The organism is Bacteroides faecium (assembly GCF_012113595.1).
In the GTDB taxonomy this organism is placed as follows: Bacteria; Bacteroidota; Bacteroidia; order Bacteroidales; family Bacteroidaceae; genus Bacteroides; species Bacteroides faecium.
In genome coordinates this window covers 1,960,827-2,018,497 of the sequence record NZ_CP050831.1, presented here as the reverse complement: position 1 = coordinate 2,018,497, position 57,671 = coordinate 1,960,827, and the positions used below count along the sequence as shown (strand labels likewise).

The 57,671-nt window shown below is 42.6% G+C and carries 38 protein-coding genes and 1 tRNA gene (2 of these 39 cut by a window edge); 20 read left to right on the top strand and 19 right to left on the bottom strand.

Annotated elements, in window-relative coordinates:
* The 10 genes from BacF7301_RS07080 to BacF7301_RS07035 form a co-directional block, all read left to right on the top strand.
* On the top strand, positions 1-641 hold the 3' portion of the coding sequence (locus BacF7301_RS07080; protein ID WP_167961515.1) for an acyltransferase family protein. The gene continues 481 nt to the left of window position 1, outside the view; 641 of the gene's 1,122 nt are visible here — the last part of the coding sequence; its start codon lies beyond the left edge, outside the window; it ends in the stop codon at positions 639-641.
* Between the two features lie 6 nt (positions 642-647).
* Complete coding sequence (locus tag BacF7301_RS07075; RefSeq protein WP_167961513.1) at positions 648-1,982, top strand: sugar MFS transporter; 1,335 nt, start codon at positions 648-650, stop codon at positions 1,980-1,982.
* Positions 1,958-3,142 (top strand): N-acetylglucosamine-6-phosphate deacetylase, encoded by a 1,185-nt coding sequence (gene nagA, locus BacF7301_RS07070; RefSeq protein WP_167961511.1) that lies wholly within the window; start codon positions 1,958-1,960, stop codon positions 3,140-3,142. Before BacF7301_RS07075 ends, nagA begins: the two co-directional genes overlap by 25 nt.
* On the top strand, positions 3,126-3,935 hold the full coding sequence (locus BacF7301_RS07065) for a glucosamine-6-phosphate deaminase (protein ID WP_245208401.1): 810 nt from the start codon (positions 3,126-3,128) through the stop codon (positions 3,933-3,935). The genes nagA and BacF7301_RS07065 overlap by 17 nt, the downstream gene beginning before the upstream one ends.
* 10 nt (positions 3,936-3,945) lie before the next feature.
* Complete coding sequence (locus BacF7301_RS07060; RefSeq protein WP_167961509.1) at positions 3,946-5,499, top strand: family 20 glycosylhydrolase; 1,554 nt, start codon at positions 3,946-3,948, stop codon at positions 5,497-5,499.
* Between the two features lie 141 nt (positions 5,500-5,640).
* A complete protein-coding gene (locus BacF7301_RS07055) occupies positions 5,641-8,286 on the top strand; it encodes a DNA gyrase/topoisomerase IV subunit A (RefSeq protein WP_167961507.1) in 2,646 nt (881 codons plus the stop codon).
* Positions 8,286-9,149, top strand: coding sequence for a DUF3316 domain-containing protein (locus tag BacF7301_RS07050; protein ID WP_167961505.1), 864 nt, complete (start codon positions 8,286-8,288; stop codon positions 9,147-9,149). The genes BacF7301_RS07055 and BacF7301_RS07050 overlap by 1 nt, the downstream gene beginning before the upstream one ends.
* A gap of 49 nt (positions 9,150-9,198) precedes the next feature.
* Positions 9,199-10,233: a S41 family peptidase gene (locus BacF7301_RS07045; protein WP_167961503.1), complete on the top strand. Its 1,035-nt coding sequence runs from the start codon at positions 9,199-9,201 to the stop codon at positions 10,231-10,233.
* Between the two features lie 74 nt (positions 10,234-10,307).
* Positions 10,308-10,389 (top strand) — tRNA-Leu (locus BacF7301_RS07040).
* A 59-nt stretch (positions 10,390-10,448) separates the two neighbouring features.
* Positions 10,449-11,339, top strand: a complete 891-nt coding sequence (locus BacF7301_RS07035; protein ID WP_167961501.1) for a carbohydrate kinase family protein — start codon at positions 10,449-10,451, stop codon at positions 11,337-11,339.
* A gap of 579 nt (positions 11,340-11,918) precedes the next feature.
* Here BacF7301_RS07035 and BacF7301_RS07030 read toward each other — a convergent pair.
* The 3 genes from BacF7301_RS07030 to BacF7301_RS07020 all read right to left on the bottom strand — a co-directional run bounded on the left by BacF7301_RS07030 (position 11,919) and on the right by BacF7301_RS07020 (position 14,936).
* On the bottom strand, positions 11,919-12,281 hold the full coding sequence (locus BacF7301_RS07030) for a hypothetical protein (protein ID WP_167961499.1): 363 nt from the start codon (positions 12,279-12,281) through the stop codon (positions 11,919-11,921).
* A 4-nt stretch (positions 12,282-12,285) separates the two neighbouring features.
* Positions 12,286-13,089: a hypothetical protein gene (locus BacF7301_RS07025; RefSeq protein ID WP_167961497.1), complete on the bottom strand. Its 804-nt coding sequence runs from the start codon at positions 13,087-13,089 to the stop codon at positions 12,286-12,288.
* 308 nt (positions 13,090-13,397) lie between these two features.
* Positions 13,398-14,936: a tetratricopeptide repeat protein gene (locus BacF7301_RS07020; protein WP_167961495.1), complete on the bottom strand. Its 1,539-nt coding sequence runs from the start codon at positions 14,934-14,936 to the stop codon at positions 13,398-13,400.
* A 361-nt stretch (positions 14,937-15,297) separates the two neighbouring features.
* Between BacF7301_RS07020 and BacF7301_RS07015 the strand changes: the two genes are divergently transcribed.
* The 7 genes from BacF7301_RS07015 to BacF7301_RS06985 all read left to right on the top strand — a co-directional run bounded on the left by BacF7301_RS07015 (position 15,298) and on the right by BacF7301_RS06985 (position 26,555).
* Entirely contained in the window at positions 15,298-18,363 is a 3,066-nt protein-coding gene (locus BacF7301_RS07015) for a SusC/RagA family TonB-linked outer membrane protein (protein ID WP_209319509.1), read from the top strand.
* Positions 18,364-18,376: 13 nt separating this feature from the next.
* Positions 18,377-19,909 carry a RagB/SusD family nutrient uptake outer membrane protein gene (locus tag BacF7301_RS07010; protein ID WP_167961491.1) on the top strand — a complete coding sequence of 511 codons (1,533 nt, stop codon included), beginning with the start codon at positions 18,377-18,379 and terminating at the stop codon, positions 19,907-19,909.
* Positions 19,910-20,050: 141 nt separating this feature from the next.
* Positions 20,051-22,366, top strand: a complete 2,316-nt coding sequence (bglX, locus tag BacF7301_RS07005) for a beta-glucosidase BglX (RefSeq protein ID WP_167961489.1) — start codon at positions 20,051-20,053, stop codon at positions 22,364-22,366.
* 111 nt (positions 22,367-22,477) lie between these two features.
* Positions 22,478-23,881, top strand: a complete 1,404-nt coding sequence (locus tag BacF7301_RS07000) for a glucoamylase family protein (RefSeq protein WP_369805643.1) — start codon at positions 22,478-22,480, stop codon at positions 23,879-23,881.
* Between the two features lie 83 nt (positions 23,882-23,964).
* Entirely contained in the window at positions 23,965-24,405 is a 441-nt protein-coding gene (locus BacF7301_RS06995; protein ID WP_167961486.1) for a DUF6932 family protein, read from the top strand.
* A gap of 3 nt (positions 24,406-24,408) precedes the next feature.
* A complete protein-coding gene (locus tag BacF7301_RS06990; protein ID WP_167961484.1) occupies positions 24,409-24,903 on the top strand; it encodes a helix-turn-helix transcriptional regulator in 495 nt (164 codons plus the stop codon).
* Positions 24,904-24,908: 5 nt separating this feature from the next.
* On the top strand, positions 24,909-26,555 hold the full coding sequence (locus BacF7301_RS06985; protein ID WP_167961482.1) for a KGGVGR-motif variant AAA ATPase: 1,647 nt from the start codon (positions 24,909-24,911) through the stop codon (positions 26,553-26,555).
* Positions 26,556-26,567: 12 nt separating this feature from the next.
* On the opposite strand, the gene BacF7301_RS06980 is transcribed toward BacF7301_RS06985, so the two are convergent.
* Positions 26,568-29,132, bottom strand: a complete 2,565-nt coding sequence (locus BacF7301_RS06980; protein ID WP_167961481.1) for a TonB-dependent receptor — start codon at positions 29,130-29,132, stop codon at positions 26,568-26,570.
* A gap of 295 nt (positions 29,133-29,427) precedes the next feature.
* Positions 29,428-29,886, bottom strand: coding sequence for a hypothetical protein (locus BacF7301_RS06975; protein ID WP_167961479.1), 459 nt, complete (start codon positions 29,884-29,886; stop codon positions 29,428-29,430).
* Between the two features lie 1,102 nt (positions 29,887-30,988).
* On the opposite strand from BacF7301_RS06975, the gene BacF7301_RS06970 reads away from it, so the two are divergent.
* From BacF7301_RS06970 to BacF7301_RS06960, 3 genes are read left to right on the top strand one after another with little or no spacing between them, the layout of a single operon-like run.
* On the top strand, positions 30,989-32,065 hold the full coding sequence (locus BacF7301_RS06970) for a helix-turn-helix domain-containing protein (RefSeq protein WP_167961477.1): 1,077 nt from the start codon (positions 30,989-30,991) through the stop codon (positions 32,063-32,065).
* Positions 32,065-32,568 (top strand): PIN domain-containing protein, encoded by a 504-nt coding sequence (locus BacF7301_RS06965; RefSeq protein ID WP_167961475.1) that lies wholly within the window; start codon positions 32,065-32,067, stop codon positions 32,566-32,568. The genes BacF7301_RS06970 and BacF7301_RS06965 overlap by 1 nt, the downstream gene beginning before the upstream one ends.
* Before the next feature lie 25 nt (positions 32,569-32,593).
* Positions 32,594-34,705 carry a BT4734/BF3469 family protein gene (locus tag BacF7301_RS06960; protein WP_167961473.1) on the top strand — a complete coding sequence of 704 codons (2,112 nt, stop codon included), beginning with the start codon at positions 32,594-32,596 and terminating at the stop codon, positions 34,703-34,705.
* 163 nt (positions 34,706-34,868) lie between these two features.
* Here the strand turns inward: BacF7301_RS06960 and BacF7301_RS06955 are convergent, their stop codons facing one another.
* The 14 genes from BacF7301_RS06955 to BacF7301_RS06890 form a co-directional block, all read right to left on the bottom strand.
* Positions 34,869-36,431: an ATP-binding protein gene (locus tag BacF7301_RS06955; RefSeq protein ID WP_167961471.1), complete on the bottom strand. Its 1,563-nt coding sequence runs from the start codon at positions 36,429-36,431 to the stop codon at positions 34,869-34,871.
* 202 nt (positions 36,432-36,633) lie between these two features.
* The gene (locus BacF7301_RS06950; RefSeq protein ID WP_167961469.1) at positions 36,634-37,671 is read right to left on the bottom strand and encodes an endonuclease/exonuclease/phosphatase family protein; all 1,038 of its coding nucleotides are present in this window, start codon (positions 37,669-37,671) and stop codon (positions 36,634-36,636) included.
* 21 nt (positions 37,672-37,692) lie between these two features.
* Complete coding sequence (locus BacF7301_RS06945; RefSeq protein WP_167961467.1) at positions 37,693-39,075, bottom strand: DUF5689 domain-containing protein; 1,383 nt, start codon at positions 39,073-39,075, stop codon at positions 37,693-37,695.
* Between the two features lie 37 nt (positions 39,076-39,112).
* Positions 39,113-41,836, bottom strand: a complete 2,724-nt coding sequence (locus tag BacF7301_RS06940; protein ID WP_167961465.1) for a carboxypeptidase-like regulatory domain-containing protein — start codon at positions 41,834-41,836, stop codon at positions 39,113-39,115.
* Positions 41,837-41,950: 114 nt separating this feature from the next.
* Positions 41,951-43,435, bottom strand: a complete 1,485-nt coding sequence (locus BacF7301_RS06935; RefSeq protein ID WP_167961463.1) for a fimbrillin family protein — start codon at positions 43,433-43,435, stop codon at positions 41,951-41,953.
* Between the two features lie 43 nt (positions 43,436-43,478).
* Positions 43,479-45,086: a fimbrillin family protein gene (locus BacF7301_RS06930; protein WP_167961461.1), complete on the bottom strand. Its 1,608-nt coding sequence runs from the start codon at positions 45,084-45,086 to the stop codon at positions 43,479-43,481.
* A gap of 480 nt (positions 45,087-45,566) precedes the next feature.
* Positions 45,567-48,596 (bottom strand): hypothetical protein, encoded by a 3,030-nt coding sequence (locus tag BacF7301_RS06925; protein ID WP_245208399.1) that lies wholly within the window; start codon positions 48,594-48,596, stop codon positions 45,567-45,569.
* Between the two features lie 22 nt (positions 48,597-48,618).
* Entirely contained in the window at positions 48,619-50,919 is a 2,301-nt protein-coding gene (locus tag BacF7301_RS06920) for an OmpA family protein (protein ID WP_245208397.1), read from the bottom strand.
* Positions 50,920-50,969: 50 nt separating this feature from the next.
* Positions 50,970-51,536 carry a DUF3575 domain-containing protein gene (locus tag BacF7301_RS06915; protein ID WP_167961455.1) on the bottom strand — a complete coding sequence of 189 codons (567 nt, stop codon included), beginning with the start codon at positions 51,534-51,536 and terminating at the stop codon, positions 50,970-50,972.
* A 4-nt stretch (positions 51,537-51,540) separates the two neighbouring features.
* Positions 51,541-52,605, bottom strand: a complete 1,065-nt coding sequence (locus BacF7301_RS06910) for a fimbrillin family protein (protein WP_167961453.1) — start codon at positions 52,603-52,605, stop codon at positions 51,541-51,543.
* A gap of 19 nt (positions 52,606-52,624) precedes the next feature.
* Positions 52,625-53,728 (bottom strand): fimbrillin family protein, encoded by a 1,104-nt coding sequence (locus BacF7301_RS06905; protein WP_167961451.1) that lies wholly within the window; start codon positions 53,726-53,728, stop codon positions 52,625-52,627.
* A 24-nt stretch (positions 53,729-53,752) separates the two neighbouring features.
* Positions 53,753-55,045 (bottom strand): fimbrillin family protein, encoded by a 1,293-nt coding sequence (locus tag BacF7301_RS06900; protein WP_167961449.1) that lies wholly within the window; start codon positions 55,043-55,045, stop codon positions 53,753-53,755.
* A 46-nt stretch (positions 55,046-55,091) separates the two neighbouring features.
* Positions 55,092-56,474: a fimbrillin family protein gene (locus BacF7301_RS06895; protein ID WP_167961447.1), complete on the bottom strand. Its 1,383-nt coding sequence runs from the start codon at positions 56,472-56,474 to the stop codon at positions 55,092-55,094.
* Positions 56,461-57,671, bottom strand: the 3' portion of a protein-coding gene (locus tag BacF7301_RS06890; RefSeq protein WP_167961445.1) for a hypothetical protein. 163 nt of this gene lie beyond the right edge of the window; 1,211 of the gene's 1,374 nt are visible here — the last part of the coding sequence; its start codon lies off the right edge, out of view; the stop codon is at positions 56,461-56,463. Before BacF7301_RS06890 ends, BacF7301_RS06895 begins: the two co-directional genes overlap by 14 nt.

Genomic DNA, 57,671 nt, shown 5'->3' with positions numbered 1-57,671 from the left:
ATATACATTCTGCCGACAACTTGATTGCAATGATTGACGTCAAGTTATTAGGAGCCAGTCACTTGATTAAGGAAGCTGCCGATGGCGGCAGCTTCGCTTTCGAACCGGAAGGATTGCTTAGTACCATACCTTGTTGGGCACATGTATTGCTGGGCGCATATGTCGGCAATATAATTACCGATACAGGCGATAATAGAGAACGTGTCCGCAAGATTGCATTGTTCGGGACAATTCTGCTCTTTGCGGGCTTCCTGCTGCAATACCTCGACCCTATCAACAAGAAGTTGTGGACAAGTTCATACACGCTGGTGACTTGCGGAGCGGCCTCGCTTCTTCTCGCCCTGCTGATAGATGTCATAGATGTCCGTCAACGAAAAGGATGGAGCCGTTTCTTTGAAGCCTTTGGCGTAAATCCCCTGTTCATGTACTGTGTCGGCTGGATTGCCAGTGTACTGTTCAGCCTGTCGTTCATTCCTTGGGACGACCGGGTTATCAGCATACGCGGTTTACTCTATAATCAGACTCTGCAACCTTTGCTGGGCGATTATCTGGGTTCATTCATTTACGCCTTGATTTTCATCATTATCATTTGGGGATGCGGATATGTCCTCTATCGTAAACGCATTTATATAAAACTGTAAAAAGAGATGTCTATGGATAACGTTCAATCAAGACAACCGTCCAACCTGATCCCGATGATTATGCTGGGGATGCTGTTTTTCATCTTCGGATTGGTGTCATGGGTCAATTCCATCCTGATACCTTACTTCAAGGTATCCTGCGAATTGACGCATACACAATCCTATCTGGTAGCCCTGGCATTCTACATTGCCTATCTGGTCATGTCTATTCCTGCCGCCCGGCTGATTGGCCGGGTAGGCTCGAGACGGGGCATTATGATCGGATTATGGCTGATGTCGGCAGGAACGCTCATGTTTGTTCCCGCCGCCTATACAAGAGCCTATTCTATATTCTTGACCGGGCTGTTCACAATAGGAACCGGGCTGTCCATACTGCAAACGGTAGCCAATCCTTATGTAACCATACTCGGCCCGATAGAATCCGCGGCAAGGCGTATCAGTATTATGGGACTTTGTAACAAGATTGCCGGTATTCTCGCACCTTTATTATTCGCGGCTGTCATCTTGAAATCGACAGATAATGAATTATTCGAAGTACTCAAAAACAACAGCGTTACGGGCGTAGAGAAAGATATTCTGCTGGATGGTTTAATCCGAAGAGTCATTGTTCCTTATTCCGTACTTTCATTATTCCTGTTTTTATTTGGCTGCGCCATCTATTTCATCCGGTTGCCGGAACTGGGAAATAACCAGCAGGAAGATATCACCCATGCCAGCAAAGACCGCCAATCTATCGGTTCATACCCTTATCTTATCATGGGCGTATTTGCCATCTTCTTTCATGTAGCGGCACAAGTGATTTCCATTGATACTATAATCAGCTATGCGGAGAGTATGGGGTTCAATCTTCAGGAAGCCAAGATTTTCCCCAGTATTACATTATCGTGCGCTCTTGTAGGTTATTTTCTAGGTATCCTGTTGATTCCGCGCTTTGCCAGCCAGCAACTCATGCTTCGGATTTCTACCGTAGGCGGATTGATTCTGTCAGTTTGCGTACTATTCATCCCCGGCACGATACAGATGTCCGGACATACGACTTCACTTTCCATCTGGTGCCTGAGCCTGATGGGAGTATGCAATGCATTGATTTATGCAGGAATATGGCCGCTTGCCATACACGACTTGGGACGCTGGACAAACTTAGGTTCTTCATTTATGGTGATGGCTTTATGCGGAAATGCTTTTATGCCCGTCATCTATGGATTGATAGCAGATCACCACGGACTGCGTAGCGGATATATTGTATTGATACCTTGCTTTCTTTACTTGATTTTTTACGCTTTCTATGGATATAAAATTAATCACTGGTCAGAACTATGGAAATTAAAAAAGGACAAATAACCAGAATATTCAACGGAGAAATCATCACTCCGGACAAAAATCTCGGAATAGGTACCGTACTTATCTCCGAAGGAAAAATCATAGGTGTGGAACCCGGAAATTATAAAGTGGCCGACAGTGTGGATTATGATGCCAAAGGCGGTTTTATCGCTCCCGGTTTTATAGACCTGCATACCCACGGCGCAGGGGGCTCCGATTTCATGGATTGCACGGAAGAAGACTGTCTTGCCATTGCCCGTGAGCATCTCAAGCACGGAACAACCTTGCTCTATCCCACCACTCTGGCTTCGGATAACCAGGAACTGCTTCGTTTCCTTGATGTATATGACCGCGTGAAAGGACAACATGCCGGTGCCGCATTTGGTGGTTTGCATTTGGAAGGCCCCTACTTTGCCTATGCATTCCGGGGAGCGCAAGACCCTCGTTATTTGCGCAATCCGGCCCCCGAAGAGTATATGGAGATATTGGACAAAAGTCAGGATATTGTTCGTTGGAGCATTGCTCCCGAATTGCCCGGTGCTTTAGAATTTGGCGATCTTTTGCGAGGAAAGGGAATTCTTCCATCCATTGCCCATACCGATGCCATATATGAGGACGTGGTAGAAGCTGTTCGTCATGGTTTTACGCATATCACCCATTTCTATTCCTGTATGAATGGAATCACCCGGCGAAATGCGTACCGCTATGCAGGATGCATCGAAGCCGGTTATTTACTGGACGAAGTGACCATTGAACTGATTGCAGACGGAATACATGTTCCGGCTCCTCTCATGAAACTGGCTGTTAAAAACAAAGGAGCGGAGAAGATAGCCTTAGTAACCGATTCTATGCGTGGCGCAGGTATGCCCGAAGGAAAAAGCATACTGGGAAGCCGCGAGAAAGGGCAGGAAATTATTATTGAAGGCGGAGTCGCCAAAATGCCTGACAGGCAGTCTTTTGCGGGAAGTGTGGCAACAGCCGACCGCCTTGTACGGAATATGTATCAATTGGGAGAACGCTCTATCGAGGAAGCTGTATGCATGATGTCCCTGACTCCCGCCACCATTATGGGAATCCAGGAACAAAAAGGTAAAATAGCCAAGGGATATGATGCTGACATTGTGGTGTTCAATGCAGACATTCAAATTCAACAAGTATTTATTAATGGACAACAATATTAGAGTAACTATGGAGATTATTGAAACAACAGAAATAAAAGAATTAAAAAAAGACAACTTACGCATCCGTATATGCGACAGCCGTTGCACTCTGGGCATGGATGCCGCCCAAACTGCAACGCAAGTCATAAACCAATTATTAGCCCAGAAGAAAGAAATCAATATTCTGTTTGCAGCAGCTCCCTCGCAAAACGAGTTTCTTGCTGTCCTGCAAAAACAAGACCTTCCATGGCATCGCATCCATGCTTTACACATGGATGAATATGTCGGGCTAAAACCTGACGCCCCACAACGTTTCGGAAATTTTCTCAAAGAGCATATCTTCGATTCTGTTCCTTTTCAATCGGTAAACTACTTGTTCAGGGAAGGAGCAACACCCGAAGAAATCTGTAATACTTATGAGCGAATCCTTCAGGAACACCCTCTCGACATTATCTTTATGGGAATCGGGGAAAATGGGCATATCGCCTTCAATGATCCGCATGTAGCCCGTTTTGATGATCCTCAACTGGTTAAAATCGTATCATTAGATGAAGTTTGCCGTATGCAACAAGTACATGACGGTTGTTTCTCCCATATTGATGAAGTTCCCCGGCAGGCTGTCACTGTCACTATTCCCGTCATGCTAAAAGCTACCTGTATTTTCTGTATGGTTCCGGGAAAACCGAAAGCAAAGGCTGTGAAGAATACATTGTATGGCCCTGTCAGTACAGACTGTCCGGCATCCATACTCCGAACGCATCCGCATGCGACACTTTATTGCGATTTAGACAGCGCATCACTTTTACCCATTTAAAATAGCAACCATGAATAACAATCTACATTCTTTTATATACAAAAGCCTGTTTCTATTAGGTATATTCTTGTGTTCATGTGCTCCTGCAAAAAGCGCACAGTCCTCTTCCGACTTTAAAGTCAGAGCTTTCTACCTGGATTGCCGTACGCAAGTAATGACGGTTTCGGCTATTAAAGATTTCGCTTCCGATTTGTTCACGAAAGGAATTAACACCTTACTGATAGAATATGAGGCAACTTTTCCTTTTCAGAAACATGCTACTCTATGCAATCACTTGGCTTTCAGCCGCAATGAAGTCAAAGATATTATCAAACATTGCACTTCGTTGGGAATAGATGTAATACCATTACAGAACTGCTTCGGGCATAGTGAATATATTCTGCGTCATGATCGGTATGCCCATTTGCGGGAAGATAGAAAAGAAGTGTCACAGGTATGTCCGCTGAAAAAAGAAGAAGCAAAAAAAGTATTCCGGGAAATATTTCGGGAAGTGGCAGAGCTACATCCTTCTCCTTACTTTCATATAGGAGCTGATGAAACTTATTTATTGGGAAGTTGCGCACAATGTTCCAAAGTAGAAAAGTCACGACTTTTTGTTGATTATATAAAGGCGATGTATGAAGTGGTCAAAGAGATGGGAAAACAACCTATCATTTGGGCAGATATTATTTTGATGCATCCTGAAGCCGTACAGGAATTACCCAAAGACCTTATTTTCGTAGACTGGAACTATGGTTGGGAACCGGATCGTTTCGGTAAACTCGAAAATCTATTGAAACTGGGGGTAAAGATGTGGGGAGCAACGGCTTTGCGCTCTGCACCGGACAATGTGTATTTAACCCAATGGATGAAACACTTTGATAATTTGACTACATTCCTGCCCTTTGCCCGTTCACATGGTTATGAAGGAATCATAGAAACATCCTGGTCTACTAGCGGCACGTATGGTTTTCATTACGATAATGGCTGGGAAATTATCAGTATGCAGCCTGTCCGCCAGGTTTACCCGATGTCCGGTTTCCAGATATTGATAGACGCTTATTGCCAGGCAGCCAACTCCCAAGAAGCATTAAATTCCCGGGACTTTATCTTATCATACGCACAGCAGCGGTATGGGCTTTCCAATAAAGAAGCACAAATCTTCCTTGATTATTTCTCCCTTCCCCAAGAATTGGTTCGCAATGGAAAGGATAGCAAAGGAACGGCTATCGGGCAAGTTATCTCAAGCAACAAAGAATTCAAAAACAAATTCGATAAGCTCTCGCCACGGCAACATTCCAACGAATTTGAACATTATCGGTTAATGCTGGATCTGCGTATTAATTATCTTAGCTATAAAGAGATTGAGTTTATTTATAATTCAAACAGTTATGATATGACTCAAGCGTCAGAGCTTGCTCAAAGACTGAATAAAATAATATCCGAAGCAGATAAGCTGGACAAACGTTTTGTACATATCAACAAAGGGTATTTAAAATCCGGACAAGCGGAAGAGATAAATGCGCTGAGAACAGAAAAGATGAAAGAACTATACCATGCTTTGTTAAGGCAGACTAAAATGTAAGTTACACTTCGCTGGTTCAGTGATAAAAAACGTGAGTTCTTTTCGTCCTCATATGAATTTATTTCGTATTTTTGCGTGGACATCCCCTTTTTTGATGTTTAGGAAGAAAATTTGTTGTAAAAGCAAAGCGAAGATTGATATATGAGTGACGAAATTAACGAGATACCGGAAGGACATTCAGACTACAAACCGGCGGACGCGCGGGACGAAAACGTAAAACATCAACTGACAGGCATGTACCAGAACTGGTTTCTGGACTACGCTTCGTATGTGATTCTCGAGCGTGCCGTCCCCCATATTAATGACGGTTTAAAGCCTGTTCAGCGACGTATCCTGCATTCCATGAAGCGTCTGGACGACGGACGATATAACAAAGTTGCCAACATTGTGGGACACACCATGCAGTTCCATCCGCATGGTGACGCTTCCATCGGAGATGCCCTGGTGCAGCTCGGACAGAAAGATTTGTTAATCGACTGCCAGGGTAACTGGGGTAATATCCTTACCGGAGACGGTGCTGCCGCTCCCCGTTATATCGAAGCGCGCCTTTCCAAGTTTGCTTTGGATGTTGTTTTCAATCCCAAAACGACCGAATGGAAACAGTCTTACGACGGGCGAAACAAGGAACCGGTCACTCTTCCCGTGAAATTCCCGCTATTACTGGCACAGGGCGTGGAAGGTATCGCCGTAGGACTTTCTTCCAAGATTCTGCCGCACAACTTCAACGAACTTTGCGACGCTTCTATCAGCTACCTGCGCGGCGAAGAGTTCCAACTCTATCCCGACTTCCAGACGGGCGGTTCCATCGACGTAGCCAAATACAATGACGGCGAACGCGGCGGAGCAGTGAAAGTACGCGCTAAAATCAACAAGCTCGACAACAAGACACTTGCCATCACGGAGATTCCTTACGGCAAGACCACTTCATCCGTCATCGACTCCATCCTGAAAGCTGTCGACAAAGGAAAAATCAAAATTCGTAAGGTAGACGACAACACGGCTGCCAACGTAGAAATATTAGTGCACCTGGCACCCGGCACGTCATCGGACAAAACGATAGACGCCCTCTATGCTTTCACCGATTGCGAAGTGAGCATCTCGCCCAACTGCTGTGTTATCGACGACAGCAAGCCCCACTTCCTCACCGTCAGCAAAGTATTGAAAAAGTCGGCAGACAACACGCTCGACCTATTGAAACAGGAGCTGGAAATCAAGAAAGGCGAAATACTGGAGGCCTTGCACTTCTCCTCTCTCGAAAAGATATTTATCGAAGAGCGTATCTATAAGGACAAAGAGTTCGAACAATCCAAAGATATGAATGCCGCCTGCGCACATATCGACGAACGTCTAACACCCTACTATCCGACATTTATCCGCGAAGTGACCAAAGAGGATATTCTCAAACTGATGGAAATCAAAATGGGACGTATCCTGAAATTCAACTCGGACAAAGCGGACGAACTCATCGCCCGGATGAAAGAGGACATCGCCGAAATTGACGACCATCTGGCGCATATCGTAGATTATACCGTCAACTGGTATCTGATGTTGAAGAACAAATACGGAAAGAACTTCCCGCGCCGCACGGAACTGCGCAACTTCGACACCATCGAAGCCGCCAAAGTAGTGGAAGCGAACGAAAAACTCTATATCAACCGTGAAGAAGGATTTATCGGAACAGCCTTGAAGAAGGACGAATTTGTGGCTTCTTGTTCGGATATTGATGATGTCATCATCTTCTTCCGCGACGGCAAGTACCTCGTTACGCCTGTTGCCGACAAGAAGTTTGTCGGCAAGAACGTTCTTTACGTCAACGTTTTCAAGAAAAACGACAAACGGACGATTTACAACGTAGCATACCGCGACGGGAAAGAGGGAACAACCTATGTCAAACGCTTTGCGGTGACTTCCGTAGTCCGTGACCGTGAGTATGACATCACACAGGGTACGCCCGATTCACGTATCACCTATTTCAGTGCCAATCCGAACGGGGAAGCCGAAATCATCAAGGTTACGTTGAAACCTAATCCACGCGTACGCCGCATCATCTTCGAACAAGACTTCAGCGAAGTGGGCATTAAAGGCAGGCAGGCACGCGGCATCATCCTCACCCGTCTGCCGATACACAAAATCGCCCTGAAACAGAAAGGCGGTTCGACCCTCGGCGGGCGTAAAGTATGGTTCGACCGTGACATTCTCCGCCTCAACTATGACGGCCGGGGTGAATATCTGGGCGAATTCCAGAGTGAAGACACCATACTGGTCGTTCTGAACAACGGTGACTTCTACACCAGCAACTTCGACCTGAGCAACCACTACGAAGATAATGTAAGCATCGTCGAGAAGTTCGACTCCAACAAGATATGGACTGCCGCGCTTTATGATGCCGACCAGCAGAATTATCCGTACTTGAAACGTTTCTGTTTTGAGGGTTCCAACCGCAAGCAGAACTATCTGGGCGAGAACAAGAATACCCGCCTCATCTTGTTGACTGACGAATTCTATCCCCGTCTGGAAGTTGTATTCGGCGGACACGACAGTTTCCGCGAACCGTTGGAAATTGATGCGGACGAATTTATCGCAGTCAAAGGATTCAAGGCCAAAGGCAAACGTATCACTACCTACACGGTAGAGACGATTAACGAACTCGAGCCAACCCGTTTCCCCGAACCCGAACAGCAACCGCAGGAAGAACCGGAAGAAGAACCGGAGAACCTGGACCCGGACAGTGACAAGAGCGAGGGGGATATTATTGATGAAATCACCGGGCAGATGAAATTATTCTGATGAAGAAAAAACTAATATACTGGGGGCTGACAGGATGCATCCTGTTCGCCCTCTGCACAAAATTACAAGCGCAGACCGACAGTCTGCAAATCCATCGCTATGTAACACGTGCCACCATGTACGGTGTCGGATTTACCAATGTGTTCGACACCTATCTTTCGCCTCAGGAATACAAAGGAATCGACTTCCGTGTTTCCCGCGAAACGATTCGGATGACCAAACTGTTCGACGGGAATATTTCCGTGCAGAATTTCTTCCAGGCAGACATCGGTTATACACACAACCGTGCCGACAACAATAATACATTCTCCGGTCTGGTCAACTGGAATTACGGTCTTCACTACCAGTTCCGGCTGACGGAGAACTTCAAGTTGCTGGCAGGTGGATTGATAGACGCTAACGGTGGCTTTGTTTACAATCTCCGGAACACCAACAATCCCGCTTCCGCAAGAGCTTACGTCAACCTGGACGCTTCGGGAATGGCAATCTGGCATTTGAAAATCAAACGTTATCCGATGGTGTTGCGTTATCAGGTCAATTTGCCTGTAATGGGAGTACTTTTCTCGCCGCACTACGGACAATCCTATTATGAGATATTCTCCTTGGGCAACTCTAGCGGAGTGATAAAATTCACTTCCCTGCACAACCAGCCTTCACTCCGCCAGATGCTTTCCGTCGACCTTCCGATAGGATATACCAAAATGCGTTTCAGTTATCTGGCCGATTTACAGCAGTACAAAGTAAATAATATCAAGACACATACCTACTCTCATGTATTCATGGTAGGATTTGTGAAAGACCTATACCGTATCCGAAATAAAAAAGGAGCAAGCGTCTTACCATCATCGGTAAGAGCCTACTAAGAGAGCAAAAATTTAATGTTGAAACTTCAAAGCGTGAGAGATAACAAGAATGAAAAATAAGATTATACAACTACTTTTGCTAATCTGCTGCCTGCCGGCGCTGACCGGTTGCATCAGGGAGGATGAGTACGCCAATGATCCCGTAGGCAACTTCGAGCAACTATGGAAGATTATTGACGAACAGTACTGTTTTCTGGAAGCAAAAGGAATTGACTGGGATGCCGTTCACGAAGAATACAGAAAACTGATTATACCGACCATGTCCAACGATGACCTGTTCGACATTCTAAGCCAGATGCTGTATATCCTGAAAGACGGGCATGTCAATCTTTCTTCTGCAAAACGCACTTCTTTTTACGATGATTGGTATCAGGGATACGACTGGAACTACCGGGAAGATATTCTTTATCAGACTTATCTGGGCAGTGCCAGCAGTGGTTATTACACAGCTTCCGGCTTGAAATATAAGATATTTGATAATAATATAGGATATATCCGTTATGAAAGTTTCAGCGCCGGAGTTGGAAACGGTAACTTGGACGAGGTTCTCCTCTATCTGGCACCTTGCAATGGATTAATCATTGATGTACGCGACAACGGCGGCGGAAATCTGACGAACTCTACCCGCATTGCCGCCCGGTTTACTGACAAGTTAACTCTAACCGGCTACATTAAGCACAAAACCGGTCCGGGACATAACGACTTCTCCAACTTTGAACCGATTTATTTGGAACCATCCAACAGTATCCGTTGGCAGAAAAAAGTTGTAATACTAACCAACCGTCGTTGTTACAGTGCTACAAACGATTTTGTCAATACAATGCGCAGCCTGAATAAGGATAATGAAGAAAAAAGAATCATCCAAGTCGGTGACTGGACCGGAGGCGGTTCGGGGCTTCCTTTCTCATCGGAATTGCCGAATGGTTGGAGCATCCGCTTTTCTGCGAGTCCGCACTTCGACAAAAATAAGCAATCATTAGAAGAAGGTATCGCACCGGATATTGCCATCAATATGTCTGAAGCAGACCAACTTAAAAAGAAAGATACCTTGATTGAAAAGGCATTCGAGATATTAAGTGAATAACTTTATTACCGAATAATTTGTCAAATCAGAAAATCTTCCTATCTTTGCACCGCTAAACAAAAAAAGCTACACATGCGGATGTGGCGTAATTGGTAGCCGCGCCAGACTTAGGATCTGGTGCCGTGAGGCGTGTAGGTTCGAGTCCTATCATCCGCACAGAAATAAAACTAGAAGCCTTCAAGATACTGTCTTGAAGGCTTTTTAATTGATTGGATATGAATAAACATCAACTCTGCTGTATCGGTCACATCACACTGGACAAAGTGGTTACTCCACAAAGCACAGTCTATATGCCTGGCGGAACCGCCTTCTATTGTTCGCATGCCATCCGCCATTTTAATGATATTGACTATGCATTAGTGACAGCAGTCGGTGCTACTGAAATGAACGTAGTAGAACAACTACGCGAAGCAGGCATTAATGTTACCGCATTGCCCAGCAAGTATTCGGTATATTTTGAAAATATCTATGGAGCCAATCCCGACGACCGTACCCAACGTGTATTGGCAAAAGCAGACCCTTTCACCGCCCCCCAACTCAAAGAGATAGACGCAGAGATTTACCATCTCGGCTCCCTGCTGGCAGACGATTTCTCATTGGAAGTAATCAAGGAACTTTCCCGGAAAGGGTTGATAGCGGTAGACTCGCAAGGTTACCTTCGCGAAGTACGCGACACACACGTGTATCCGATAGACTGGACAGACAAACGGGAAGCGTTGCAATATATTCATTTCCTCAAAGTCAATGAGCACGAGATGGAAGTGTTGACCGGGCTCGCCGACCCGCACGAAGCCGCCCGCCGGTTACACGAATGGGGAGTAAAAGAAGTGCTGGTCACCCTCGGAAGCATGGGTTCCCTTATTTTCGACGGAACCGGCTTCTATCGCATTCCCGCTTACAAACCCGAAAAAGTGGTAGACGCGACAGGATGCGGAGACACTTATACTATCGGCTACTTGTACCAACGGGTATCAGGTGCAAGCATTGAAGACGCGGGACGCTTTGCCGCAGCCATGTCTACATTGAAAATTGAGAAATCCGGTCCTTTCAGCGGAACAAAAGAAGACGTCATTCACTGCATGGAGACTGCGAAAGAAATGTTTTAAACAGCAACACCAGTTCCGATATAGCGATAAAAGCTTAGTATTCCGACGATGAATAGAGCAACTCACAACTTTTATCGCTAATCAGGAAGCTATTAATCCAGAAATAACGAACCGCACAAAACTCACTTTATCTGTTTCTTCAATCGTCGAAAAAACAAAAAGCAAACAATACAACCTACTATTACAGCCCCTAAAAGCGACCATAACCAGCCATATTCATTTCCTCTCAGAAAGCTTATTACTACCCAAAATATCACTATGAAATAAACGTAGGAGCCAATAATACTCATTTTCAAGGAGACAGAATTATTATCTTTGACTTTAAAAAAGAAAAGCATTATAGCATAAAGTAACTGCAACAGCAAAACGATACCTAATCCCATCTTGCTGTTATTATTCATATAAAACAAAGAGGTAAACATTATATTCAGAAGTACAAAGACTCCCAATATACAGAAATGAATTTGTTTTCCCATTCTTATCTAGTAAACATTAAAAAGTAAATACTAATCAACATAAGGAGTAGCTGCTACTATTTCTGCTGATTCTGTAGAGTGTGTATCAATATATAGAATAGAACTATCTGTCTATTTTTTGTTTCATTATCAAAAAGTACGCACTTTGTAAGACAACACCCACAAAAATCACTTTTATAGCATTAACTTCAATGGAGTGCTCACGTAAGACCTCTACAATTTTTAATGCACAAAATAGAGAAATAATAAACGTAAAAGAATACTGCAAAGCTTTTTTCCTAACTTCTAAGAATCGTTTATCTGTTCTCTTACAGCACCAAGGGAACAAACAAGCCAAACTAAAACCAACAGCAATAGATATTAAATCATCATATGCGGATTGCCACATAAACAACTCATACATTCCCCAAATAGCCAGTAGAATGAGAATGATTATATCGGTCAAATTATCTTTTACATATTCCATAACATTACAACACTTCATCATTACCATTATAATTAGCAGTAGAAGCCTCTTCTATACCATTATCGACTTCTGCTGAGGTACTATCCGATGTCTCTACAGTGGCTGTAGCAGGATCTAAACATTTGTCCAAAGAATAAGAGAAAGCTGCCCCCCAAATTACACTCATCGCACCACAACATGTTAAACCCAACAAACCACCAAGGCAATCAGCGGCTATAACTTTTCTATTATCAGAGTTCCTTGTTGTCATAGGCTGCCAATAGTTTGAAGAAGATTTAAAAATATTACTATACACAACTAAGTACTCCCCACCTACATAATTCTTATATTTTTCTGCTAATAAACTTAATTCATAAGAAGATAAAATGCAGTTCTCGTCAGTAATCTCATAAAGGACATGTTTAACCTCGTCGCATATCCCATCATTATTTTTAATCCTATCAAGAACTAAGTCTAACGAATTCTCAAAAAACGAACTATCAATTTTCAAAGACATTACATCCTCAAAATCACTAATAGAGGTTTCACACAGCACTATCTCTTGCCCACTAATATCATACTCACCACTTGTGAATAATTCCTCTTTAAATGCATCATAATAACTTGATATATCATTAGCAGCCACAGTAGTACCTCTTGTTTGGGATGCAAAATAAGCTGCCAATAATTCATTATGAATCTCTCCTATATTTTCTATAGTAACAGACTTTTTCAGACCTTTGTTTGTGGTATCCAGACCTTCTGATTCATGACAATTAACCAAAAGAAATGCACCTAAAATAACAAAAATAAAGACTTTGGTTTTCATGGTATTCTCTTTTTTAGTAAATCAAACAATTTATGAAAAGACTTTTCCAATCCTAAAAACTTTTCATATATATTCAAACTAAGATTTGTATCACCTCTCATGGATACTCAATCTTATTGAATTCTTCAGAATAACTTCCCAATGAAGTGTTATCATAGTTCCGGAACGAGTATATTTAAAGCTATTAATTGAAACAAATGAAGCCACTTTTCTTCTAATATCCAAGCAAATGAGGTTACAATTTTAGTTACAAAACAAGATACAAGGATAATTACATGATTGGAAGATAGAAATGCAATGCTTATTTATCAGCATTCCTTATTAATAAGAAGTTTAAAAAGCTTATCACCTAATTTTTCTTTAATCCTACTCTTCCGAGTTTTAAAAGCTCCCTCAGAAATACCAGTACAGAGTAGTATCACATATTTCGGGCAGTTCATCATCAGGAATATGCAATAAAGAATATCTTGTTTTGTCAAGTTGGTACACTGTGATTTCAAGTCAGCCATCAAATCGCAGAAGTTCTCATAAAGAGATTCACAGATATTTTGACGTTCAGCAGCATTTAAATGAATCTTATGACGTAGCTCATCATTTTCAATCACATGAATTTTTCTGTAAACATCACTTTCTTTGTATAATTTAAGGCACAAATCTAGCTTCATTTTAAAATACGTCTCAAAGTCCTCATTTTCGGGTTTTATAGAGTCCAAAGCAGCATTAGTATCCTCATCAAAAGATGTATTTTGTAAAATACCAGCTTTCAATCCATTGAGTTGTTTCTGCAATTTGATTATTTTATTTTTACTTAGCCTATCCTTCAATAGAAACACAAGAATAATCAAGACGCATAGACCACCCAGAGACAGTAGTTTAATTCTATTATTCAAAAATAATTGTTGTTGCATCAATTTTGCCTCATATCTACCCACCATTTTTTCTATTTCTAACGCATTAGTCGTTTCTTGTATAGAATCAGATAAAATAAGAAAAGAATCGACGGCAGCCATTGCTGCCGAGAAGTTTCCCTGTTTCCTTTCTAAATCATAAAGCTCATAGCAACTACCTGCATGACTATATATATAAGGAGATGTCTTAGCGATATTAAAATAGTAACGGGCAGAATCCACCTGGTTCATATGCTTCAAGATTCGTCCTTTCAGAAAATACCCAGCCCAAAGCCTATCCTTTGAAGGAGCAATAGCAATAGATAATGAAACGCACAAATATGCTTTCTGAAAGTCTTTCTTCTTTTCATAGATATGCGCCAAATCGCTTAGTACTACATAACGCCAGCGCTTATCATCATATTTTTCGGCAATAGATAAAGCCTTTTGATAATACAAGAGAGAACTGTCCAATTGATTCTGAAGATGATGTATGACTGCCATTCCACGATAACCATAACAAAGTTCCATTTCATTATGCTGCTCACGATATACTTTACAAGCTTTCCGATACATATCTAGTGCATCTGCATACATATCCTGATCTTCATAACAGGCAGCCAGTTTTACATAGATTGCTCCCAAATATAAACCGCCGCACTTATCCGGCATCACCTTTACAGCTTTCAGAAAAGCATTCACCGCAGCTCTCATTTTACGCATATCCTTATTAGCGCATCCCCAATAATAATACGCTTGCATTTCTCTCTCCTTATTTCGTCCTCCCGCATAATAATTCACAGCTTCACGAATTAATGAATCACTCGTCTTCCGTATTTGTAATTCATCCTGTACACGTGAATATAAGATTGCATAATCTGCTCTTTCTTTTCTCGAGAGTTTTCCGGGATAATTTATAGACTTAAGCATTGGCAGAGCACTATCCGGAGATATTTGCATAAGCGAATCGGCACATTTCAAAAGACATGATTCAGGGTTACTATCCTTCCGACAAGAAGATGTAAATAATGAAATAGCAACAAGACAAATCCAAATCATTATAAAACAAAACCTCATAGCATATGATTTATAGATAGGATTCGCAATTTAACAAATAAGATACAATTCCCCAAACATTATCTATAAAATTATCTTACTACAAGTATCATATCATAAACATCGTACCACAAAAAACAAGCCCCCAATGTTAAAATCGGGCATTCTTTCTTTTTCCAAAATCTTTTTTGCATTTCGTTTGTTCATTTTGTTACTTTCGCCGGCAGACGGCAGAAAAAAAAGACTTCAACCTAAATAGTAACAAATGGAAAAATTTAATGCAATGAGGACTAGACTTTTACAACATCTTCAGACAAAAGCCACCAGGCTAAAGGGCGTCATTGCGCTCACTTGCCTGCTACTGGTTTCTGCATCTGTCTTTGCACAGACCAAGACAGTGACAGGAACAGTGACGGATGCTGCCAATGAGCCATTAATCGGTGCATCGGTACTCGTACAAGGAACTTCCACCGGAACCATCACGGATATGGACGGTAAATATTCGATCTCTGTCACCCCGGAGGACGTACTTGTATTTTCATACGTAGGTATGACTTCACAAAGCATCAAAGTGGGAGCACAGAACGTTATCAACGTCACCTTGAAAGAAGACTCGCAAGTACTAGCCGAAACAGTCGTTATCGGATACGGTAGTGCAAAGAAAAGAGACTTGACAGGTTCTATCACCAACGTCAAAGGAGAAGAGATAGCCAACAAGCCGGCGATGAACCCGCTTTCTTCCCTGCAAGGCAAGGTGGCAGGTGTACAAATTGTAAACTCCGGACGTGCCGGCGCCGACCCGGAAATCCGTATCCGCGGTACAAACTCTATCAACGGATACAAACCCCTCTACATCGTTGACGGACTCTTCAACGATAACATCAACTTCCTCAACCCCGAGGATATCGAGTCTATGGAGATTCTGAAAGACCCGTCATCCCTCGCCATCTTCGGTGTCCGTGGTGCGAACGGTGTCATCATCATCACCACCAAGAAAGCGAAAGAAGGACAGACATTGGTGAACATAAACACCTCCTTCGGATTCAAGAAAGTAGTGGATAAAGTGAAAATGGTGAATGCCTCGCAATTTAAGGAGTTGTATAGCGAGCAGCTTGCCAATCAGGGAGATGACCCGTTCGATTATACCGGCTGGGATGCAAACACCGACTGGCAGGACGAGATTTTCCAGACAGCCTTTATCACCAACAATAATATAAGTATCACAGGAGCTTCACCCAAACATAGTTTCTATCTGGGTGTAGGCTACTCTTACGAGCAAGGTAACATCGAGCATGAGAAATTCAGCAAGGTGACTATCAATGCCAGCAATGACTATAAAATCACAGACTTCCTGAAAGTCGGTTTCCAATTCAACGGGGCACGTATGCTCCCAGCCGATTCCAAGCAGGTATTGAACGCGCTTCGCGCCACTCCTATCGCTCCGGTATATAACAATGAATATGGGTTGTATACCTCTTTGCCCGAATTTCAGAAAGCACAGATTAACAACCCGATGGTGGACGTCGGACTGAAAGCCAATACTACCAAAGCCGAGAATTACCGTGCATCGGGAAACATCTTCGGTGAAGTGGATTTCCTGAAACATTTCACTTTCAGGGCGACATTCTCCATGGATTATGCATCCAATAACGGACGTACCTACACTCCTATCATCAAAGTGTACGACTCTACGGTGAAAGGAGATGTTTCTACTTTGGGCACAGGAAAGACGGAAGTCAGCCAGTTCAAGGAGACCGAAACGAAAGTGCAGAGCGACTACGTACTGACATACACCAACAGCTTTGATAACGGGAATCATAACCTGACAGCTACTGCGGGTTTTACTACCTATTATAATTCATTGAGCCGACTGGACGGAGCACGCAAACAGGGAGTAGGTCTGGTCATTCCCGACGATCCGGACAAGTGGTTTGTCAGCATCGGAGATGCTGCTACCGCTACCAACGGAAGCACGCAATGGGAACGCAGCACCCTGTCTATGCTGGCACGTGTCATCTATAATTATAAAGGCAAATATCTGTTCAACGGTTCATTCCGCCGGGACGGCTCTTCAGCCTTCTCCTATACAGGCAACGAATGGCAGAACTTCTTCTCACTCGGTGGCGGCTGGCTGATGAGTGAAGAGGAATTCATGAAAGATATCAAGTGGCTGGATATGTTGAAAATCAAGGCATCATACGGTACATTGGGTAATCAGAACCTGGATAAAGCCTATCCTGCCGAACCGTTATTGACCAATGCCTATTCGGCAGTATTCGGCCGGCCTTCTATCATTTATCCGGGATACCAGCTTGCCTATCTGCCCAACCCGAACCTTCGCTGGGAAAAGGTGGAAGCCTGGGAAGCGGGCTTTGAAACGAACCTGCTTCGCAACCGCCTGCACTTCGAGGGTGTGTATTATATGAAGAATACCAAAGACTTGCTCGCTGAAGTTCCCGGTATTTCAGGAACAATCCCCGGCATCGGCAACTTGGGACAGATTCAGAATAAAGGTGTGGAAATGGCAGTGACCTGGCGTGACCGAATCGGCGAATGGGGGTATTCCGTCAGTGCCAACCTTACTACCATCAAGAATGAAGTAAAGAGCCTTGTCCAGGACGGATATTCTATCATTGCCGGAGACAAGCAGCAGAGCTATACGATGGCGGGCTATCCTATCGGATACTTCTACGGATACAAGGTGGCAGGTGTGTACCAATCACAGGCTGACATCAACTCATCTCCCGAGAATACCCTCGCCACAGTTACCCCCGGTGACCTGAAATTCGCCGACGTGAATGGCGACGGAAAGATTACCCCGGAAGACCGTACGATGATAGGCAACCCGACACCGAAGGTGACTTACGGTTTCTCTCTCGGAGTTGACTACAAGAACTGGTCGCTGGGCATTGACATGATGGGACAAGGCGGAAACAAAATTTACCGTACCTGGGATAATTACAACTTTGCCCAGTTCAACTATCTGGCACAACGCATGGACCGTTGGCACGGGGAAGGCACTTCAAACAGCCAGCCATTGCTGAACACCAAACATTCCATCAATACAATGAACTCGGAATATTACATTGAGGACGGTAAATTCTTCCGTATCCGTAATGTACAACTAGCTTACTCTTTCGACAAGAGCTTACTCGCCAAGATACGCCTGCAAGCCCTGAAAGTTTATGTCAACATACAGAACCTGAAGACATGGAAGCATAACACCGGATATACACCGGAACTGGGTGGCACGGCTACCGCATTCGGCGTAGACAACGGGAGCTACCCCGTACCGGCAGTCTACACCTTCGGAATCAACTTAACTTTCTAAAACTAATAATTGTATGAAACTAGATAAATATATATTTTCAGCCTTTATTGCCGCTACCGCATTGTTTCTGGGTAGCTGTAGTGACTTCCTGGATCGCAGTCCGCAAGGACAGTTCACCGAGGATGATAATCCGAACGCACTAGTCAACGGTAAGATTTATAATGTCTACACACTGATGCGTAACTACGATGTTACTGCCGGACCTCCTGCATTTGCCATCCACAGTCTTCGTTCCGAGGACGCGGAAAAAGGAAGTATATCCAGTGACGGTTCTGACGTAGCCGAGATGTATGACGACTTCGTTTATACACCGACCAACGGTTTGCTGGGTGCCTACTGGGGAAGGAATTATGCCATCATCTATCAATGTAATGACATACTTACCGCCATCGCCGAAAAAGAGACGGCAGGACAGACGGAAGCCGAAGATATTATCAATAAAGGAGAAGCATCTTTCTTCCGTGCTTACTGTTACTTCAACCTGGTAAGAGCTTTCGGAGAAGTACCTCTCGTGACTTATAAAATCAACGATGCCTCGGAAGCCAATATTCCGAAAACGACCGCCGATAAAATCTACGAGCAGATAGACGCTGACCTGAAAACAGCAGAAGAGTCTCTGCCCGAGACATGGAATACCGAATATACCGGACGCCTGACCTGGGGTGCCGCACGTTCCCTGCACGCACGTACTTATATGATGCGTAACGACTGGAACAATATGTACACCGCCTCTACCGACGTCATTAAAAAAGGGCTTTATAATCTGAAAACCCCGTATAATGAAATATTCACGGATGAAGGCGAAAACAACGGTGGTTCTATCTTCGAATTACAATGTACCGCTACCGCCGCTCTTCCTCAAAGTGACGTTATCGGAAGCCAGTTCTGTGAAGTGCAAGGTGTACGTGGAGCAGGCCAGTGGGACTTAGGCTGGGGATGGAATATGGCAACCGAATACCTGGCACAAGCCTACGAACAGGGCGACCCACGTAAGAATGCCACCCTACTCTACTTCCGTAAATCGGATGACGAGCCTGTCACTCCCGAAAACACCAACGAACCTTACGGAGAATCCCCGGTTTCTCCGGCAATAGGCGCTTACTTCAACAAAAAGGCTTATACCGACCCTGCCTTGCGTAAAGAATATACAAACAAGGGATTTTGGGTGAATATCCGCTTAATCCGCTATGCAGACGTACTGCTGATGGGTGCCGAATCAGCCAATGAGAAGGGAATTCCCGGAGAAGCTGTAGGTTATCTGGAACAAGTACGTGCACGTGCCAGAGGTACTAACGACAATATATTACCCAAAGTAACAACTACCGACCAAGGCGAACTGCGCGAAGCTATCCGCCACGAGCGTCGTGTGGAATTGGGGATGGAATTCGACCGTTTCTACGACCTCGTCCGCTGGGGCATCGCCAAAGAAGTATTGCACGCAGCCGGTAAAACAAATTATCAGGACAAAAATGCACTACTTCCATTACCTCAGACAGAAATAGATAAGTCAAAAGGAGTGCTGGTACAGAATCCCGATTACCAATAAGAAAGTTCCCCGGTGCCGAACGGTTGTTTCCTCGGTGCCGGAACTACTGTTCCTCGGTGCCGAACGATGTCCTCCTCGGTGCCGGACATTCAGCGTATAAGGAGGGCTTTATAGCAAGAATACTGAAATAGATATAATAATATGATATACAAGAAGTTAAGTTTATCCATCCTATTATTTTCCGCAGGTCTTCTGACCGCGTCGGCACAGAAGTCGCCACAGGACATGAATCGCTTCATCGATGTACTGATGAATAGAATGACCTTGGAAGAAAAAATAGGACAGTTAAATCTCCCCGTCACCGGAGAAATTACCACCGGACAAGCCAAAAGCAGTGATATTGCCGCCAAAATCAAGCAAGGCGAAGTAGGAGGTTTATTCAACCTGAAAGGAGTGGAAAAGATACGCGAAGTACAAAAGCAGGCTGTAGAAGAATCCCGCCTGGGTATTCCATTACTGTTTGGCATGGACGTCATTCACGGATACGAGACAATGTTCCCTATCCCACTCGGCTTATCTTGTACCTGGGATATGGCAGCCATCGAAGAGTCTGCCCGTATCGCAGCCGTAGAAGCCAGCGCCGACGGTATCTCATGGACATTCAGCCCGATGGTGGACATTTCACGCGACCCTCGTTGGGGACGTGTATCCGAGGGAAGCGGTGAAGACCCGTTCCTCGGAGCCATGATTGCCGAAGCAATGGTACGCGGTTATCAGGGAAAGAATATGCTGCGCAACGATGAAATCATGGCTTGTGTGAAACACTTTGCCTTGTATGGCGCGGGGGAAGCAGGACGTGACTACAACACCGTAGACATGAGCCGCCAACGGATGTTCAACGACTATATGCTTCCTTATGAAGCAGCCGTCGAAGCCGGAGTAGGCAGTGTGATGGCCTCGTTCAACGAAGTAGACGGCATACCCGCCACAGCCAACAAATGGCTGATGACAGATATTCTGCGCGGACAATGGGGCTTTAATGGTTTCGTTGTAACCGACTATACTGGTATTTCTGAAATGATAGACCATGGTATCGGCGACCTGCAAACAGTATCCGCACGTGCCATCAATGCCGGAGTCGACATGGATATGGTAAGCGAAGGTTTTGTGGGAACAATGAAGAAGTCCGTTCAGGAAGGCAAAGTTTCTATGGAAACACTGAACACGGCTTGCCGCCGCATCCTGGAAGCCAAATACAAACTCGGCTTGTTTGATAATCCTTATAAATACTGCGACCCGAAACGCCCGGCACGTGACATCTTTACGAAAGCGCACCGTGACGCAGCCCGCAGAATCGCAGCAGAAAGTTTCGTCCTCTTAAAGAACGACAACGTGACGCTTCATCCGGGTTCTCCTGCAGAACCTCTTCTTCCTTTCAATCCCAAAGGCAATATCGCTGTCATCGGCCCGTTAGCCAACAGCCGGAGCAATATGCCGGGTACATGGAGCGTAGCTGCCGTGCTCGACCGTTCTCCTTCATTGGTGGAAGGACTGAAAGAAATGACTGCCGGAAAAGCGAATATCATGTATGCCAAAGGAAGCAATCTGATTGGCGATGCCGCTTACGAAGAACGGGCAACAATGTTCGGCCGTTCACTGAATCGTGACAACCGCACAGACCAGCAGTTGCTGGACGAAGCTCTGAACGTAGCCCGCCAGTCGGATATTATCATCGCAGCACTTGGCGAATCTTCGGAAATGAGTGGCGAAAGCAGCAGCCGCACAGAACTGAATATCCCCGATGTACAGCAGAACTTGCTGAAAGAATTAGTAAAAACAGGAAAACCGGTAGTGCTTGTACTATTCACCGGTCGCCCGCTTACACTGAACTGGGAACAGGAACACGTGCCTGCCATCCTGAATGTATGGTTCGGCGGCAGTGAAGCGGCTTATGCCATCGGCGACGCTCTCTTCGGTTATGTCAATCCGGGTGGCAAGCTGACGATGACTTTCCCGAAGAATGTCGGCCAGATTCCTCTTTATTATGCGCATAAGAATACGGGACGTCCATTGAAAGAAGGTAAATGGTTCGAGAAGTTCCGAAGCAACTATCTGGATGTGGATAATGAGCCACTCTATCCGTTCGGATACGGACTTTCTTATACCACTTTCTCTTACAGCGACATTGACCTCAGCCACTCCAGCATGGACATGAACGGTTCACTGACCGCAGCAGTGGAAGTGACCAATACCGGTACATGGCCCGGCTCGGAAGTCGTGCAACTCTATATCCGTGACGTAGTAGGCAGCAGCACCCGTCCCGTAAAGGAACTGAAAGGTTTTGAAAAGATATTCCTGCAACCGGGAGAAATGAAGATTGTCCGTTTCAAGATTGCTCCTGAAATGTTGAGATACTACAACTATGACCTTCAACTGGTAGCCGAACCGGGCGACTTTGAAGTGATGATTGGAACGAACAGCCGGGATGTGAAAACGGCGAAATTTACGTTAAACTAAACTCTTAGGCACGGATTATACGGATTTCACGGTTTTAAGAATTGTGATTACATAAAGCAATAGCGTAATCCGTGTAATCCGTGCCTAATCTAATAAACTATTACCTTGATTATGAACAATAAATATAAAAGACTCGCAGAAATGAGCGCACTCCCTCTCATGCTGCTGTTCCTGTCCGCTGTCGCCCTAACTTTCCAGAACTGTAAAGGGAAAAGCAAAAGTGACAACCTTTCTACCGCTACCGACTCACTGACGGACGATGCATTAATGGATACTGTTCAGCGAAGGACTTTCCTCTACTTCTGGGAAGGTGCGGAACCGAACAGTGGTCTTGCCCCCGAACGCTATCATGTAGACGGTGTATATCCGCAGAACGACGCCAACGTCGTCACTTCCGGCGGCAGCGGCTTCGGCATCATGGCTATCCTTGCCGGAATAGACCGCGGCTATGTCACCCGTGAAGAGGGACTGGCACGCATGGATCGTATCGTCTCCTTCCTTGAGAAAGCCGACCGCTTTCACGGAGCTTATCCGCACTGGTGGTATGGCGACACCGGAAAGGTGAAACCTTTCGGACAGAAAGACAACGGTGGTGACCTGGTGGAAACCGCTTTCCTTATCCAGGGGCTTCTTGCCGTACATCAATATTATGTAAACGGAAACGAGCAGGAAAAAGCACTCGCCCAGCGTATCGACCGGATATGGCGTGATGTAGACTGGAACTGGTACCGGAAAGGTGGACAAAACGTTCTTTACTGGCACTGGAGTCCTACGTATGGCTGGGAAATGGATTTCCCCGTTCATGGTTACAACGAATGCATGATTATGTATATCCTTGCCGCCGCTTCGCCGACGCACGGAGTACCCGCTGCCGTCTACCACGACGGATGGGCACAGAACGGCGCCATCGTCTCTCCGCACAAAGTGGAAGGAATCGAACTGCATCTCCGCTATCAGGGAACGGAAGCCGGACCGCTTTTCTGGGCACAATATTCTTTCCTCGGACTTGACCCTGTGGGACTGAAAGATGAATATTGCCCCAGTTATTTCCACGAAATGCGTAACCTGACGTTAGTAAACCGTGCCTATTGCATCCGCAACCCCAAACATTACAAAGGTTTCGGACCCGATTGCTGGGGACTGACTGCCAGTTACTCCGTAGACGGATATGCCGCCCATTCACCCAACGAACAGGATGATAAAGGTGTCATCTCTCCTACCGCCGCACTTTCATCCATTGTCTACACGCCGGAGGAGTCCATGCAGGTAATGCGCCATCTGTATAACATGGGTGACAAAGTGTTCGGTCCTTTCGGATTCTACGACGCTTTCAGCGAAACGGACAACTGGTATCCACAACGTTACCTTGCCATCGACCAGGGCCCTATTGCCGTCATGATCGAGAATTACCGCACCGGCTTGTTATGGAAACTCTTCATGAGCCATCCCGACGTACAAGCCGGATTAACAAAACTTGGTTTTAATACCAACAAGCAAGATGTGAGACAGAAATAGATGTAAGACAGAAATAAAACTACCCATCCTTCAATATCCTGGTATTTTTTTCTATATTTGCACAACAGAAATGATGTGTGATTATGGAATTTAATAAAGAAGGATATTTGCCTGAAGGAATTCACACGCTCAGTTGGGAAGAATTTGAAACAACCTTCGGATTCAGCCCCAAACGTAAAGAACTGCTGGAAGGCTTACTCCAAGTTATAAATATACTAAAGATTTGCGGTTGCGAAGCTATCTATATCGACGGTAGCTTCGTTACCGACAAATTGGAACCCGACGACTGGGATGCCTGCTTCAAAGGAAGCGCACAATCTCTCAAGACACTGAAAAGACAAGAGCCTTGCCTGCTCCTCACTGACGATTATAAACTGCGGGAAACGCAAAAACAAAAATTCAAAGGAGAGCTATTCTTCTACAGCCTTTATGCAGGATTGAATATCTCCTATCTGGATTTCTTTCAAGGAATAAAAGGAGCAAAGAGGAAGAAAAAGGGAATAATAAAAATAAATCTGAACTAAGATATGATTAAGAACGAAAGCCAACTGACACGCGCCAAACAGGAAATGGAAGAGTTGCTGGATGCCTTGTATCAGATAAAAGAAGAAGAACTGACCGACCGTATGCAAAAAGCAGCATACTGCTGCCGGTTGAAAGACTTGAGTTCGGAAATCGAAGAATTCGAGAAACTAAGAAACCGGCAACACCTGTCTTTTACGAACGAAAACCTTCCTAAATCTATCATAGCCTTGCGTATAGCTTCCGGATACACCCAAAAGGAACTGGCAGACAAAATAGGAGTGCCGGAACAACAAATCCAACGTTATGAACAACAAGAATATGGTAAAGTTAAATTTGAGAGAGTCGTACAAATCATACGGGTACTCGCTAAAAAATGCGAATTGAACTTTCAACTTAGTGACCCCGGCCAGATTCCGGCTCCATTCAAACAGACGGAAGAATCAGCCAGAGCCACCCGTATCGCCAAAGAAAGAGCTTCACTCATGCTAATCATATAAGAGTTATGAAAACATTTACTTTTTATTCCTACAAAGGAGGAGTCGGACGGACATTGGCTTTAGTCAACGTAGCCAATCGCTTGGTTGAATTTGGAAAGAAAGTGTGTATCCTCGACTTTGACTTGGAAGCTCCGGGGTTGCAAAGCAAATATGCCAAAGAACTTCAACAGCCCATCTACAAAGGATTGGTGGATTATATTTATTCATATGCCGTGGAGAATGTGCAACCCCGTCATATATCAGATTATATGGTTGACATTCATTTAACCAACGCAATAAATACCATCCATTTATGTGCGGCAGGGGATGTTGACTCAAGTGATTACTGGAAAAAACTCGCACGTATCAATTGGTGGAACTTATTCTACGCAGAAAACAGTTACGGCATTGATTTCTTTCTGAACCTGAAGAAACAGATAGAAGAGGAACTGGCTCCCGATTTCTTACTGATAGACTCCAGGACTGGAATCACGGAAATGTCCGCCATCACGATGTCCTTACTTGCCGACGACGTTGTCTTTTTGGCTGCCAATAACGAAGAAAATATCAAAGGCTGCTGTAAAGTCTTGAACTCGCTCTCCGCACCGGAAAACAACCTGCTGGGAATCAAGAGGACCTATCATTTTGTCCTGACCCGTATTCCTCTGCCGGACAGTCCCGATGAAAAAGTAAAACATAACATCATTGTAGAGCAAAAGACAAATATCATCAAAGAATGTCTCGCAAAGAACGGCATCACCCTCGAAAGCGCGAATGTAATCCATTCAGACCGCTGCCTGGAAGAGAACGAACTTTGCAACACTTCTTATATATACGAAGTCTCCAAAACTTCTTCCGTCAAAGAGTATATGGCCTTGTATGATTCTTTGGTAAAGAATTATTTCTTAGAGGAAGACCGTGTAACTTTTGACAATTACAAACAGCTTCAATTAGAAGTAGACAAACTTTTGCGCTACTATAGAGGAAACGACAGCCACTTCATGGAACAAGCAGAGTTACTGGTTAAGTCATACCCGCAATTTTCATATGGATATTCATTCATCAGCAACTATTATTTTGACCGTTTTGAATTTGAGAAGGCATTAGAATATGCACAAAAAGCTACCGCCACCCTTGGCCCCGACTTGCTCCCGATACAGCTCAAAGAGATTCATCTAAACCTTTTATTAGGAAATTATCAGAGAAGCGAAAACCTATTGAATAAAATCTATGATAAAGATAATGAGTTTACTGAATTTCTCAAGGTCAAGATAGACCACATGATGTTTCATAATGAAGAACACGATATAAAGGCAATCACAAAGCTAATAAAAGCACATCCTGACAATGTGAAATACCGCAATGAGGAGGCTAGAATATGGAATTTCTATAAAAAATACGCCAGTGCGCTTGAAGCCATTTATGAAACTTTAGAGATTGATTCCGAATCAGCCATGGCCTATATCACTCTTGCAGAAATTAAATACCGCATGAATGACAAGCTTGACTTCTACCGAAATATAGAACTTGCCTTGAAATACAACTACGACTTGCGTTGGGTGAAGTATGACGAAATGTTCTATATCTACAAAGAATGTCTCGAAGATGAAAGATTCTTAGCCATACTGGATAAATATGACGTAAGACACATTATATCCTTCTGGCTAAGTTGAGCAGTGGTGGTCTTACTGACCACCACCGCCACCTGCATTTCCACCACCTTCGCCACCTTTCACATCATCATTACTGATGCTTCGGGCAGCTTTCTTCACGCTGGCTTTCAGTTCTCCTATCCGGTAGCCGATACTGAACCCGACATAACGGCTTGGATACTTTCCGCTACTCTTCAATACAAAATTAGCACCTTCCGTACGGTCGCTGCGCGTCCTGTACTTCTCGAAAATATTACTGCAATACAAGTTCAGCGTAAGGCGGTCTTCTTTCAGGAACGCACGGTTTATCCCCAGACTGTAATATTGATAACTGAAACCCTTTCCCTGCAAACTGATATACGGAGTACCCCCACCCCCATTCAGGCTCAAACGGATTTTCAAAGGAAGCGTATGCTGGATACCGCCATGGCAGGAAGCGTTCCATCCATAATTGTGCAACCCTTGCGCTTCACTCTTCAAATCCCTGTAACTTCCGCGCCCGTTCATATAAATACGAGTTTTGGAAGAAGCATTCCAGTTCAGATAAAGGGATAGTCCGGTATCACGGTTCTTACCGATATTGTCATAAGTGCTGTACATAGCCCCGTCCGGCGCCATGTGTTCCGGATTATCATCAAAGATTTCTCCGTTCTCATTAGTTATCAAGCGGCTCACCCTCTCTATCCCGTTATTGCCGAATGAATGGCGCAACGAAACGTTTATATTGAACTTGGCACTGAAATTACTGTACGCAATATCAAAAGCATGGCTTTTCTCACTCTTCAAGTCCGGATTTCCCTGACTGATAGACATCGGGTCTTGATTGTTAAAGTAAGGATTCAGGCTCCAGATTCCCGGACGCCAGATGCGCATATTATAACCGGCACGCAGATTCTGCGTCTTGCCGATTTTCATTCCCAAAGAGACGGACGGAACCAGGTCGCTGTAATTCGTATGGAAGTTCTCACCCGGTCCTACGATATATTTCACCCGTTGTATGGTCTGTTCATAACGGACTCCCGGTTTGAAAGAGAAATCCTTATACTTCAATGTATATCCCACATAAGCCGACAAAATATGATTCAGATGACGGTACTCACTGCTGCGGTCTTCCTTGTACACATAGTCGTCGCTCCCTCCTGCCGCCTCATAAAGCGCGTTGTCACTGCTATTGCGACGGAATATGTATTTCGCTCCCGTCTCAATGGTATGCAATTTCCCTATCGGAGTCGTATAATCCACCTGGAAAGTCTGCTCCATCGTATTTGTCTTTCCATCCGAATGGTAATTTTCCAATCGCAGCCGTTCAACCAGTTCATCTTTTTCTCCGTCGGGAAATATATCCAGATAAGTATTGCTGGAATTATCGGTTTGAGGTTGCGTATTTATCTTATAGGATAAGGTAAGCATCCGTTGCTTATTCTTCCGGGAAGTACGCTGATAGTCTATATTCCCATTTATAGAATACCACGAGCTTTTACTATGATTATCCGTCCGGTAACGATAAGCGACGTCCTCATGGTTCGTCCTATACATTACCGTATTTCCGTCACTGTTGCTCTTGTCACCGCTGCCATACATCCCGAAAGCCGCCGTCAGCAGCCTCAACGTATCAATCTCATAACTCGCTTCCAAGTTGCCATACTGGAAATTTCCTTTCGATTTGGAACTGCTTTGAGATTCGAGAAATTTCTCGTCCCTCGCTCCCGGCTCGTAATTCTCACGGTAACTGTCCGAATAGCTTCGCGGGCTATTATTATAATCGTAGTTATAATTGACGGAAACAGTCATCTTCCCCTGTTTCACCATCGCATAAGTGCCGGCTCCGGCTCCGTTGTTAGTGACATTTCCCCGGAATGTCGCCGTATATCCCTCGAATCCGCTACCCACAGTAACGATATTCAGAATACCGCCAACGCCTTCCGCATCATACTTCGCCCCCGGCGAAGTAATCACCTCGATATACTTAATGGTATTTGCCGGCATACTTTTCAGTACTTCTTTCGGATTATTGCTCATCATGTTGTTGGGCTTTCCGTTCACATGTATCTTGAAACTACTGCTTCCATTCACCTGCACATTATCTTCCCCGTCCACCGTAACCAGAGGAACTTTCCGAAGCATCTCCAATATGCTATTCGACTTTGAGTCCGGGTCATCTTCAATATTATATTCAATCTTATCCACATCTACCTTCACCAAAGGCTTCTGGGCTACGACTTCCACTCCCTTCAGTTCATTATTGGCTTCCGAAGAATACAACGTACCCAAATCAACGACTTTTGTAGACGACTTCAGAGTGAAGTCTTTCACAACAGGAGCTTTACCAATCGAAGAAATGCTAATCACATAATCTCCGGCAGGTATATTCAGTTTCTCCTGGAATTTACCATTCGCCCCGGTCACCGCCATTTTTACAGCCTTGTCGGGAGCATTTTTCTTTGTAATCCTGATAGTTGCATACGGTTCTCCCTCTTGGGTTAACGAATCCAGAAGTACGCCTTTGATGGTAAAAGAAGGAGCTACAGCTTTTTGCGCCCACCCCGTCGCAAATGTAGCAAACACGAATAGTAATAGTAGCAACAGTCTGTGTTTCATAACTAGAATGATTTAGTTTTTTGTTTATTAGACGCAGCAGATACTCAAATGCTGCAAACATGGGGACAAAAGTAGATGGTTTTCCGCCGGTTACGAAACATTCGGAGTTAAGAAAGTGAAACGAATAGATAAAATATATTACTAGAATCTTGTTCCCAACTATTCCAGTTCATTCAGAATCTCCCTAAAATCAATCCAAATCATCCTAATGTTTCCAAGACTCCTAATGCTTCCAAGTCTCCTAATGCTTCCAAGTCTCCTAATGCTTCCAAGGTTCCTAAGATTTCCAAGACTCTTAAGATTTCCAAGACTTCCTGTTTGCCAACAACCGTCTCAGACTTCTACGCAGTTTCTCCGCCCAACTGTCCCGAAAAGTGTCTCCATATTCTGCAAACACTTTCTTACAATCCCTTATCCGGTCGTTCTGCATTTTCATTGCCGCCTGTATCTGGTCTATCTTGGCTATTTTCTCTCTTTGCCGCAGAAGTTCTTTATCTTGGTCGCCAATGATTTCGACATACAAATCGCAAATCCTCGTTTTCTGCATACACAGTTCTTCCAATGTGTCGATATATTCGGACGTAATCCCTTTCTTCATCCGGCACAGAAATTCCTGAAAACTTCTTTCGTCAATGACAGGGGAAGGCTCACCATATCCCACAGAAAATCTTTTCATTTCCGCCCAAAGCAAAATAACTTCTTTATTGAATCCATACTTCGCTGCTGCTTTCTCTACGCTAATCCATTTCGGCATAATGCATTTGTTTTAATGTGTTCCACAATAAAAATAAAGAATATTGTTTGTTTATGTGGGACAACGAGCATTCACGATTTCTGTATTTCGGACGGGTGGGGATTGGTTAGGTTAAGTTTTTGGGGCAAACAAACCGGCCGGATACAAAAAAGACGTGAATGCTGTTGCACCATTATCCAGAATCAAGGCTAGCGACACCCTCCCGTAAGATAATGATGACAACAGACATCCACGCCAATTGTTTATATATAACACATCCGTTACGGATATGTTGATATAAGCCGCTCGCGTGGAATATCTGCCGCATCATCTCTCCACAGTAAAATCGCTAAATTTTGATTCTGAGAGATGAAACTTTACATATTCCCTTAATAATAAAAACCGCTTTCCGCAAGTTTCACCACGCTGATGAGCAGAAAGCGTATTGCAAAGATATATGTTTTTTTTGAAATGCAGTGGTAATATGGGAATAAATGCAAGAAGTTCCGTATATTCCCCTCTCTCCTATATACAAAAGTGAAAATCCTCTTTCAACCTATCACCACCCTTCCGAAACACCCTATTCATCGGACTTACAGAACGGTGATAGGTTGCCAGTAACCTATCACCTCATCTATCACCTATCACCGTCCGCCAAAATCAAAACCGGCATACAAACAGAAGCCCACGTGCAAACAAAAGTATCAACAGGGGATACATTCCATTTCCTGCCGTGAAACTAGTATTTCCCCGGCAGGAAACTTTAGTTTCAAGCACTTGGAACTGTAGTTTCCAGCCCTTGAAACTAAAGTTTCCAAGGCTTGAAACCAAGTGTTTCATTACTTGAAACAAAGTGTTTCTCACCGTGAAACGAAGTGTTTCAAGCCTTGGAACACTTTGTTCCACTACGGCCTGAACTTAACACCCTTATAGAAAACAATAAAGAATAAGCAGCAAAGAACTCGAATCCCTCCAGTGCCCCAGTTCCCATTAAAGCTAATTACCGCACATACAATACATTAAATATTATTAATCTTATATGCATCAGAGATTAAAGATGCGCACTTTGGTTGACGCTACGATAATTATTCGTATTTTTGTAAACCAATAAAAGGTTACCGATATGAAGATAGAAGAGATTTTTGCAAAACGCTTAAAGAGCGCACGAATTATGGTAGGCTGGTCTATGGATATGCTTTGCGAAAAAATCGGCAATCTGATTAGCAAGCAATCTATTTCTAAATATGAGAACGGGAAAATGATGCCGGACAGCTCCGTCCTTATAGCTATTTCCAATGCATTAAACTTAGACCCGGACTATTTTTTCCGTCCTTTCTTATTTGAACTGGACGAATTTGAGGTCAGTTTCAGAAAGAAGAATAAAGTTAAAGTATTTGAGACCAATGCTATAAAGGAAAAGATACGTGATAAAGTAGAACGTTATCTGGAAATAGAAAACATCTTAGGATTGGAGAATAAGTTTCAACCCACTGCCTATTCCAATGCTATCATTTCCAATGCACAGGACATTAAAATGCAGGCTATCCGTCTCCGCGAAGAATGGAAATTGGGCAAAGATGCCATCAATAATGTCCAGGCAATGTTGGAAACACATTTCATTAAAGTTATAGATGTGGATGCACCGGAAGGATTTGATGGTTTGAGTGGAATGGTTAACGATAAATATCCTATCATTGTCTTAAACTCCAACATCGGACAATCCGAACGTCGCAGAATGACTGCTTTGCACGAACTGGGACATCTTTTGTTTAATACCTGTTTTGACCCGGCATTAAGTCCCAGGCAAAGAGAAGGACTTTGCACTGTTTTCGCTAACGAAATGTTGATTCCAAGCTGTGTCTTCAGTGGCATAATCGGAGAAAACAGAAGAGATATATCATTAAATGAACTGACAGACCTACAAATCCTGTATGGCATCTCGATTGACGCCATGATGATGAAAGCCAAAGAGCTCAACATTATAACAGAAGCAAGATGCCGCACTTACTACATCAAGAAAAATCAAGACGAGAGATTTAAAAGATTGGTTACTGCATCCAGATTTCAAGAGAAAAAGCCCAAACGCTTTGTGAGCCTTGTATTCAGGGCCATTGCCAGTGATATAATAACAACTTCAAAAGCAGCTTCTCTCTTGAATATTTCGATTGAAGATGTACGTAACCGATTAAATCTTATATAATGGAGATTGTAGTAGTCAGCGATACAAATATCTTTATCGACTTATACACAGCAGACCTGTTGGACGAATTCTTTTCATTAACTATCCATATCCACACGACAGACTTTATCATCCACGAACTGAAAGTAATGGAGCAAAAAAGTAAGATACTTGGTTATGACAAACTTTTTATTAAAAAGTTTGATATGCGCGAAATGATTGAACTGGTAGGTTTTCAACGAAAAATGCAGGATAAGACCAACGTTAGCATCCAGGACTGTTCCGTTTGGTTATATGCACAAGATAACGGTTATATCTTACTTACCGGAGATGGCAAACTTCGCAAAACCGCAATCAAAGAAGGAACGAATGTCCGCGGAATTCTATACATTTTTGACAAACTGGTAGAAGAGAAGTTGCTCACACCCCAAAAAGCTTGCGAGAAACTCCAACTGCTCAGGCAAATAAACGGAAGACTACCATCTAAAGAAATTGAAAAAAGAATAGAGATATGGAGCAAATAAATAATAAGCAACAAATACATTTAATATGAAACTTACTTTGATGCGGGACTACGGCGAAACGTCAACCATGCGGACGCTGGATATAAACCTACAAATAGAAGCGATGAAGCATGAGACGAAAGCCCGCCCGATTAGCAATCTTCGGACAAATATACGTTACGCATCACCCGACTCTACACTGGAAGAAGCCCGGCGACTGACCAAGGTCGTCCCGGCAGCCAACTTCCGCAAAACAGCCAACGGCGCACAAATGACGGAATACAACGGCATTGTGCAAATAGAAGTCAACCACCTGGCAAACCGGACGGAAGTAAACCGCGTGAAGCAGGAAGCGGCAGAACTTACGCAAACTTTTGCCGCCTTCATGGGTTCCGGCGGACATTCCGTGAAAATATGGCTGCGCTTCACCCGCCCGGACAAATCATTACCCAAAACTCGGGAAGAAGCGGAAATATTCCAAGCCCACGCCTACAGAAAAGCAGTCAGCCTGTACCAGCCAGCTCTCTCCTACTCCATCGAACTTAAGAACCCTACTTTGGAGCAATTCTGCCGGCAGACCTACGACCCGGAACTTTATTACAACTCTGATGCCACCGTCATCTACATGCGTCAACCGCTGGAAATGCCGTCGGACATCACCTACAAAGAATCCGTACAAGCGGAAACATCGCCATTCAAACGGCTGATTCCGGGCTATGATAGTTTCGATACCTTGTCCGCCCTCTTCGAGAGTGCTCTGAACAAGGCTTACCAATCATTAAGCGAACTCCAGCCCAACGTACATCTCCATTCGGACGAAGATCTCAAGCCACTGTTAGTCCGCCTTGCGGAAAATTGTTTTCAGGCAGGCATACCGGAAGAAGAAACCGCCCGTTGGGCCATCGCTCATTTCTACTCCAAGAAGAAAGAGTTCCTTGTCCGCCAGACCGTACAAAACATATATACCCACGCCAAAGGGTTCGGACAGAAATCCCCCTTATCAACCGAACAGGAACTGGAGCTTCGCACGGAAGAATTTATGCAACGCCGATACGAATTCCGTTACAACACGATGACGACCGTAACGGAATATCGCGAACGGAACACATTTTGTTTCTGCTTCCGCCCCATCACCAACCGGGTACGAAACAGCATTGCCATGAACGCCCGCCTGGAAGGGCTCAGTCTTTGGGACAGGGACGTCGCCCGTTATCTGGACTCCGACCGCATCCCGATATTCAGCCCTATCGAGGATTTCCTCTTCGGAGTGGATGTCCGTTGGGACGGTCGCGACCGGATTCGTGAACTGGCTGCCCGCGTCCCCTGCAACAACGCCCACTGGCCCGACTTGTTCTATCGTTGGTTTCTGAGCATGGTAGCGCACTGGCGTCATACTGACCGCAAGTACTCCAATTGTACGGTACCGTTACTTGTCGGTCCGCAGGGCTATCGGAAATCTACTTTTTGCCGGAATCTGTTACCGCCCGAATTGCAGATATATTACACGGACCACATCGACTTCAGCAATAAAAGGGATGCCGAATTATCTCTCAATCGTTTTGCGCTTATCAACATGGACGAATTCGACCAGAACGGAGTGCACCAGCAGGCTTTCCTGAAGCATATCATCCAAAAGCCGGTGGTCAACACCCGCCGTCCCCGTGCCACAGCCACACAGGAGATGCGCCGCTATGCTTCATTCATCGGCACAAGCAACCACAAGGACTTACTGACCGACACTTCCGGCAGCCGGCGCTATATCGTCGTCTACTTAACCGCTCCCATCGACTGTTCCCCCATCGACTATGAGCAGCTTTATGCGCAAGCGATGCACGATATTTACAGGGGAGAGCGTTACTGGTTCGACACCGAGGACGAAAAAGTGATGACCGAAGGCAATCAAGAATTCCAAGTTATGCCTATCGCGGAGCAATTATTCCACCAATATTTCCGAGCTGCCCGGGAAGACGAGGAAGAATATGAGCAGCTTCTCGCCATCGAGATACTGGAACAGGTGCAGCATGACAGCAGGATTCATATATCGAATTGTAATATTATTCAGTTCGGCAGAATATTGCAAAGGAATCAAGTGCCTTCCGTACATGCCAAACGGGGGAATGTCTACAAAGTGGTTCGGATTAAGCCGAAAAGAGAATAAATATACAGTTTTCGGTACGGTGATAGGTGATAGATGAGGTGATAGGTCAGAGACAACCTATCACCGTTCTGTAAGTACGATGAACAGGGAGTTTCAAAAGGGTGGTGATAGGTTGAAAGAGGAATTGGTGAAATCACTATGGAGCGATTCGTATTTAAAATTACTATTCCTCAGCAATTATCCAGTCTCCAATAGTTCTTGTCGCACTGTCGAAGTTTACTCCTATCTTTATAACTTTCCGATGATCGGGTTGATAAGGTATAGCATATCCTCTACTATTTATCTGCGCCAACGCTTCTTCCGGGGTGCCATCCATTTTGAATTCAAAAACATAGATAGCATCATGCAATTTTACGACTACATCTGCACGTCCGATCGCGCTTTTTACTTCCACATCTACATACTGCCCCATCAGCCGGAACAATAGATAGAAGATAGTCTGATAGTGTTTCTCCTGTTTATTCTCCAAATCATTGGGGATAGAAGCAAAGAAAGACCTAATACGTTCCAAACACTCAGTCAACTTTCCGGCACGTAAATCCTTAATAAAAGAAACTACATAAAATGTATTTTCCCGGGCAGGTAAATGCACATAAGCAGGCATAAGAGATTCGATGAACCCTTTCCGAACCTCTTTATTGGGATAAGCAAGTGTATAAAGCTGAAATTCAGGGTCGTATCCTTTGATAGTAAGATAACCGCTTTGATAAAGTACGGGAAGAGGGTCAGTTATAACACTCGTCGGAGCATCAAACTGCTCGGCAGTAGCCGTAGCCCCGTCCAATTCACGAATATCGAAATTACTCTGTTGCAATATGTTTATCAAGAATGTAGGTGTTCCGGTAGAAAACCAAAAATTTTCATAACTCTTTTGAGCAAATGCATTAAACAAACTAAACGGATTATAGATGTCTTCACATTTCTTACTGAAATGATAGCCGTCATACTGCTGTTTCAAATGCATGCAAGCTTCCTCATAGGTTTCATTATTGGCCTGTGCCATCATCTCAATATCAGTTTTCAGCTGGGTACGCAATTCCTGCTCGGTAATACCACAGATAGCGCTATAATCATCCCGCATACTGATATTCTGCAAATTATTCAATTCGCTGAAAATACTCATCTGACTGAATTTGCTGATACCTGTCAGGAAAAGAAAGCGTAGATATTCTCCTTGTGCTTTCAAAGGACTGAAGAATTTCCGCATTTCTTCACGAAGATCGTTTTGTAGTTCCGGCAAATGGTTGCTATCCAATAAAGGAGCATCATATTCGTCAACAAGAACTACTACCGGTTTGCCCGTCTGTTCATAAGCACGACGAATCACTCCCCGGAAACGTTCGGCCGGCGTTTCTTCCACTTCTTCCTTTCCATAAAGTTTTTCCCAATCATACAGGTTCAGATTTAGCTGCCCCACAAGGTCGGAAAGCGCAGTGTACTTTGTCATGCTGAAATCTATATGCAACACCGGATAGACATTCCATTCTTTTTCCAAACGTTCCATCGCCAATCCTTGGAACAAATCTTTCTTCCCCCGAAAATAAGCATCAAGAGTGGATACCAGCAAACTTTTCCCAAAACGGCGGGGACGACTCAAAAAATATACCTTATTGGTATTTGCCAGACGATATATCAACTCCGTCTTATCTACATATACGTTGTTGTTATTACGCAAATCTTCAAAATTCTGTATCCCTATCGGGTATATTCTGAAAGTACTATCCATAACGTCTATCCTTTTAAAATTGAAATGTAGACAAATATAGGGATTAAAAAAGATACCACAAACAGTATTCTGTGTTTTCTCGGCTTCGCGCTAGTTATGATTGCTATACCTTCGCATTTCAAATGCATAAAAAACAAATGCATAGATTCAAACAACACCAAGTTATTCAAATCTATGCATTTACAATATAATAAGAATACTATTAACGTATTTCTTTCACAAAATAAATCAATGCCGGGAAGTGGTCACTATATCCATTTATAAAAGTATTACTGGAAAAAGTACGCCACGGGTATCCTTTGCGTTTTCCCTCTTGTGTTGTCAGGAAATCACGGTTAAAGATTTCCGCTTTCCAGAATTTCAAAGTAGAGAGGTCTTTGCCTAACAAGTTTCCTGATATAATCAATTGGTCATACAAGTTCCATTTGTCTTGGTAGCAAAGTGATCCGATTCCCTTGTCAAATAACGGCCACGTAGCATTGAAGTACCCATCCGGTTCTGTATCCGCAGCTTTACGGCGGGCTTTCAATACTTCTTTCGTACTTTTGTCAGAAGGGTCATCATTCATATCACCAACAATCAAAACTTTCGCTTGAGGGTCAGCCGCATGAATGGAGTCCGCAATATGTTTGGTTATAGCGGCGGCAGCTTCTCTATAAATGGATGAGCGGTCACCACCGTAACGGGACGGCCAATGGTTTACAATCATATGAAAGGACTCTCCCGCCAACAACCCACTTACTAATAGCTGGTCACGCGAACGGTAATTCGGCTTGGAAGGCATGAAAAAAGGATATGCCTTAGATGAAAGCAGAGTAAACAGTCTGGGATTATATAAACAGGCAACATCTATTCCCCGGCGATCCGGTGAATCATAATGCACAATCTCGTATCCCATAGAAGCAAGCGGTTCTGTTTTCACCAAATCTTCCAATACCCGGCGGTTCTCTACTTCTGACACACCGAGGATAGCCGGACCACCCGGACACTTCTCCCTCGCAAGTTTAGCAATCACTTTCGCTATATTACTTAACTTTTGATGGTACTTCTCAGGAGTCCAGGAATATGGACCATTCGGCAGGAATTCATCATCACCGGGGTTATTCGGGTCGTCTTCCGTATCAAACAGATTCTCCAGATTATAGAATCCTGCAGCATACACGCCCAGTCTGGTTTGAGCAACCGACTGGGTTAGTGTAAACACTATTAATAAAGCTAATAGAATAAATCTTTTATTCATCAAATCTTACATTATACATTATTAATCAGGTACTATTTCACCACTGCCACTGCCGCCGGAGGTCGTAGCCAATTTAATTTCAAATAATCGTAGCCCATAAGTATTGACAGCCGAAGTTGTATAGAATTCTAAAACCGTATTATCCGAAACTGCAACATTTTCAATAGTCATCTCAAATGGTAAATTACCTTCATTATTTGCACTAGAAACTTCTTTGCTCGGCACCGCTAAATCTACACCATTACATCTAACTTTCAATGCATTCAAATTCATCACTTTAGGTCCTGTCTCCCCCTCAAAAAGCACTACATTAGAACCAACCTTATAAGTTAAAGTAGCAGTCTGAGCACCCTTCGCGTTAATTCCTTTTACAGTAACATTTATATCCGATCCTGTAGGGTACCAGAGATTGCCAAGATTATTCACATTACGTACAGAAACCTTTCCTGATGCATCTTCAAACATTGACGCCGCATTATCAAAACCAGTATAATCCTTAAGGAAAGGCCAATTGCCGGAAACCTTGGCAGGAGTTCCAAATGTTTCTTTAAACAAGACAGTTTCGCCACCCGGTTCGGGATCAGGATCAGTACCTTCCCCCGGGACAATTTCATCAAAATCAAAGTAATCGTTTCCTGTAGGTATAGTCACCTGCCAAGCACCTCTGAACCGACCTAAAATAGCAATCACTGTACCTTTACCAATAGGCAGAGTTTCTGATGCAAAATCAGCATAGTTGCTTGTACGCACATCAACAGAATTACCATATGAATCTTTCAATGTTTGAGTTCCATACCCTGTACTTGGAGCAAAAATATCTTTTCCACCATTTACAAAGTAGACCCCTTCCAAACGAACAAGTCTAAAAGTCATTTCGGCTACATTTTCATTGGCCAAACTAATATTTGTTATTACTTTAGGTTCCACTTTTGATTTGTCCGGCCAACCATTCAACAGCACATGCTCCTGAAAATCTGTTTTCAGCAATCGGTAAAGATAACCTGTAGGAATACCGATTTGCTGTTCATCCCCATAAACCGAAATACATAAGCCTTTTAAGTTGACATACACTTCCTGCCCTACTCTATATAAACCAAAAACACCGTTAAAGTCAGCAAGAATAGGAATAGCGCCTGTCGCATCCTGCAAATAAATCTGTTTATAAATATTGCCGGATTCATCATTAGCAGAAACATAAGCTTTCAATATCAGGTCTGTAGTAATAATAGACGGCAAATCTTGAGTTGCAGCCGCGAACTGCTGCTTCAATGAAGCAATCGTAATATTAGCTTTCGGCCCGTCATACTTTGGCTCATTCAAAGGAGGAGCATCATAATCGCGGTCACAAGAAGCCAAAGCTAAAACCGCAATCAACATATAAAATACTTTCTGTAGAATTTTCATATATGAATTTATTTTATCTAGTTTATTACTTCATTAACTAAAAACGATAACTAACATTCAAGAAACAGTTTATTCCTTGCATATAATAATACTTCGATGTATAGCGATCCGGATAACTAATATCTGTACGCCCTTGCTCATAACCTCCAGTAGCAATATGTTTCTTATTAAACACATTGTAAACAGCTAAGTTAAAGTTTATAGAATTCCTATTACGCAAGTAGTATATTTTTCCCACAGACAAATCAACCGTATAATTAGCAGCTAATCTTTCTTGTGTGGTTAATGTCTCATATGCGTACAATTGCTTCGGATCTGTAGGATCTATCGTAGCGTAGTTAGAAGCCATTCGCCGCATCGGGGCAGCTTCAATATAGCTACGTCCAAATCCATTAATATTCGCTCCCAAGAACCAATAATTAATAAAATAACGTACGCCAAATGTTCCCGCCACCTGAGGAGTTCCACCTACATACACATTCTTCATATACACCTTCTCCTCTACATCTGAGAACATTCCATTTTCCGGACTAATTAATCCCATCGGATTATTATTATAATAAGATTGAGAAACCGTTCCGGCCAAATCAAAACTCCAATGATTATCCAACTTATAAGTAGCTCCCATCTCAATGCCACGATGGACACGATTGACACCTTTTAATACATGATTGACAAACGTATGCATACTAGTCGTATTCGCCTCATTACCATCATAATAATAACTGTAACGTTCCATCTGATCATAGAAATTTGTCTGATACAACCCAATACGTCCAGTCAATGAAGGCATTGAAAAAATATAATTCACGTCAACTGATAAAACACGACCGCTCTCCAAACCATCAATTGTCCTATCAGAAACACGAGGCGAAATGTAAGCATCATTTGGAAGCGGAGCCTCAGTTCCATAACTCACATTAGCTGTTATAAAATGACGACCATTTATTTTGTAAGTCAATCCGCCTTTCAGCGCCATGTCCGTGAATGTATGAGAAGCACCCTTGCCATATGAATTTGTAGGATAGTGCCCATTTCTCATTTTGCCATCACGCTGGAAGTCAGTATATGTTAATTTAAATCCATAATAAAAATCAAATTTATGAGAACGGTATTGGTTTAGCAACCATGCATTTGCAGAATATATATTTAAGTTAAAATTATATCCGAAGACTCCTCCTTCATAAACTTTTCTTCCAGGACGGTTCAAATCACTCTGTTTTTCCTCAAAACTTCCTACAGATTCCCCCTTCAGTGCATATTTATCAATATCTTCAATATACTTGGAGCCAAGAAGATCGTCAACGGTTTTAAACTGGCTTGAAGTTGTCGAACGCAGTCCAATGCCTGCTATCAAATTCATCCGGCTGGAAAGGCGGGCATTCAAGGTCGAATTCAAGGTCGTTTCATACAAATCGCTTCTGCGTTCCTCTACCATATAGTTTGCATTATCCTTACCATAATTCTGACGATATAATTCATCCCAATTTATTTGGGTATAACTTGTATCATTTCTTCTCCACAAAAGTTCTGTTTTTATCTGTTCTGTAAACGATGGCAACTGACGATAATAATCCGGGCGAGGATCACCTCCATTATACCAATTTAGCGCTGTATTACCGTAACGTCCATAATGAAAGCCTAAACCAGTTGTCAGCGTCACATCATCGCTTATATTCCAAATATGAGAGGCTATGACAGTAGGATCGAATGCCTTTACCACTTTGGCGTTTCTTTTCTTTCCGTTTTGGTATCCCCAATTCGGATTATAAAGATAATTTCCAGTTAATTCATATACTTCTTTATAAGACGCACTCTGTTGTCCTCGTGCAACCGGTGACCCGAACGTCACTAAAGACAAGCTATGTTTTCCACCTTTCCACTGCTTCTCCGCTGATAAAGCATAAGAAAAATTCCGGTAGAATGTGCCGTCTACATTTCCTTCATGAGAATAACGTCCTCCTAATGAAGCGGTAAATGCCCATCCATCCGGTCGTAAACCTGTGGCATATGTCACCATGCCACGAAGATAATAAATGCGGTTTGTATAAGTCAATGTAGCCTTAGTTCCGGGAGCATAACTACCAGCACGCATATTTATGTTCTCAGCACCTCCTATAGAACCATAAGTAAAAGTAGAAGGACGGTTATAGTTGACTACATCTCCATTACGTGTCATATCGTTCAGTGCGCCAATGGAAGCATAATTGAACACGCCTCGTAATTGGTCGTTGAAACTGACACCATTAATATATTTTTGTTGGTAATAGCTATCGTATCCTCTGACACGAAAACGAACGGGGGATAACTGATAAGCTGCGCGGTTTAGATATACATCATTAGACAAAATCACTGTAGAACTTACATCTTGTGAAGAATTGTCGACATCATCGTCTACCATTACTTCGTCGATAACACCTACCAATGATAAATCCTCATTCGTCTGAAGTTCTATCACCTCGATATTGCCTACATCATTAATAACGCCTTTTTCTATTTCTATTAATATTCTCTGAGGCGTTATGTTCACTGAATTAAACATCAGCACATCTTTCCCCTGCGAAACATTTTCGAAATTGAAAAAGCCTTTTGAATCAGTCCGAGTCTGCTTATTTTCTCCGTTTAGCTCCACAATTACGCCAGCTACCGGTTCTTTCGAGACTGAACCTATAACACGACCTTTAATACTTGTCTGTATTTGCTGCGCAAACAGAAAGCAGGGTAAAAGCAGTGCTATAAAAAGCATTAGTTTTTGTTTCATATTTATCAGTTATTCGTTAGTTCTTTACGCTAGTGCGTTCCGTTTCTTAGAGAAATAAGGAGGAGAGACTTATTTTTTATCCTTCTCTCCTCCTCTATTTATCTTCTATTGATATTATTTAGTACCAAATATCTTAATATTGGCAACACGCAGACCAGCTTTATTATCTGCATCAGTAGTAGAAATTTCTAATACACTATTGGCCGTTCCAACTAAATCTGTAGCAATTTCAAATGGGAAAAACACATTAGAATTTGCAGAAGTAACAATCTTGCTAGGTATAGAAATATCCTGTCCATTCCAAGTGAACCTTAATACATTTAATTCTTGTTCTGAAATCTTCGTCCCTGCCGTAAAATTGTATGAATCAGCAGCCAATTCAAAACCGAATTTCATTTTAGTATATCCCTCAGTATTAATACTAGAAATCTCTAAAGTTGAATTTTTGGCGGCAGGTACCCATAAATTATTAACTTTATCTGTCGGATTCGGATTACTTTCTGTCTTATAATCAATAGAACGAATACTCATCGTACTTGTTTTATCTGTAAATGTCCAAGGATTACTCCAGGCTGTAAATTTTGAAACATAAGGCCAGCCACCTGAAGGTTTAGATCCCATTACAGCTCCAAATGTTTCAGTAAAAATCAATTTTTCTTCACCACCAGGAGTCGGATCAACTCCACCACCATTACCAAAATCAATATCAATATTGCCACCTGTTACAGGAGTCCAATCATCAATAGTTGCATCACCAAATGAAACAGAAATCTGTCCTCCTGTTTCTTTAATAACAACCGGATAAGTATATTGAGAGCCGGCTACATAATTCTGGCCTTCCGGAATATTCCAAGATTTTGTTTTATCCCCTATAGTAAATGTTATCGCAGCACCAGACAAACCATTTACAGGTAAAATAATTGTTTCTGCCAAAGTACCAGCATTACTTACTTTCGCTGCAATATTCTGTACAGAATTATCGTCAGGAGTTAAAACACCATTTAATAAAGCAAATGAGCCTTTCGTTTTTGTTCCAGTAACAGCAACTTTCAAACCTTCCAATGTCGGAATAGTGGCATCTTTTGTTATATTCAATACAATCTTCGCCAACTGATGTTTAAAAGTTAATTGCACAGGTGCAGTTACACTTTTATCTTTATTCGTTGCATTGATAGAATAAAGCAAATCAATCGCTGGCTGAGATGACTGTTCTGTCACATCAACAGTATAAGCATTACCTGCCAAAGTAGTTGCATAAGGATAATAAGCAACAAAGTCTACTTTATCACCATTATCTGGATAATAAATAGCATCATCTGCAGAAGCAGTGGAAAGATTTCCTTCAGCACTAACATAATAATGTTTATTCACGGCATCACCAAATGCTCCATTCTGCTTTACAAAAACACCAACTTGGTCACTACCATCTTCACTCCAAGCATTATTTACTGCTCTTGTTTTGACACCTTGAATTTGTGACTTAAAAACGACAGGTTGAGAACCATCGTTCCATTCACTGTTATCATCTGCATTCGGAGTACATGCACCCAAAGCAAAGACTGACAACACGCCCATTGATAAGAATTTCCCTAATTTCATAATTCGTTTAGTGATTAGTTAAACATATATTAAAAAGACTGATTTATTGCCACAAATTAAGTTCTAGCGCTTGCTTTGTTTCCACATCTATGCTTGGAAAAAAAGTAAATCCTGTCAACTTTTCCAACTCGCTAACTGAAATAGCATTCTTCATATAATCTGTATAAGAAAAGTCCTCATTATTTAATTTGAAAGCAATAGTATGAAACTTATTATTAATTTTTCTAGCGAGAGCTTTAAAATAATACTCCGGAATAGCCATTCCTTTCAAGTACTTTATATTATTTTGAGGTGGCATTGCACCAGTAACGACAAAAACAGTATCCGTCCCACTTCTCCAACCACGTACTTTGTCTTCTAATAGTCTCCAAATGGACTGATTCATTTTTGTTCCCGTCTGAGGAGTCATATTAGCATAGTAAAAAGTTGTCTCGTTGGTCGGTTTATTACATGTCCTATCTCCACTAGGTATTTGATGCCCACGATCATATCCACTTCCAAATCCGCTACTCAAATTAGCTTGATCCGCATAAGGAATTATTGTGCTAGGAGCATAGTTCCAAGCATCAGTTCTTCCTGAGTTTCCTGTACACTTGGGAAATAGGGGATATGCTACCCAATAAGCAAACTTCAGATCCTTATCATACAACATACTATAATTTCTCAATATTATACTATTATTAGAATCAGGCTCATACATTTTATTCTCATCAGGCATATAAAAAGTAGCATATATAAGGCGGTTATTAGCTAACTGTTCTTTTGTAATAACCGGTGTTTCTCTCCATTTAGCATATTTTGTAGCCTCCGGGTCAGTTACAGTTCCACCTCCTTTTACATTGCAAGTAGTTGTATAAGAGTTTCCTCCAATAATTGATTTTACATTATCAAGCGTTACTGTGCTTTTCTTTTCACCTAAAGTCAATGATATTTTCATGCCGGTATCCAGTGATTGCGGTATTAATATCGCCTCCGCTATTGCTCCAGTATTCGTTTTCCGAACACGCATGTTCACATTTCCCGCAGATTGCTCTTCCGTGGTTAAAGTTCCGTCAACTAAATTAAATTTTGCACTAGTCTTAACATTAAGGATAGAGACAACAAGACCATCTAACGATGTCCCATCAGTTACTTGCAAAGTAAGTACTATTCGCGAAAGTATATGCCTGAATTGCAGGTTTCCTACCACAGACGCCTGTTCACGTCCCACCAAATTATCAGCATATAACAAATCAATATCCTCTTGATTCTTTTGCTCCGTGACATCAACGGGATAAATAAAATTATTGATTGTTTCTTGATAAGGATAATATCCTATAAAATCAACTTTAGTACCATCATCCGGAAAAGAAAGATAGGTTGATACAGGCAAGAAATTACCATCACCATTCTCTGTGAAGTATTCCACGTTATCACCTTCACCAACAATGGAACCAGCACTAAGCTCAGAACCATTTTTTTTCATATAAACACCTATAGCGTCACTTGGAGTCCATGAAGCTCCGGCCGCTCTTGTGTACGTACCTTCAACCACCGAGGTGAAACGTACAAACTGCTGTTTCCCACTCCCTGTTTCTTGCTGCGCTTCCCTATTGCAAGAACCTAAAGCCAATAGTAACACTATGGCATACAACACATGTCTTTTTCCCATCTGTCTCAATTTAAGTCATCTATTAGAGCGGGCAAAATAAAGAAGAGTAGATTACATTCCCATTACAAGAACAATACAAGAATAATAATATACAATTCACACTTTCCCCCTCTAAACACTTTAGTTCACTTTTGTTCGTTTAGAATAACAAATATAAATACAAATATTTAGAAAAGCAATCGAATCCCAAAAAGATTTAATAGAGAGTTGCGAACACTAAAAGTCAAGCTGATGTTAAATTTATGAAATATATAGTTATATATCATACTAATATTCGCTAATACTAAACAAAAAGACAGTTGGTTATTGATACTCATATTCTTTTGAAAGACAAAAAAAAGATAAGTATCAATAACCAACTGTTATTCTTGATTACTAAATGGAAGGAAACTATCCAATTATTTCCATATAAAAACTATTTCTACAATGCAATATTTGAAAACCTTCGCAAATCAATGCAAAGCTTTAATATATTGCTATTTAGAACCGATAAGAAGTCCCCACCGAAAATGCAGCATGCACAGGAGTAAGATCACCGCCTGCCAAAATGTTCTTAGTGTACATACGTATACGGGGTTCTGCAAATACTCCGAACCCTTTAACCAGTTTATAATAAAAATGCAAGCCGCCTTCCAAACCAAAGGTTGTCTTATTAGGCTCTGAGCCAAAAGCCAAAACCGGACCTGCCAAAATCTCTACTCCAAATTTGCGTTCAGGATTATAACCACCCATGAAATGAGTGATGTCAAAGAGGTAATCGGCCGATACACTTATCAATTTACGAGCATCTGCACCATTCCTACCCGGCAAGGCTGTATAATCCAAACCGACCCGCGCTCCGGAACATGGAAAGAACTGACGTCCACCCGATACACCTATCAAAACTCCAAGCCCCGCACCTGAATCATACTTCACACGATGAACAGGCATATTGGCACCTACATTCCATGAAGCAAAATAATAAGGTTCGAATTCTTTTCTAAGAGCTGCCAGCTCCTTTAATGTTCTGCCCCCGGCACGACGGAATTCCAGTCCTATCTGAACGCTCATTACATTATCCGCTACCGATGTACGCGGACCGATATAATTATCTTCCACATGTATGTCTCTATAAGAATAAGGTACACGAGAGAAGCGAGGTTCGATAAACAACGCCATAGCATCAGATACGTAATATTTGCATTGTAAGCCGGCTGTTATACCTGCATATGCAGCTCCCGCCGCACTAACTCTAATCTTCTCGCTCTGTCTCCGGACTTTTCCCAATTCCAAACCAAGCATCGGGACAATCCCCCATCGCCGCTCTTTATCATACTTCCAGAAAGAAAGAATATCAAACATACTCTCCACCCGTATTCCACCTTGCATCGTACGCTTGTCGGAAAGGGTTCCATATTCACTCGTAGCCTGTCTCCAGCTGCTGATTCCGGCAAAACCAGAGAAACGCAGTCCCCAGAAAGGCAACAGCCACTTACCGACTGATATACTCATTGTCGGACCTGCCGAGGCTAAAGCATCCATAGAACGACTTGAGCCGACCAAAGACTGGAAGCCGACTCCTCCACTAATAAATGTATTTCCCCAGATTGTGCCATCCCCGAAGCCGCTCTCTGTCAAACTCTTACGATAGGAAGGATTGAACCGATAAGAGGTTCCTAAAGCAAAAGAAAGTTGCAAAGGAGTTCCCTTCCCCCCTGGGGTATTCATATAGCGTTTCGTATAAACCCGTAATTTAGGCTCGGCAAAAACATCAAACTGTCCACCCAATCTCCAATAAGGCCGTACACCACCTTCTAGACCCACATAAGTTTTTCCCGGATCAAAACAACGGGTCACAACTGGTCCCCCAAACACTTCCGTACCAAATTTACGCTCAGGGTCGTAGCCTATCACCCAATTGGATATATCAAACATATAATCCAACGAAAGACTCATAAAAGTATAACGGTCTATTTTATTATCTGATGAACGGGTAGCCGCATTATTAAAATCAAGTCCTAAGCGAACTCCCGATAGCGAACTAAGTTGACGTCCTACCGCAGCTCCGATTATAAATCCCGGACGTCGTGAAGTCGGTCGGTTCAATTGTTGCGGCATTGTCATGCCGACAGCATAAGAAGTATAGTAATAAGGCGTAAAATCACCTCTCAACTTTGCCAATTGTTGCCACTGCGGACGAGTAGGACGACGTAATTCGACACCTACACTAACATTCATCAATTTATCCATGAAAGAATACTCATTCACCTTTCCGGAAATTGTTTTCTCCGTAAATGTATAAGGTACAAATGACATGCGAGGTTCTACAAAGAAAGCGAGATTCTCCGTCGGATAGTACTTGAATTGAATTCCGCCGGTCATTCCGGTGTACGATTTGGATACAAGTTCGCGTTCATCCTGCTTCTTCATCATTCCAAGTTCAACACCAAACATCGGGACAATTCCCCATTTCATCGAACGCACATCTTTCTTGAAAAAGGCGAAAGGATTAAGCATTACTTCAGCACGTCCACCTGCATACATGGTCATTCTGTCGATTCCCAACTTTTGATTTGCTTTCCACACATCATACGACCCGAATGCAGATAAACGAAAACCAAATAAATCAAGAAACCACTTACCTGCCGCCACACTAAAGATAGGACCTGTAGAGCCTAACAGTCCTTGCTCTCTAGCCAATGAGGAATTCTGTGCCTGCAAGCCCATTCCCGCACTGATAAATGTATTATCCAGAAAGTTTTCATCCCCGGCTTCCGTACTTCCACGCGGGGTAAAAGTTCCTAAGCGATAATTCATACCCACCCGGGCGTTGAAACCAATATCATAGCCATGCGAGTTATTGTTTCCGGAAATATCAATTCCATCTGTATAAAAAGAAATTCCCGGTTCCATAAACACATCCAGACGGGTTCCGGTAGATATTTTCATTTGCAGTCCCAGATGAAAATCAATTGCCTTCTGCTTCTCTCCCGCCAATGAAGCGAGATGGACTCCAAGTCCCTCTACCGTAGAGAGTTCTAGCATACGATAAGGATTATAGCCGCCAAGAGCAGTACTCAGATTGAATATATGATCTACACCAAACGTATAGTTAGTCCATTTTTCATTATCACTCTGCCGATTGGCGGACTGCCAGCTTCCAAGCAGCCGTACCCCATTTTTAGGAGAAAAGAATTTCGATACGGACAATCCGATTTCCGGCCCACCGGAAAGATTCATCCCTCCTTGAGGAATAATACGATTATATCCTCCCCAGAAACTGACAAAGAAGTTATCCAGGAATTTCTTATTAACAAACTCCCGGCCTTGAGGCTGATAACGTTTCTGCATCGAATAGCTCAAAGCATTGTATTTCACACGGTAGGCTGTATCAGCCTGACTTCTTCGTTGCATAGCGGAGTCCTGAGCAGCAGCGGCATCTCGCATTTTTGCAATGGAATCCTGTTGCTGGGCCATTACACCTCCGGCAAGCATTCCACAACAAACATACGTCAATATATATCTTTTCATCACCATTATTTATCAAATTAAGCTACTCATTTCCTCCTGTAGCCATTTCGTCTTCATAACCCATTTTGGCATATTTGAAACAGTCTTCACTAATATCCCCGTCCCATTCGGCTATCGAGATATAGCTGCTGTCTTTTTTGAAACAATTCGTCAGTGCCTCTTCTGCCTGCATGGCAAAAAAATCACCTTTCCGGCAATAAAGGACTGCTTTCAGATAGAGTGTTTTCGGATCGTCCGCAGGTAAATCTTCCAATGCTTTCTCCGCCTTTTCATTCCATGCATGTGTTTTCATCGCCAGACACATCACTACATTATTGATAGGCGAACTGTTTCTGACCAGTTCGAATGTTTCGAGACGCCGGGCTATTTCCGCATCATTCAATCCGCTGGTTACCTTATAATATCCGCCCAAGCAGAAAGCAAATGCTTTTATCTTTTTGTTCTTTTCACTATCAGGCAATAACTGAGCCAAACGGCTGGCTTCGGAGAAGTCTCCCTTTTTAAGATACATAGCTAATTGATTGGCTACTATTTCTTCCACATTATCTACACCTATCACTCGTCCGTCAAAAGTACGTTCTACGTTGCAGCCTCTCACAGAAAAGTCGACCAGTGGTCTTAGGACTTCCGTATCGACCGTATCACGTTTCAAATAAGATACTGCCAGATTGTTCGCAGCCAACACCCACGGTTTTCCGTTAGTCAGTTCTTTAGAATAGTTGTATGCACGACGGTAAAGTTCCTCCAACTCTTTGGGGTCTTTCACCATGTTAAACAAGTGCCAATATTCATATAAGGCGAAATTCTTCTTTCCCGAACGATAATCAGAATCATTCTGATAACGATTCAATATTTCTTCTTTTGTCAGCGCACGATAAATCTCGGCTGTATATTCACATTTCATTGAACGCAACTTAGGAAGATGTGCCTTAATAATCGTATTATAATAAGGTAGTGCCGCCACTTGCCGAAACTGCAAGTCCTGGCTCTTCGGATATTTTTCGACAATCTCACGGATAGCGGCAGCTTCATCGGGCAGCGTGTCCTTTTCCAATAAATCTGCAACTTCCAACCAGGTAGCTACTCGTGAGTCATTCGGTGTATAAGTGTATAGCCGCTGCATAGTACGAGCAGGAATAACCGAATAAACCAACGAACGGGCATATGCCAGACGACGTTGGGATAAAGCCATATTAGACGCATAAGAACCTTCAGGAGATGATACACTATATAGATGGAGTTCTTTCAAAGTAGAACTTTCCCCATTCACCACTTCCAGCAGCTTCGCTTTCAATTTATCCAGTTGTATTTCATTGTTAGGATCTTCAGGATCCAATTCCGCTTTTCCCAACAAGAAACTTAGAGAAATATCTTCTACACCAGTCCGGCGTTCTACCTTCGGTTTCTCTTCATATTTTTTAGGATCCAGTTCATATTGGTCAAGCGAATATTCCAGAAAACGCAACGGACGCCTCGGACTACGTGTAGAAAGTTCCAACAGACGTTCGTAATAGGGACGTGTATAGTCCTCCATCTGCATGTGGGCTAATACCTGAAAATTGTCTTGTGCATTGGAAAGCTTGATTGTGTCGTTCCACATATAGGATGCCTTCTCTGCAGAAAGCGGCTCATTCTCAACTATAAAATTAAACAGTGAATCATGTTGTATGTCATATCCCATCCTTCTTTCTTGTGTCAGTGCATACTGAACGCCATCATACACGCGTGGCAACCGATACATTTCCACTTTCTTTCCTTTGCTGTTATTGATTACGTATGGCTGAACAATCATCCGGGCGTTATCTTTGCCAATCATCTGCGGTACGGCAACTTTCGCCCCGTTCAGGATAATCATATCACCGTACTGATCAGGTGTTTCGGGCATAGACGTGACCTCTGTACGCTGTCCTACTACCGTTACCTGACTAATCATGTGTCCCATATCTACATATGTAGTAATCTCGCGCCGGCCATTGACCGCTTCAAACACGGCAGGCGCCGTACTTACTTTGATAACCAACGATCCGGTTTCCGGCAAAGTAATCTGATAAGCTCCCGTAGCGTCGGGCACTTCATACATGGCAGAAAGGGTAAGGCTGATATTGTCCTGATTCAAAGCGGCTTCCATATCTTTTCCTTCCTGAACGGTATTGAAGTAGTAAATCTTTATATCACCAATAGAAGAGATATCAAACGGGACTGGTTTTCTTTTCTTCTCTGATGCTTCTTTGTCCAATATACGACCCATTACCAACTTGGGTGCCTGCGCATTCATCTGAATGCAAGCAGCCAAATAACAGGTCAAAAGAAAAGCTATTCTCATAGCTCTGTTTATTCTTATCAAACTTACTTTCATATCCACAATCTTACTTTCTACCTAATAATATAAGAAATAGAAACCGCTAGTTTTGCCGGAAACAGTTTATATCCATGCGCATTCGTCTTCCCCGGATTATTGATTGCATAATCCTCAAAGTTATCATTCTCAAAGTATTGTTGATGCCAGAAATGAATAGCTCCGAAACCTGCTGAGAATTCAAGATTAAAACGTTTTCCTAATGCCATCGAATACCCCATCGTTATGCCGATTCCTACTGCATCCCCTTCGTAAATATGTTTCCCCCAATGAATGTCATAACTTGCCCCCAGAGCTGATATACCGATATATTCGCGCACCATAGGACGACCATTGAACCAATAGCGATATTCCGGCTGCACTCCAATAATTTTGATGTCTGTTCCATAAGGTTTATATCCCCCATAGACACTTAAATCAACACTGGAACGTTCACCGACTACCAGTTCACATCCTAAATTGGGCACTCCTGCCAAAAGTGACAAGCCATTGGTTTTTACTGCCACTTGCTGGGCACACAAACTCTGTGCTCCTGCAAGAAGCAGAAAAACAAAGGAGAATAGATATTTTACGATTCGTGTCATGTTGTTATTGTAACTTTATATCTTTATCTATAGTGGCACTACTTTCCCATGAATTTACATTAACAGAAGATGATATAGACGCATCTTTCGGTAAAAATCTGATTTTCATATTTGTAATCTCACCCTTTCTTACAGGGATTGTATAACCAGAATACTCACTGTCGAAAATCTCATACTCCTTAGTAACTCCCGCACCACTCTTCATCACGCATGTAACTTTTTTAATCAAAGTACCAGTAGGAGAAAACATAAAACGGGCAGCGGGTTCTCCTGGCGTATTCCAGGCTATTGAACCATCTGTTACTTTATAAGTAGATGTAAACGTTTCCGTTGTAAAAGACAGATCACCATTAGTTATTGCCATCCAACCTTTCTTCCCTGAGATACAGGTCACACTAACCGACTGAACACTATAATTAGCATTGAGTACAGCCATGTTGGTTGTGAAAAACCTAAAGTCAATTCTACCCAACGCATGCTGAAACGCCAAAGTCACAGGGGTTAATCCCCATTCCGAGTACTTGACAAACTGCTCACCCGTGTAAAGATAATCAATTGTATTTGCCATATTATCTATATCCAATTGCCAGGGAACCGCCCATTGAGTTGATCCTGCAATCTCCCGATACTCAGCTTTCTCCGTATATGGATAGTAACCATACAAATACAATGCAGGATTTGCCCGCGACGGATAAGTAGCCTGGTATTCTGATTGTAATTCATCATAACCGGACACATAGGTATATTGACCATTGAACAAATATTTTTGGAAATCCGATTCATTTTTACAGTCTCGCAAATTACATGATTCACCTGTTCCACCGTCAATACCCGGTATACCAAAAACTCCGATACGAGAATTATTCTCAAAAGAGACCAAAGGACCTCGCGTCGTTGCTCTCGTTGCCTCAACTTCAACAACTATAGAAGAGAGAACGTTGGAGCTGAATTTTAATTCAGCCCCTTCGCCCGTTAAAGTACTAGATTGAGGTGTACCTTCATCATTGTCTTTGCTACACGATGCCAGCATCACCATAAGAAATGATACACCTAATATCCATTTTTTCATAAACACATTTTCTAAATGTTTAGTTTATTTCCTGAGTTATGTCATCTCCAACACCCCAAGTTCCCATCGTAGCCTCTACTTTCACGATTTGTAATCCATACGCAGTCAGAATCACATTATATTGAGTTCCAGCCTTGAAACCGTCTTTACTAGTAATTGTTACCGGACCTGTTATATCTTGTGTTATAGCCTTACCTTCTCCATCAACACCTACCAAAGTTACAGAAAGGTTATAAGTTCCGGTTTCTGACGGCATAACCAATACAGTTCCTAATGATGTTGCATCTTTTTTATCTGTACTTGTCTCCGGTATTATCAATTCATTTCCCATAGCAGTATCTCCATTATACAAAGACATATCACCAGTAAGTCCCGTAGCAGTCAGTACTCCTGCTCCATCTCCTGCAACTGCCAGTCTAACTCCTGTTGGCACATTTAACACTTTTATATTCTTAATAGCAACTGGAGTAGTCTCTCCAAATCCCGTTCCAGTCAATGCTTTAAAGTTTAATCTAGTCAGACAATGCTTGAACTGCAAATTCGGAACCGGAGCATTTTCCACCTTGCGGAAATACATTGCATTAAAACCAGAGTAGGTATTACCCAAATAAAGTGTATCCTTCCCTTCAGCCTTCCCCCACATAACATCTTCTTTTCCTGTAATTACATATGAACAAGCTATTGAAGTAGGATTTGAAGAAACTTGATTGTTAGCCGGAGACGGATAACAAGAATAAAAACTATAACTAATATTTGAACTCATCGGATAATAATACGGACCATCATTAAAGGTCACATTACCACCAGCTGCTACTGTAGCCGTTACAGGACTAGTTTGTCCAAACAAATGTGCAGCAGCAGTATTCCATGCCGCACCGGCTGCACGATCCACTCCCCAAATTGCAATCTGTTCATTATTCCAGCTATCACCTAGAGCAGCCCTAGTTTGAGACTGCACGACCTTAGCCGTAGTAGCAGTTCCAAAAACCACTTCTACATCACTCTTCTCAACCGGAGTCACAGGAGTTACATTACCTCCTTCTTTTCCATCAAAATCTTCACCATTGGAGCAACCTGCAAACATAGCAGATACTGCCATTATAAACAATAAATTCTTTTTCATAATTTTACTTTATTACTTTATTAATTACATTTCCGGATCTACTGGCAGGTCACCACCAAATATCCAATCTCCTAACTGAGCAGTAATCTTGATATCTTGTACACCATATACTGTAATAGTGATGTTATAAGAATGAGATCTTTTGAATGTAGTAGTAGCACCAGCCCCACCCGTTACCGCAGAAGCAAGCAGTTTTGTCTTCTCTAAAGGATATTCATATTCACGGCGGGCTTCCGGAATCAATTTACCACTACCGTCGTAGTACTGCATCACAGTCACTTTCATTTGATATTCTGATGCATCCGGTTCTACTAACAAAGCTTCTCCTACCAACGTACCACTTTCAGAAGCTGCATATTTTCCTAAAGTTCCTGTAAATTCATCCTTTGATTCAGGCAAACTAGGAATAGTTATACCTGTATTCAAGTCTTGCATTACTCCTGCATTTCTTTCTTTTAGAGACAAGAATGATCTATCATTGTTAGTCCAAGCAAGCGGATCAACGTCAGGAGCAGTATACGCAAAAATCAAGTTACCAGTAGTTTTCGATTCGATCTCGATTGATTTTACATACACATTTTTCGCTTCTTCTATATTTTTCAATTCCGTTTCTGTTGGACTAGCAGGATTAACAGGAGCTGGAGTAGCGACTTTAAAAACTAAACGGGTCAATTGATGTTCAAATGTCATAATCGGCTGAACTCCGTGTCGGGCCGCATATGAGCCAAACAATTTATCTGCTGCAACCACATCACTACTCGGTGCCGTTTTCGCAATCATCAAATCTTCAGCCCCTGTAATTACAAAAGGAACAGAAGCGGTTCCGTTAGCTATCGCAACATTATCAACGCTACTTGCTTCATCTGCATAATATCCAAAGAAATCATAATAATTAGAACGAGGATAATACAATGTTGCATCTTCACTACCAGTAGCGGCATCGACCCACTTAAGTGTTGTTGAATTAGGAGTAGCATCAGCCCCTTTTTGAGCTATAGCCTTTTGATATTGGCTATTAAAAACCCAGTCATTGGCATCGGTCGTAATTTGGGCTACACCATCTTCCTTACGATATCCAAAGACATACAACTCTTGACCACTCCACCCGGTGTTAAGAGTAGTTCCATCGGCACCAATAGTACCTGAACTTCTAGTAACATTTACAGATACAGAAGGAGAAACGGCAGAAATTAAAATTTTATCCGCATCAGGTTTTGAACTCTCAGAACCGCCTTCCGGTAAATCACCATTCTCACTCTGTGAACAAGATGCCAACGCTCCGGCTACCATCATTGCATAAAGAAAAAATCGTTTCATAAATCACACAATTTAAATTAATACAAATATTTAAGTTTCACATTTTTCATTCATCATCCGGAGTAAGATTAACATCGCCTCCTAATGACCATGTTCCTGCCTCCACAGTAGATTTAATATCAGACAAACTATTAACTGTCAAATAAATAGTATATACATTCCCTGCACTAAAAACATCCTTGCCTTCTTTGTTTTTCAGCTCTACATCCACCGTGTTATATGGTGTCTCATTCCAACCCTCTTTTTCTATACTCAAGCTAATTTTTGCCCAATAAGAATCAGCAGGTGCCACTAGTAGACTTGTACCACTATCACGATCATTTTTTTCATCGTCTTTGCCAAGAACGAAACGGTTATACTTTTTATCCTTATCCGTTATATCCTCTTTAGTATATCTAGGACACTCAGCCACCCGACACCATCCGTCATCTCCAATTAGGTCTCCATTCTTCTTTTTCAGTTCAAAATACAGATATTCCTGATTGTCAACATCAAAAGAGATCCCTCTTTTCGGTTTTGTTTCATCACTTGTTGCAGGGTCACTTACCGCTACAGTAAAACGCCCTTTCAATTTTGATCTTATTTCGATTTTTTTTACCATTAAATCGGGATCTAATTCGGGTATCGTTGTCCCATATTCATCGGAAGTCTCATCGGGCCTACATACCACGAACCGCAGAAGGACCAAATGATGCTCTAACTGAAATACCGGATTTAATCCATGATTGGCGGAATATGCACTAAATGCACGTTCCATAATTTTATCCCGATAGGGATTACCTTCGTATTTATCTTTCTGAACCTCAGGATTCGCCATAGCAGACATAAAGTCCCTACGACCATCTATCTTGACATCATAATAAATATGATCTTTCTCACGATGGCACTCACTCTTCCAATCATCCAAATAATAAGCAAAGAAGTTATAAGGCAGATTGGTGTTCTTCATATTATAATAGATCTTCTGAGAACTCTCATCCGGATAGAAGAGCATCAAATTGGAATCCTCTTTCTTTACCCCCACCTCTTTCCCATAATCAGAAGTCTGCGTATTCGCTCCACCGCTCCTATACCCGTCCAACAAACAATTATCTTCGTTCGCCTCACTCCAAGGTTTGGATAAATCCGTTTCCGGATCCTGATTGAAAGCATATACAAAAAATCTCACATTGTCCCAAAAAGTCGCATCATTGCCATTATTGACTTCCCCGCTACCACGGGTCAGTATCTGAAAGTCAGACATGCCTAGGCTCAATAAGATTGGGACTGGCTCCACTAAAGGCGCATCATCATCTGTCGACAATTCACCGACATACGTCTCTCCGGAACAATTAAACAACAGCATCGAACAGAATCCGATCAATAAGTTGCGCTTAATCCTCATATATATTATCTGCTCCTTTCTCATCATTCCATTATATATCTTCATAAATATCATCATCCGCAGGTATCCAACCCTCTATACCATCACCGCCCTTCTCCGGATTTTCTCCAACAATACGAAAAGGAATTCTAACTATCAGCGAGACTTCATCTTTCGTCTTTCTTCGTTCATTCACTGTCCCCGTCTCCGCCGTAATCGCTTGTTCTTTAATCTGTTTTGACAGATTCGCCTTTGCACGGAAAGGTGTCTTATTCTTATCAATAGGATATAGTACGATATTACAAACACCCGGTCCTGTAATCGTATAACTATCTACATTACCTATCAACCCAAATACATTCAAAAACGCTGTGCATGAAAGAGTGGTGACAGGCTTATTGTCTTCCACAGATTGGGTAACTTCCTTTTCAGTCACTTCAACAACCACCCTTGTCAACTCTTCAATATTCAATATGCCTGTAGATATAGACACTTCCGGCGCAATACCCGCCATCTCTAGAAATATAGCGTCAAAATCTTCTACAGTAAGCTGATTTTCATTCTCATCCGGCAGCAATTGAACCGTGAACTGAATTTTAACATGCTGAGTAAGGGAGTTAAAATTAAAGGGCTGCACATAATTCTTTCCAGCATCCAATTCTAGATAATCACGACGAGCCACCAACAATTTACGACCAGCATCCTTTACGTAACCAATGCCAGGATTTAAATCCGCCCATTTCCGGTTTCCGACCAATACCTCTTTAACTTCATCCGGTTCTACAGGTGCATGACGCATCACAATCTGCTTCACGGGCATAGCCTCATCTGCAGTAAACTTATCCAAATTAACTAATTCAACCCTATCATCCTCCCTTTGAATTTTATCTATTATCGGATTGCCATCCTTGTCTAGCATAGCCTTACCCGTCTCATCCAGTTTTTTCTTATTCTCTTCGAGTTTAGGATATCTCGGGTCAGTAAAAGCCATCATAAAGTATTCTCCACCAGGAAGTTTAATATCAGGCTGGTATTCGCCTCCCGGTTCCGTATTATCATCATCAGGTGTTTCGGTAACATTATCATCACGAGTTGCAGGCTTATTATCATCTCCGGGAGTTTCTGGGCCACTATCGCCCGGAGTAGTTTCCGGTTCTTTTTCTTCTTCACTTTTTTCAACCCAAAATTGTCCATCCTTATTCGTTTGATAAACCATATGGCGGGTATTCAAAATACGGGTTGCCACGAAATACAGACGTTCCG

Coding starts and splice junctions, on each gene's coding strand:
- BacF7301_RS07075 (WP_167961513.1), top strand. CDS start 648: ATGTCTATGGATAACGTTCAATCAAGACAACCGTCCAACCTGATCCCG.
- nagA (WP_167961511.1), top strand. CDS start 1,958: ATGGAAATTAAAAAAGGACAAATAACCAGAATATTCAACGGAGAAATC.
- BacF7301_RS07065 (WP_245208401.1), top strand. CDS start 3,126: ATGGACAACAATATTAGAGTAACTATGGAGATTATTGAAACAACAGAA.
- BacF7301_RS07060 (WP_167961509.1), top strand. CDS start 3,946: ATGAATAACAATCTACATTCTTTTATATACAAAAGCCTGTTTCTATTA.
- BacF7301_RS07055 (WP_167961507.1), top strand. CDS start 5,641: ATGAGTGACGAAATTAACGAGATACCGGAAGGACATTCAGACTACAAA.
- BacF7301_RS07050 (WP_167961505.1), top strand. CDS start 8,286: ATGAAGAAAAAACTAATATACTGGGGGCTGACAGGATGCATCCTGTTC.
- BacF7301_RS07045 (WP_167961503.1), top strand. CDS start 9,199: ATGAAAAATAAGATTATACAACTACTTTTGCTAATCTGCTGCCTGCCG.
- BacF7301_RS07035 (WP_167961501.1), top strand. CDS start 10,449: ATGAATAAACATCAACTCTGCTGTATCGGTCACATCACACTGGACAAA.
- BacF7301_RS07030 (WP_167961499.1), bottom strand. CDS start 12,281: ATGGAATATGTAAAAGATAATTTGACCGATATAATCATTCTCATTCTA.
- BacF7301_RS07025 (WP_167961497.1), bottom strand. CDS start 13,089: ATGAAAACCAAAGTCTTTATTTTTGTTATTTTAGGTGCATTTCTTTTG.
- BacF7301_RS07020 (WP_167961495.1), bottom strand. CDS start 14,936: ATGCAAATATCTCCGGATAGTGCTCTGCCAATGCTTAAGTCTATAAAT.
- BacF7301_RS07015 (WP_209319509.1), top strand. CDS start 15,298: ATGGAAAAATTTAATGCAATGAGGACTAGACTTTTACAACATCTTCAG.
- BacF7301_RS07010 (WP_167961491.1), top strand. CDS start 18,377: ATGAAACTAGATAAATATATATTTTCAGCCTTTATTGCCGCTACCGCA.
- bglX (WP_167961489.1), top strand. CDS start 20,051: ATGATATACAAGAAGTTAAGTTTATCCATCCTATTATTTTCCGCAGGT.
- BacF7301_RS07000 (WP_369805643.1), top strand. CDS start 22,478: ATGAACAATAAATATAAAAGACTCGCAGAAATGAGCGCACTCCCTCTC.
- BacF7301_RS06995 (WP_167961486.1), top strand. CDS start 23,965: ATGGAATTTAATAAAGAAGGATATTTGCCTGAAGGAATTCACACGCTC.
- BacF7301_RS06990 (WP_167961484.1), top strand. CDS start 24,409: ATGATTAAGAACGAAAGCCAACTGACACGCGCCAAACAGGAAATGGAA.
- BacF7301_RS06985 (WP_167961482.1), top strand. CDS start 24,909: ATGAAAACATTTACTTTTTATTCCTACAAAGGAGGAGTCGGACGGACA.
- BacF7301_RS06980 (WP_167961481.1), bottom strand. CDS start 29,132: ATGAAACACAGACTGTTGCTACTATTACTATTCGTGTTTGCTACATTT.
- BacF7301_RS06975 (WP_167961479.1), bottom strand. CDS start 29,886: ATGCCGAAATGGATTAGCGTAGAGAAAGCAGCAGCGAAGTATGGATTC.
- BacF7301_RS06970 (WP_167961477.1), top strand. CDS start 30,989: ATGAAGATAGAAGAGATTTTTGCAAAACGCTTAAAGAGCGCACGAATT.
- BacF7301_RS06965 (WP_167961475.1), top strand. CDS start 32,065: ATGGAGATTGTAGTAGTCAGCGATACAAATATCTTTATCGACTTATAC.
- BacF7301_RS06960 (WP_167961473.1), top strand. CDS start 32,594: ATGAAACTTACTTTGATGCGGGACTACGGCGAAACGTCAACCATGCGG.
- BacF7301_RS06955 (WP_167961471.1), bottom strand. CDS start 36,431: ATGGATAGTACTTTCAGAATATACCCGATAGGGATACAGAATTTTGAA.
- BacF7301_RS06950 (WP_167961469.1), bottom strand. CDS start 37,671: ATGAATAAAAGATTTATTCTATTAGCTTTATTAATAGTGTTTACACTA.
- BacF7301_RS06945 (WP_167961467.1), bottom strand. CDS start 39,075: ATGAAAATTCTACAGAAAGTATTTTATATGTTGATTGCGGTTTTAGCT.
- BacF7301_RS06940 (WP_167961465.1), bottom strand. CDS start 41,836: ATGAAACAAAAACTAATGCTTTTTATAGCACTGCTTTTACCCTGCTTT.
- BacF7301_RS06935 (WP_167961463.1), bottom strand. CDS start 43,435: ATGAAATTAGGGAAATTCTTATCAATGGGCGTGTTGTCAGTCTTTGCT.
- BacF7301_RS06930 (WP_167961461.1), bottom strand. CDS start 45,086: ATGGGAAAAAGACATGTGTTGTATGCCATAGTGTTACTATTGGCTTTA.
- BacF7301_RS06925 (WP_245208399.1), bottom strand. CDS start 48,596: ATGAAAAGATATATATTGACGTATGTTTGTTGTGGAATGCTTGCCGGA.
- BacF7301_RS06920 (WP_245208397.1), bottom strand. CDS start 50,919: ATGAGAATAGCTTTTCTTTTGACCTGTTATTTGGCTGCTTGCATTCAG.
- BacF7301_RS06915 (WP_167961455.1), bottom strand. CDS start 51,536: ATGACACGAATCGTAAAATATCTATTCTCCTTTGTTTTTCTGCTTCTT.
- BacF7301_RS06910 (WP_167961453.1), bottom strand. CDS start 52,605: ATGAAAAAATGGATATTAGGTGTATCATTTCTTATGGTGATGCTGGCA.
- BacF7301_RS06905 (WP_167961451.1), bottom strand. CDS start 53,728: ATGAAAAAGAATTTATTGTTTATAATGGCAGTATCTGCTATGTTTGCA.
- BacF7301_RS06900 (WP_167961449.1), bottom strand. CDS start 55,045: ATGAAACGATTTTTTCTTTATGCAATGATGGTAGCCGGAGCGTTGGCA.
- BacF7301_RS06895 (WP_167961447.1), bottom strand. CDS start 56,474: ATGAAGATATATAATGGAATGATGAGAAAGGAGCAGATAATATATATG.